Annotated in this window: 56 protein-coding genes and 1 pseudogene (1 of these 57 only partly in view); 27 read left to right on the top strand and 30 right to left on the bottom strand. The window is 61.7% G+C overall.

The genetic code is table 11. The features are described 5' to 3' along the window. Nucleotides 1-824, bottom strand: partial view of a LysR family transcriptional regulator gene (locus HX898_RS29440; protein ID WP_180196483.1) — the 5' portion only. 70 nt of this gene lie to the left of the window's left edge; 824 of the gene's 894 nt are visible here — the first part of the coding sequence; it begins with the start codon at nt 822-824; its stop codon lies beyond the left edge, outside the window. A 257-nt stretch (nt 825-1,081) separates the two neighbouring features. Here HX898_RS29440 and HX898_RS29435 point away from each other — a divergent pair, with 257 nt between their 5' ends. Beyond that, a complete protein-coding gene (locus HX898_RS29435) occupies nt 1,082-2,275 on the top strand; it encodes a carboxymuconolactone decarboxylase family protein (RefSeq protein ID WP_180196482.1) in 1,194 nt (397 codons plus the stop codon). Between the two features lie 28 nt (nt 2,276-2,303). Further along, nucleotides 2,304-2,870: a flavodoxin gene (locus HX898_RS29430; RefSeq protein ID WP_138387960.1), complete on the top strand. Its 567-nt coding sequence runs from the start codon at nt 2,304-2,306 to the stop codon at nt 2,868-2,870. A gap of 103 nt (nt 2,871-2,973) precedes the next feature. Here the strand turns inward: HX898_RS29430 and HX898_RS29425 are convergent, their stop codons facing one another. The 3 genes from HX898_RS29425 to HX898_RS29415 all read right to left on the bottom strand — a co-directional run bounded on the left by HX898_RS29425 (nt 2,974) and on the right by HX898_RS29415 (nt 5,067). Next, nucleotides 2,974-4,059 (bottom strand): putative zinc-binding metallopeptidase, encoded by a 1,086-nt coding sequence (locus HX898_RS29425; protein ID WP_138387959.1) that lies wholly within the window; start codon nt 4,057-4,059, stop codon nt 2,974-2,976. 95 nt (nt 4,060-4,154) lie between these two features. Then, nucleotides 4,155-4,346 (bottom strand): CsbD family protein, encoded by a 192-nt coding sequence (locus HX898_RS29420; protein WP_138328803.1) that lies wholly within the window; start codon nt 4,344-4,346, stop codon nt 4,155-4,157. 115 nt (nt 4,347-4,461) lie between these two features. Beyond that, a complete protein-coding gene (locus HX898_RS29415) occupies nt 4,462-5,067 on the bottom strand; it encodes a YqgE/AlgH family protein (RefSeq protein WP_130667473.1) in 606 nt (201 codons plus the stop codon). 141 nt (nt 5,068-5,208) lie between these two features. Between HX898_RS29415 and HX898_RS29410 the strand changes: the two genes are divergently transcribed. Both HX898_RS29410 and HX898_RS29405 read left to right on the top strand, forming a co-directional pair. Further along, nucleotides 5,209-6,060, top strand: coding sequence for a protein-disulfide reductase DsbD domain-containing protein (locus tag HX898_RS29410; RefSeq protein WP_180196481.1), 852 nt, complete (start codon nt 5,209-5,211; stop codon nt 6,058-6,060). Nucleotides 6,061-6,180: 120 nt separating this feature from the next. Further along, nucleotides 6,181-6,666: a peroxiredoxin gene (locus HX898_RS29405; protein WP_011650769.1), complete on the top strand. Its 486-nt coding sequence runs from the start codon at nt 6,181-6,183 to the stop codon at nt 6,664-6,666. A 229-nt stretch (nt 6,667-6,895) separates the two neighbouring features. Here HX898_RS29405 and HX898_RS29400 read toward each other — a convergent pair whose 3' ends face one another. From HX898_RS29400 to HX898_RS29390, 3 genes are all read right to left on the bottom strand, one after another. Further along, complete coding sequence (locus HX898_RS29400) at nt 6,896-7,360, bottom strand: nuclear transport factor 2 family protein (RefSeq protein WP_180196480.1); 465 nt, start codon at nt 7,358-7,360, stop codon at nt 6,896-6,898. 40 nt (nt 7,361-7,400) lie between these two features. Then, nucleotides 7,401-8,876 carry an MFS transporter gene (locus HX898_RS29395; protein WP_180196479.1) on the bottom strand — a complete coding sequence of 492 codons (1,476 nt, stop codon included), beginning with the start codon at nt 8,874-8,876 and terminating at the stop codon, nt 7,401-7,403. A gap of 113 nt (nt 8,877-8,989) precedes the next feature. Further along, complete coding sequence (locus tag HX898_RS29390; RefSeq protein ID WP_180196478.1) at nt 8,990-9,898, bottom strand: LysR family transcriptional regulator; 909 nt, start codon at nt 9,896-9,898, stop codon at nt 8,990-8,992. 118 nt (nt 9,899-10,016) lie between these two features. Between HX898_RS29390 and HX898_RS29385 the strand changes: the two genes are divergently transcribed. Both HX898_RS29385 and HX898_RS29380 read left to right on the top strand, forming a co-directional pair. Continuing rightward, nucleotides 10,017-10,397, top strand: coding sequence for a nuclear transport factor 2 family protein (locus tag HX898_RS29385; protein WP_173863000.1), 381 nt, complete (start codon nt 10,017-10,019; stop codon nt 10,395-10,397). 11 nt (nt 10,398-10,408) lie between these two features. After that, entirely contained in the window at nt 10,409-10,993 is a 585-nt protein-coding gene (locus HX898_RS29380; protein WP_180196477.1) for an NAD(P)H-binding protein, read from the top strand. A 44-nt stretch (nt 10,994-11,037) separates the two neighbouring features. Here the strand turns inward: HX898_RS29380 and HX898_RS29375 are convergent, their stop codons facing one another. The 4 genes from HX898_RS29375 to HX898_RS29360 form a co-directional block, all read right to left on the bottom strand. Continuing rightward, the gene (locus HX898_RS29375) at nt 11,038-11,409 is read right to left on the bottom strand and encodes a DoxX family protein (RefSeq protein WP_180196476.1); all 372 of its coding nucleotides are present in this window, start codon (nt 11,407-11,409) and stop codon (nt 11,038-11,040) included. A gap of 11 nt (nt 11,410-11,420) precedes the next feature. After that, complete coding sequence (locus HX898_RS29370; RefSeq protein WP_180196475.1) at nt 11,421-11,810, bottom strand: nuclear transport factor 2 family protein; 390 nt, start codon at nt 11,808-11,810, stop codon at nt 11,421-11,423. A 95-nt stretch (nt 11,811-11,905) separates the two neighbouring features. Then, nucleotides 11,906-12,640 carry an SDR family oxidoreductase gene (locus tag HX898_RS29365; RefSeq protein ID WP_138328794.1) on the bottom strand — a complete coding sequence of 245 codons (735 nt, stop codon included), beginning with the start codon at nt 12,638-12,640 and terminating at the stop codon, nt 11,906-11,908. A gap of 110 nt (nt 12,641-12,750) precedes the next feature. Next, nucleotides 12,751-13,338, bottom strand: coding sequence for a TetR/AcrR family transcriptional regulator (locus tag HX898_RS29360; RefSeq protein ID WP_180196474.1), 588 nt, complete (start codon nt 13,336-13,338; stop codon nt 12,751-12,753). 405 nt (nt 13,339-13,743) lie between these two features. Between HX898_RS29360 and HX898_RS33480 the strand changes: the two genes are divergently transcribed. Genes HX898_RS33480 through HX898_RS29345 form a run of 4 tightly spaced genes read left to right on the top strand, consistent with a single transcriptional unit; the run spans nt 13,744 to nt 16,403 of the window. Continuing rightward, nucleotides 13,744-13,872: a hypothetical protein gene (locus tag HX898_RS33480; protein ID WP_003557119.1), complete on the top strand. Its 129-nt coding sequence runs from the start codon at nt 13,744-13,746 to the stop codon at nt 13,870-13,872. Beyond that, nucleotides 13,869-14,618, top strand: a complete 750-nt coding sequence (locus tag HX898_RS29355; RefSeq protein ID WP_180196473.1) for a metal ABC transporter ATP-binding protein — start codon at nt 13,869-13,871, stop codon at nt 14,616-14,618. The genes HX898_RS33480 and HX898_RS29355 overlap by 4 nt, the downstream gene beginning before the upstream one ends. Continuing rightward, complete coding sequence (locus HX898_RS29350) at nt 14,615-15,487, top strand: metal ABC transporter permease (RefSeq protein WP_180196472.1); 873 nt, start codon at nt 14,615-14,617, stop codon at nt 15,485-15,487. The genes HX898_RS29355 and HX898_RS29350 overlap by 4 nt, the downstream gene beginning before the upstream one ends. A 16-nt stretch (nt 15,488-15,503) precedes the next feature. Next, complete coding sequence (locus tag HX898_RS29345) at nt 15,504-16,403, top strand: zinc ABC transporter substrate-binding protein (RefSeq protein ID WP_180196471.1); 900 nt, start codon at nt 15,504-15,506, stop codon at nt 16,401-16,403. A gap of 35 nt (nt 16,404-16,438) precedes the next feature. Here HX898_RS29345 and HX898_RS29340 read toward each other — a convergent pair whose 3' ends face one another. The 3 genes from HX898_RS29340 to HX898_RS29330 all read right to left on the bottom strand — a co-directional run bounded on the left by HX898_RS29340 (nt 16,439) and on the right by HX898_RS29330 (nt 17,900). Next, a complete protein-coding gene (locus HX898_RS29340; protein WP_180196470.1) occupies nt 16,439-16,747 on the bottom strand; it encodes a Dabb family protein in 309 nt (102 codons plus the stop codon). Nucleotides 16,748-16,848: 101 nt separating this feature from the next. Further along, nucleotides 16,849-17,274: a hypothetical protein gene (locus HX898_RS29335; protein WP_246698000.1), complete on the bottom strand. Its 426-nt coding sequence runs from the start codon at nt 17,272-17,274 to the stop codon at nt 16,849-16,851. A gap of 143 nt (nt 17,275-17,417) precedes the next feature. Then, nucleotides 17,418-17,900 (bottom strand): RidA family protein, encoded by a 483-nt coding sequence (locus tag HX898_RS29330; RefSeq protein ID WP_180196468.1) that lies wholly within the window; start codon nt 17,898-17,900, stop codon nt 17,418-17,420. A gap of 194 nt (nt 17,901-18,094) precedes the next feature. Here HX898_RS29330 and HX898_RS29325 point away from each other — a divergent pair, with 194 nt between their 5' ends. Continuing rightward, the gene (locus tag HX898_RS29325) at nt 18,095-18,793 is read left to right on the top strand and encodes a TetR/AcrR family transcriptional regulator C-terminal domain-containing protein (RefSeq protein WP_180196467.1); all 699 of its coding nucleotides are present in this window, start codon (nt 18,095-18,097) and stop codon (nt 18,791-18,793) included. Between the two features lie 86 nt (nt 18,794-18,879). Here the strand turns inward: HX898_RS29325 and HX898_RS29320 are convergent, their stop codons facing one another. Then, on the bottom strand, nt 18,880-19,209 hold the full coding sequence (locus HX898_RS29320) for a DUF2200 domain-containing protein (RefSeq protein WP_180196509.1): 330 nt from the start codon (nt 19,207-19,209) through the stop codon (nt 18,880-18,882). Between the two features lie 608 nt (nt 19,210-19,817). Further along, entirely contained in the window at nt 19,818-22,454 is a 2,637-nt protein-coding gene (locus HX898_RS29315) for a UvrD-helicase domain-containing protein (protein ID WP_180196466.1), read from the bottom strand. Between the two features lie 474 nt (nt 22,455-22,928). Between HX898_RS29315 and HX898_RS29310 the strand changes: the two genes are divergently transcribed. The 3 genes from HX898_RS29310 to HX898_RS29300 all read left to right on the top strand — a co-directional run bounded on the left by HX898_RS29310 (nt 22,929) and on the right by HX898_RS29300 (nt 25,222). Further along, nucleotides 22,929-23,672: a hypothetical protein gene (locus HX898_RS29310; protein WP_180196465.1), complete on the top strand. Its 744-nt coding sequence runs from the start codon at nt 22,929-22,931 to the stop codon at nt 23,670-23,672. Further along, complete coding sequence (locus tag HX898_RS29305) at nt 23,672-24,247, top strand: PIN domain-containing protein (RefSeq protein ID WP_180196464.1); 576 nt, start codon at nt 23,672-23,674, stop codon at nt 24,245-24,247. Before HX898_RS29310 ends, HX898_RS29305 begins: the two co-directional genes overlap by 1 nt. 348 nt (nt 24,248-24,595) lie before the next feature. Beyond that, nucleotides 24,596-25,222: a class I SAM-dependent methyltransferase gene (locus tag HX898_RS29300; protein WP_180196463.1), complete on the top strand. Its 627-nt coding sequence runs from the start codon at nt 24,596-24,598 to the stop codon at nt 25,220-25,222. 33 nt (nt 25,223-25,255) lie between these two features. Here HX898_RS29300 and HX898_RS29295 read toward each other — a convergent pair whose 3' ends face one another. Genes HX898_RS29295 through thrC form a run of 4 tightly spaced genes read right to left on the bottom strand, consistent with a single transcriptional unit; the run spans nt 25,256 to nt 31,535 of the window. Beyond that, entirely contained in the window at nt 25,256-28,168 is a 2,913-nt protein-coding gene (locus tag HX898_RS29295) for a sensor domain-containing phosphodiesterase (RefSeq protein WP_171601385.1), read from the bottom strand. Continuing rightward, nucleotides 28,165-28,779, bottom strand: coding sequence for a GNAT family protein (locus HX898_RS29290; protein WP_129418199.1), 615 nt, complete (start codon nt 28,777-28,779; stop codon nt 28,165-28,167). The genes HX898_RS29295 and HX898_RS29290 overlap by 4 nt, the downstream gene beginning before the upstream one ends. Nucleotides 28,780-28,808: 29 nt before the next feature. Next, nucleotides 28,809-30,107, bottom strand: a complete 1,299-nt coding sequence (locus tag HX898_RS29285; protein ID WP_180196462.1) for a pitrilysin family protein — start codon at nt 30,105-30,107, stop codon at nt 28,809-28,811. A gap of 3 nt (nt 30,108-30,110) precedes the next feature. After that, a complete protein-coding gene (thrC, locus tag HX898_RS29280; RefSeq protein WP_180196461.1) occupies nt 30,111-31,535 on the bottom strand; it encodes a threonine synthase in 1,425 nt (474 codons plus the stop codon). Between the two features lie 265 nt (nt 31,536-31,800). Between thrC and HX898_RS29275 the strand changes: the two genes are divergently transcribed. Further along, nucleotides 31,801-32,448 (top strand): hypothetical protein, encoded by a 648-nt coding sequence (locus tag HX898_RS29275; protein ID WP_180196460.1) that lies wholly within the window; start codon nt 31,801-31,803, stop codon nt 32,446-32,448. A 296-nt stretch (nt 32,449-32,744) separates the two neighbouring features. Here the strand turns inward: HX898_RS29275 and HX898_RS29270 are convergent, their stop codons facing one another. After that, nucleotides 32,745-33,434, bottom strand: a complete 690-nt coding sequence (locus HX898_RS29270; RefSeq protein ID WP_017990554.1) for an HAD family hydrolase — start codon at nt 33,432-33,434, stop codon at nt 32,745-32,747. 186 nt (nt 33,435-33,620) lie between these two features. Continuing rightward, complete coding sequence (locus HX898_RS29265; RefSeq protein WP_180196459.1) at nt 33,621-35,450, bottom strand: methyl-accepting chemotaxis protein; 1,830 nt, start codon at nt 35,448-35,450, stop codon at nt 33,621-33,623. 201 nt (nt 35,451-35,651) lie between these two features. Here HX898_RS29265 and HX898_RS29260 point away from each other — a divergent pair, with 201 nt between their 5' ends. Both HX898_RS29260 and HX898_RS29255 read left to right on the top strand, forming a co-directional pair. Beyond that, the gene (locus HX898_RS29260) at nt 35,652-35,861 is read left to right on the top strand and encodes a hypothetical protein (protein WP_180196458.1); all 210 of its coding nucleotides are present in this window, start codon (nt 35,652-35,654) and stop codon (nt 35,859-35,861) included. Nucleotides 35,862-36,118: 257 nt separating this feature from the next. Continuing rightward, nucleotides 36,119-36,592 (top strand): hypothetical protein, encoded by a 474-nt coding sequence (locus HX898_RS29255; RefSeq protein ID WP_138328775.1) that lies wholly within the window; start codon nt 36,119-36,121, stop codon nt 36,590-36,592. A gap of 1 nt (nt 36,593) precedes the next feature. Here HX898_RS29255 and HX898_RS29250 read toward each other — a convergent pair whose 3' ends face one another. Then, the gene (locus HX898_RS29250; protein WP_180196457.1) at nt 36,594-37,280 is read right to left on the bottom strand and encodes a metalloregulator ArsR/SmtB family transcription factor; all 687 of its coding nucleotides are present in this window, start codon (nt 37,278-37,280) and stop codon (nt 36,594-36,596) included. Between the two features lie 71 nt (nt 37,281-37,351). Between HX898_RS29250 and HX898_RS29245 the strand changes: the two genes are divergently transcribed. The 3 genes from HX898_RS29245 (at nt 37,352) to HX898_RS29235 (ending at nt 39,370) form a co-directional block, all read left to right on the top strand. Then, on the top strand, nt 37,352-37,681 hold the full coding sequence (locus tag HX898_RS29245) for an NIPSNAP family protein (protein ID WP_017993201.1): 330 nt from the start codon (nt 37,352-37,354) through the stop codon (nt 37,679-37,681). Beyond that, the gene (locus HX898_RS29240) at nt 37,678-38,028 is read left to right on the top strand and encodes an antibiotic biosynthesis monooxygenase (RefSeq protein ID WP_180196456.1); all 351 of its coding nucleotides are present in this window, start codon (nt 37,678-37,680) and stop codon (nt 38,026-38,028) included. The genes HX898_RS29245 and HX898_RS29240 overlap by 4 nt, the downstream gene beginning before the upstream one ends. Nucleotides 38,029-38,206: 178 nt before the next feature. After that, nucleotides 38,207-39,370, top strand: coding sequence for a site-specific DNA-methyltransferase (locus HX898_RS29235; RefSeq protein ID WP_180196455.1), 1,164 nt, complete (start codon nt 38,207-38,209; stop codon nt 39,368-39,370). A 167-nt stretch (nt 39,371-39,537) separates the two neighbouring features. Here HX898_RS29235 and HX898_RS29230 read toward each other — a convergent pair whose 3' ends face one another. The 3 genes from HX898_RS29230 to mutY are packed head-to-tail and all read right to left on the bottom strand — an operon-like array spanning nt 39,538 to nt 41,629. After that, nucleotides 39,538-39,903, bottom strand: a complete 366-nt coding sequence (locus HX898_RS29230; protein ID WP_138387932.1) for a nuclear transport factor 2 family protein — start codon at nt 39,901-39,903, stop codon at nt 39,538-39,540. 5 nt (nt 39,904-39,908) lie between these two features. Continuing rightward, on the bottom strand, nt 39,909-40,523 hold the full coding sequence (locus HX898_RS29225; protein ID WP_138328770.1) for an HAD family phosphatase: 615 nt from the start codon (nt 40,521-40,523) through the stop codon (nt 39,909-39,911). Nucleotides 40,524-40,525: 2 nt separating this feature from the next. Continuing rightward, nucleotides 40,526-41,629, bottom strand: a complete 1,104-nt coding sequence (gene mutY / locus HX898_RS29220) for an A/G-specific adenine glycosylase (RefSeq protein ID WP_180196454.1) — start codon at nt 41,627-41,629, stop codon at nt 40,526-40,528. A 108-nt stretch (nt 41,630-41,737) separates the two neighbouring features. Here mutY and HX898_RS29215 point away from each other — a divergent pair, with 108 nt between their 5' ends. The 5 genes and pseudogenes from HX898_RS29215 (at nt 41,738) to ppdK (ending at nt 51,016) form a co-directional block, all read left to right on the top strand. Further along, a complete protein-coding gene (locus HX898_RS29215) occupies nt 41,738-42,235 on the top strand; it encodes a DUF721 domain-containing protein (protein ID WP_018069144.1) in 498 nt (165 codons plus the stop codon). Then, nucleotides 42,235-42,420: pseudogene (locus tag HX898_RS33580) on the top strand (hypothetical protein); the annotation flags it as partial. The gene HX898_RS29215 and the pseudogene HX898_RS33580, both read left to right, overlap by 1 nt. A gap of 536 nt (nt 42,421-42,956) precedes the next feature. Continuing rightward, nucleotides 42,957-43,733, top strand: a complete 777-nt coding sequence (locus tag HX898_RS29200) for a DsbA family protein (protein ID WP_020665237.1) — start codon at nt 42,957-42,959, stop codon at nt 43,731-43,733. Nucleotides 43,734-44,006: 273 nt separating this feature from the next. Beyond that, nucleotides 44,007-47,468, top strand: coding sequence for a chromosome segregation SMC family protein (locus tag HX898_RS29195; RefSeq protein ID WP_180196453.1), 3,462 nt, complete (start codon nt 44,007-44,009; stop codon nt 47,466-47,468). Nucleotides 47,469-48,307: 839 nt separating this feature from the next. Further along, complete coding sequence (ppdK, locus tag HX898_RS29190) at nt 48,308-51,016, top strand: pyruvate, phosphate dikinase (RefSeq protein ID WP_180196452.1); 2,709 nt, start codon at nt 48,308-48,310, stop codon at nt 51,014-51,016. 37 nt (nt 51,017-51,053) lie between these two features. Here the strand turns inward: ppdK and HX898_RS29185 are convergent, their stop codons facing one another. After that, entirely contained in the window at nt 51,054-51,332 is a 279-nt protein-coding gene (locus tag HX898_RS29185; protein ID WP_138387927.1) for a hypothetical protein, read from the bottom strand. A gap of 295 nt (nt 51,333-51,627) precedes the next feature. Next, a complete protein-coding gene (locus tag HX898_RS29180) occupies nt 51,628-51,825 on the bottom strand; it encodes a hypothetical protein (protein ID WP_003546062.1) in 198 nt (65 codons plus the stop codon). 123 nt (nt 51,826-51,948) lie between these two features. Between HX898_RS29180 and HX898_RS29175 the strand changes: the two genes are divergently transcribed. Next, entirely contained in the window at nt 51,949-52,194 is a 246-nt protein-coding gene (locus tag HX898_RS29175) for a hypothetical protein (protein WP_003546063.1), read from the top strand. Between the two features lie 16 nt (nt 52,195-52,210). Here the strand turns inward: HX898_RS29175 and HX898_RS29170 are convergent, their stop codons facing one another. Then, a complete protein-coding gene (locus tag HX898_RS29170) occupies nt 52,211-52,603 on the bottom strand; it encodes a hypothetical protein (RefSeq protein WP_180196451.1) in 393 nt (130 codons plus the stop codon). A 609-nt stretch (nt 52,604-53,212) separates the two neighbouring features. On the opposite strand from HX898_RS29170, the gene HX898_RS29165 reads away from it, so the two are divergent. After that, a complete protein-coding gene (locus tag HX898_RS29165) occupies nt 53,213-54,124 on the top strand; it encodes a DUF1499 domain-containing protein (RefSeq protein WP_180196450.1) in 912 nt (303 codons plus the stop codon). Nucleotides 54,125-54,731: 607 nt separating this feature from the next. Here the strand turns inward: HX898_RS29165 and HX898_RS29160 are convergent. After that, the coding region (locus HX898_RS29160; RefSeq protein WP_180196449.1) for a DUF4166 domain-containing protein at nt 54,732-55,221 on the bottom strand (490 nt) is incomplete at its 5' end.

Below are 55,221 nucleotides of genomic sequence, written 5' to 3'. Positions count from 1 at the left end.
TAAAGGTGATATCCAGAAAATGGCGGTGACCAGTCCTCCAGCACGGGCACCAGTTTTCCTTCACGGATCAGCGGCAGCAGGTAATCGTCTGGCAGGCATGCCAGACCAAAACCGCCCAGCGCCGCATCGACGATCATCTGGACGTCATTGCAGATGAACTGACCTTCCACACGAACATTCAGCGGCTTGCCGTCTTTTTCGAACTCCCAGGCGTACAAGCCGCCAACAGTTGCAAGCCTGAGATTGATGCAGTGGTGCTGCGTCAGGTCATGCGGAGTGGCCGGTTTCGGATGCCGTGCGAAATAATCCGGAGAGGCAACGACCAGCATGCGCATTTCCGGTCCGATCTTGAGCGCGATCATATCTTTTTCGATATGCTCCCCAAGCCGGACCCCGGCGTCGAAGCGCTCGTTCACAAGATCGATCAGCCGATTGTCGACAGAGATCTCGATGTTGATATCCGGGTAGGACTGCATCAATCCCTTTACGGCAGGCATGAGGATCGTTTCTGCGGCATGCCGGATCGAAGTGATGCGTATCGTGCCTCCCGGCGCATGACGCATGGCGCCAAGTGCATCCAGCCGGCTGCGGATATCATTGAACGCAGGTCGCAGCGTTTCGGCCAGCTGCTCTCCGGCCTCGGTTGGAACAACGTTGCGGGTCGTCCGCGTCAGGAGCCGGAGGCCCATGCGATCTTCCAGTCGGCGCACTGTATGGCTGAGGGACGACTGCGAGGTCCCCAGCAGCGCGGCCGCACGTGTGAAACTTCGTTCTTCAGCGACCGTCAGGAAGGCTGCCAGGTCACCCAGTTCATCGCGCCTCATTCATGAATCCTCAATATAAGTCTATTTTGATCCTAGCATCTAGTCGGAGTAATCGGCCAGGAGTAAATTCTCCTCGATAGCCGGCGGTCTATAGATCCGCCAGGGACAAAGGCCCGCTGACCAACTGCCCAGCGGAGCGGCGTCCTAGAGGCCGCCCCTTTCATGAATGGCGGATATAGCCCCTTTCGGAATCCGATGCCTAATCGGGCCCGTCCTCCGATCCTATGTCGGAGCGGACAGTCAATAAGGAGATCACCGTGAAAACCATCGCCGCAAGCCTTGCCATCTCGGCATTCGCAGCCGCAGGCGCCGAAGCGCAGCAGAACCCCCGCGTGGCTCCGCCGGCCGTCTATGACGTCGCCCCGGGCCTTGGCCACTTCACGGATGACGTTCTGTTCGGCGAGTTTTGGAAGCGCGGGGATCTGACCCCGCGCGATCGCAGCCTGGTCACCATTTCGGTACTGATCTCAACCGGCAAAGGGCACGTCCTTGCCAACCATGTAAAGCGCGCCCTAGAAAATGGTGTCGAGCCCAGGGAAGTGGGCGAGGTCGTCACTCATCTTGCATTTTATTCCGGCTGGCCCAATGCGATATCGGCCGTGACGGAGACCAAGAAGGCCTTTGACGAGCTGAAGATCGCGCCCGTGGCGGACAGCGGTGACCCACGCATTCAGTTCGATGCCGCAACGGAAGCCGCCCGCAGCGCGTCCGTGGACGCCGAGGTGGCACCTACCGCGCCGGCCCTTGCCGACCTGACAAACCGGGCATTGTTCGGTGATCTGTGGCAGCGCCCGGATCTGTCGGCCCGCGATCGCAGCCTCGTTACGGTGGCCGCTCTCGTGGCGATGGGGCAGTCTGACCAACTGACGTTCCATCTCACCCGCGCCATGGATAATGGTCTCAGCCGCGAAGAGGCAGCTGAAGCTGTTACCCATGTCGGGTTCTATGCCGGCTGGCCTCGCGCCATATCAGCAGTGCCGGTTCTCAAAACGGTCTTCGCAAGCCGTGAAGCGTCCGCCTCGAGCAACCCGGCGGAAGCAGATATCAAGGTGGTCAAACGCGGCAGCCAACCGGTAAGCGGTCCGGCCGAGCGTTTCACCGGCGAGGTCCAGGTATCGGCCGCTTACAAGGGTGATGGCGCTGCCCGCATTGGCGGTGCCACGGTTGCCTTCGAACCTGGCGCCCATACGGCCTGGCATTCGCACCCGCTCGGTCAGACGCTGTTTGTCGTTTCCGGCCGAGGCTGGGTCCAGAAGGAAGGCGGCACGGTCCAGGTCATGGAACCGGGTGATGTCGTCTGGATTCCCCCGATGGTAAAACACTGGCACGGTGCGTCGGCTGATGAAGCGATGGTGCATTTTGCGGTATCGGAAGCACTCGACGGCAACAGCGTGACCTGGATGGAGAAAGTCGCGACTGAGGACTATCGCCAGGGTCGCGAAGCTGAATAATTGACCGACAAGCTGCGAGGAAAAGCGCATGCAGAAATCGAGCGCACGCCGGCATTTTCTCACGTCGCTGCCCCTTGCGGCCATCGGGCTGGCTATGACCTCCGCCGGCACTGAGGCTCAGCAAACTCCGTCCGCGAACACGCTGGTCGCGTACTTTACCCGGACAGGCAATACACGGGTCATTGCCCTGCAGGTCCGCCGGGCACGCCAGGCCGCGCTGATTGAAATCCAGCCGGCCGAGCCCTATCCGGAAGACTATGAGGAAACTGTTGCCCAGGCTCGCCGGGAAACCGAACAAGGCTTCCTCCCGCCCCTGGCTCAATTGGTTGCCAATCTCGAGCAGTATCGGGAGATATTCCTGGGCTTCCCGATTTGGGGAACAACGGCACCGCCTGTTATCCGCTCATTTCTGCGGTCTCATGATCTTTCGGGCAAGATCATCCGGCCCTTCATCACTCATGGCGGTTACGGCCTTGGAAGCAGCCTTGAAGTGATCAGGTCCCTGGCGCCGCGTGCTACGATCGAGCCGCCGTTCTCCTTGGAAGCGGACCAGGAACGCCGGACGATGGAACAGGTGAGGAGCTGGCTGGGTTGAATAAAGACACAAGCTCTTCGCTGATCAGATCACGATGCGGTCATTCCAGCCAAACTCGCCGGCGCAGTGGGATAGCGGCAACGACGTGGCGGGCCTCAGTACCTTAAGCCGCCCGCTGCTGCGGTGCCGTCGCCGCGCCCTGGATCAGCCGGTGCAGATATTCGAGTTTTGCCACAACAGGCGAGGAGAGCACGAAGGGATAGGAGTCAGGCTGACCCATGCTGCGCTGGATGGCGTTGATCGCGATGCTGAGCGGCACCCAGGCGCTGACCAGCTGTTCGGCGCTTCTTGCCCTGTAGGGGATGAAATCCACCTCGCCGGCGATTTCTTCATGGCCGCGCGGATCGATGGCGATGCCGAAGGCGCGAGCGGTTTCGAGCGTGTCGACGATATGGAGGTAATGCGCGAAGCATTCGGCGAAATCCTCCCAGGGGTGTGATGCCGCATAGGCGCTGATGAAATTGTCCTGCCATCCCAAGGGGGCGCCGCCGGCATAATGGGTCTGGAGGGCTGTCGTATAATCCTGCCGTTCGTCGCCGAAGACCGTGCGGAAATCTTCTACGGCGTTGCGGTCGCGCACCAGCTTGTTCCAGATGAAATGGCCGGCCTCGTGGCGGAAATGGCCGAGCAGCGTGCGATAGGGTTCGTTCATCGAGCTGCGCGCCTGTTCGCGCGTCGCATCGTCGGCCTCCGCGGCGCGGATGGTGATCAGGCCTTCCTCGTGGCCGGTCATGGCCGGCACGATAAAGCCGTTGCTCTCTATCGAATCCTCGAGGAAATCGAAGACCAGGCCGCCTTGCGGGTCTTGCGCCCGATCGGGATGCGGCAGCTTCCAGCGCAGCAGCGAATAAAACAGATGACGCTGCGCCTGGCTGATGCGCCGCCAGCGATCGATGCCGTCCTGGGTATCGGTGTTCGGAACCAGCCGGTTATGGCGGCAGGCAACGCAGAATTCGCTCTCGCCATCATCGTCCACCAGCCAGTTGCAGATGTCGAGGCTGGCATTGGCGCAGAAGCGGACATCGCGATCGGGATTGGAAACGAGCTGCCAGAGCGTCTCGTCGCGCGGCTCCAGCGCATGCATGGCGAGGTCGCCTGGCAGGAAGCCGAGGCGATGGTTGCAACGCACGCATCGACGGTTGTCGAAGTGGACGACCTGATCGCAATTGTCGCAGGCAAAAAGCTTCATCTTGTCTATCTCTGCAAAGCATGAGGGTGGGGGATTAAAAATGCCTGCCGCGCGAGGGGCGCAGCAGGCATGGTTCTTGAAGGATGCACTATTGCTCAGAGCCGGTCGACGGCGCCCTTGAGCTTGTCCTTGACCTTGCCGGTTGCGACCTGTCCCTTGCCCTTGGCTTCCTGGACGGCGCCCTTGGCCTGCATTTCGCGATCGTCCGTCGCCTTACCGACGGACTGCTTGGTCTTGCCGGCAATTTCGTTTGCCTTACCGGAAATCTTGTCGCTGGTGCTACCCATTATGTGATGTCTCCTTGGTCAGCATGGGCCTTTTGTCCATGCTTGCCGAAATGAAACGTCACTCGCAGCTATTCGTTCCCGCTGCCGTCAGGTCAGCTGCTGTCAGGCCAGCCCCTCAGGCATGGCCGGCTTCGGCCGAAAGCATGGCAGCGGTCACGCCCATGCCGGCGAGCGCCCGCTCGTATTTGTCGTCGAGGCTGCGGTCGAAGATCAATTCCTCATTGGCCGGGCAGGTGAGCCAGCCATTGTTGACGACCTCGCTTTCGAGCTGGCCGGCCGACCAGGAGGAATAGCCGAGCAGCATCGTCGCCCGCGTCGGCCCATCGCCCTTGGAGATGGCGCGCACGATATCGAGCGTCGCCGTCAGGCAGATATCGTCGCTGACGGGAATGCTGGAGTCGCTGGAATAATCGTCCGAATGCAGCACGAAGCCGCGGCCGCTTTCCACCGGCCCGCCGGTCTGGATCGGGAATTCGCGCGCCCGCTTCGGCAGCACGATCGAATCTTCCTGCTTGATCATGTCGAGATGCAGCAGCACATCGGTGAAGGTGAGGCTCTGCGGACGGTTGATGACGAAGCCCATGGCGCCGGCATCCGAATGCGCGCAAATGTAGATCACTGTGCGCGCAAAATTGCGGTCTTCCATGCCCGGCATGGCGATGAGGAATTGGCCATCGAAGAAGCCACGTTCCCGTCTGTTCTTCAGCGTCAATAAGGACATCGTTCCTCCTGCTGCTAGACCGCACCAAGGCCTCGACAAAAGAAACATGGGCCAATGTCACACATCAATCAACTGAAAATGAAGATTTAAATCGCCGCGACTTCTGGCGGCCAAACAGCACATTCGGTAAACCTTTGTTCCATGATGATTATTTCCTCAGGCCCGCGCAGGCTTTTAATCGCGGTTGTGTCGGTGGTCGCAGCCCTTGTGCCGTTTTATTCCGCCCATGCGGAAATGAGCGCCTGGGCGGACAACGAAGGCGGCCGCATGCGCCTCGTGGCGCTCGCGCCCGATGCCCGCGGCAAAATCCGCGCTGCCCTTCAGATCGAGCCGAAGCCCGGCTGGATCACCTATTGGAAAGAGCCCGGCAACAGCGGCATTCCGCCGCAAATCACCATCGCGGCGGCAAGCGGCGTCACGCTCGATGCCATCGCCTATCCCGTTCCGAAGCATTTTTTCAACGGCGCGATCGAGGATATTGCCTATGACGCGCCGGTGACGCTGCCGCTGTCGCTGACGGCGGCCGGCAAAGGCCCGGTTACGATCGATGCTGCCGCCTTCATCGGCATCTGCAAGGATATCTGCATTCCCTTCCAGGCGAATTTGCAGCTGAAGCTTGGCCCCGCCATCCAGTCGCACCCGCAGGAGGAGGCGATCCTTCAGGCCGCCGATGCGAGCCTGCCGAAGCCGCCATCGGTGGATTTCGGCGTGACGGCGCATGCGATGTCGCCCGACAGGAAGACGCTGTCGCTGACGCTCGCTCTGCCGGCCGGGGGGCCGGGTGAGGGGAAGGGCGCGCCGGATATCATCGTCACCGGCCCGAGCGGTTATGCCTTCACCAAGCAGATCGGCGGCAAACGCGACGGCGCCACCTTCAAGGTCGATATATCAATCGGCAAGCTGCCGAAGGATTACGACATAGTAGGCAAGCAATGGAGCGTGCTCGTCATCGACGGTGAACGGGCGATGGAGACGACGCTTGCCTTCGAATGACCGGCCTTGCCTTTCAATGATGGGCTCCTATAGTCGCCGCAGATCCCCTACGGCGCCCGCCACCGCCAAGCCGGAATCCCCAAAGCCAGAACCCCCAATCCAGAACTCAAGGAGAAGACCATGACCATCGCGATCGGCGACAAGCTTCCTGCCGCCACTTTCAAGGAAAAGACAGCTGACGGCCCGGTCGAAATCACCACCGATCAGCTCTTCGCCGGCAAGCGCGTCGTGCTCTTTGCCGTGCCGGGCGCGTTTACGCCCACCTGCTCGCTGAACCACCTGCCGGGTTATCTCGAAAACCGCGACACCATCCTTGGCAAGGGCGTCGACGACATCGCCGTCGTCGCCGTCAACGACTGGCACGTGATGGGCGCCTGGGCGCAATCGTCAGGCGGCATGGGCAAGATCCACTTCCTCGCCGATTGGGATGCCGGCTTCACCAAGGCCGTCGGCCTCGACGCCGACCTCTCCGCCGGCGGCCTCGGCCTCCGCTCCAAGCGTTATTCGATGCTGGTGGAAGACGGGGTGGTGAAAGCTCTCAACGTCGAGGAAAGCCCCGGCCAGGCCACCGTATCAGGTGCCGCCGCGATGCTGGAACAGCTCTGAGCTTCGAACAAGATCTGCCCCTCACCCTAACCCTCTCCCCGTAAAAAACGGGGCGAGGGGACGTGCCCTGCGAGAGCTTGGTGGGAGACGGAGAGGTCGCGGCATATCCCCTTCGCCCCGCAGGCGGGGAGAAGGTGGCGGCAGCCGGATGAGGGGCACGCGCCGACGGTCATTACGCTTGCTAGAGCTCAAGCGGTCGCAGGTCGCGCGTCGGCACCCGCGGTCTCGGTCAGCCGGCCGCCATCTCCATCGTGTCACGCCATGTGAAATGCGACGTGCGCTTCGAGATCAGCCACCGACCGCCCTGGCGCACATATTCGTCATTGTAATAAACACCGTTGGTATTCCTCATCTTTTTGCCATCGACCGTATTGACGAGGACAACCAGGCAATAGTGCACTGCTGTTGCGCGGTCTCCGTCAATTTCCGCGGTATGCTGACCATTGATATGGTAGGCCGTCTCGAAATTGGCCATGAAGCCGGTAAAGGTCTCCTGAATCTCCTTGCGGCCTCTAAGCGACGCAAAAAGCTGTCCTTCGAAGTAGGTGTCGACAACCGCGTCTTCGGCAAACAGCAGCGATTGAGTGGCCAAATCCTTCTGGTCGGCGAGATTGGCGAAAGTGTCGACGAGTGCTTTGAGGGCGACCTTGTCTTCGAGGGTCTGGATGCGTTGTTCCAGAGCGTTGTTCTGCATGGAAATCTCCTTGAGTTGGGACGGATTGGCGGATTGCGTTTCAGGCGACGTCGACCGACTCTTCGGCGACCGGGACGATGGCTGAGGCGGGGTGGCGCTGCCGGACGATCAGGGCGAGGACGAGAACAAGCGCGAGCGCCATCATCGCGGCTGAGCCCGTCAACGCCATCGTCACGCGATGGGCAAGAAGTGGGATGCCTTCCAGGCCGCTGGTGCCGAAAGCCGTGACGGCGACCAGGATCGCAAGGCCAAGGGAATTGCCGAGCTGGTGGGCGACGTTGACCACACCTGAGGCGGCGCCGGCATCGGCCCCGGAGACGCCTGATATGCCCGAGGCTGTCAGGGGGCTCAGGACGAAACCCTGGCCCCAGCCGATCAGGACCATCGGCAAGGCGATGTCACTCAGATAGTCCGCATCGGCGGAGACGCGGCTGAGCCAGGTCATGCCGATAAGGGTGAGGACAAAACCCGTGGCTAGCAGGCGGGCGTTGCCGAACCGCTTCGTCAGCTGCGGCACGGCCATTGCCGATGCAAAGTTCACGAGTGTCGCGGGCAGGAAAGCCAATCCGGTGGCGGCAGCGCTGTATCCAAGAACGCTCTGCAAGAACTGCGTCGTGAAGAAAAAGAAGCCGATCATTCCGCCGAGGAAGAGCATTCGCGCAGAATAGGCCCCGACGCGTTCGCGACTGGCGAAGAGACGCAACGGCATGATCGGTTGCCGAGCATTCCGTTCGATGGCAACAAAGGCCACCAGCAGCAATAGGGAGGCCGCGATAAGCCCGATGGTCAGGCTATCATGCCAGCCATGCGTCGCCGAACGGATCAGGCCATAGACAAGCGCCACCATGCCGATCGTCGAGGTCAGGCCTCCGGCAATATCGAGCCGCCCCGACTGCCGTCCCGTCTCGGGAACGAAGCGGATGGCGGCAAGGATCATGCTGAGGCCAATCGGCAGATTGATGAAGAAGCCCACACGCCATGACAGCCACTCGGCCAATATGCCGCCGAGCACGAGGCCGACGCTGGCCGCAATGCCGGCGACGGCGCTGTAATAGGAAACCGCGCGTGTGCGCTCGGTCCCTTCGGCGAAGGTCGTCTGCAGCAAGGCCAGTGTGGCCGGCGCAAGAATAGCGCCGCCAATCCCCTGAACGGCACGCGCGCCGATCATCCAGGCCGGCGTTTCGGCAAGACCGATAGCGAGCGAAGACGCGGTGAAGAGAGTGAGGCCAATGGTGAGCATGCGCTTGCGGCCGAGAATGTCGCCCGCTCTTGCACCTAGAAGCAGGAACCCTCCGAAGGTGAGGGTATAGGCGCTTTGCACCCAGGCGAGCTCAGGGTCGGAAAAGCCAAGTTCACGATGGATGCTCGGAAGCCCCGTCAGCACGATCGACGTGTCGAGCACGAGCATCACGTAGCTGGTGAGGATGATGGTCAGGATCGCTGTCTTGTTGACCGCGTGCGATAAAGGTTTTTCCGCTCGGCTGGAGGGCCGGCTGGCCTGTGGGGGTGATCTCATGGCGCTCTCCGGAACCGTCATTGCGGCGATTGCCGCCGATGTCCCGAGAGATAGCACCCGCCTATTCTGCCGATTAGATTGCTATTCCTGCATGCGCTTTTGAGGAATTCTCATCAATGATCGGAACGTGATGGTCGGTATCGCAGCGCGTCGACCAGCACGCTGAAGGCCGGAGACATCTGACGGCGGCTCGGATAGTAGAGGAAATAACCATCGAACAGCGGGTTCCACTCGTCGAGAACGGTGACAAGCCGCCCGCTCTCGATTTCATCTCGTGCATGATCCTCGAACAAGTAAGCAAGTCCGACGCCCCCGAGCGCCGCTCTCATCACCATCTGCGTGGTGTTGAAAGCCAACGGGCCATCGACACGGACACGAACCTCCCGCCCGTCCTTTTCGAACTCCCAAACCAGATAGCCTCCATAGGTCGGCAGTCTGATGTTGATGCAGGCATGGGCAGTCAGGTCCTGCGGCGTCGACGGTTTTGGGTGGCGCGCGAAATAGTCTGGCGAACCAACGACCACCATTCTCATCTCAGGTCCGATCCGCACGGCGATCATATCGCCGTTCAGCTGCTCGCCGAGCCGAATTCCCGCATCGTAGCGCTCCGCGACGATATCCGTGAGCGCCCCGTCCACCGTGATTTCAAACTTGATATCTGGATATTCCGGAAGAAGTCGCTCTATCGCCGGCCAGAGGATCGATGTCGTGGGATGCTCGCCGGCGGTGATCCGAACCGTCCCCGCTGGTTTGTCGCGGAGTTCTGTCAGAGCCGCCAGCGCGGTATCGATGCCGTCGAAGTGCGGCTCGATCGAGTGCAGCAACCGCTCCCCGGCATCGGTCACGGAGACGCGCCGGGTCGTTCTTGTCAGCAACCGAACGCCGAGCCGCTCCTCGAGCAGCCGCATCGAATGGCTGAGCGCCGAAGGCGAGACGCCAAGCTTTGCCGCCGCTCTCGTGAAGCTCTGTTCTCTGGCGACTGCCAAAAAGACAGTGAGGTCGTTGATGCTGTCTCGGGACATTTTTGAATTCTGCTCAATACCGAATGCGGATTTTGCAGCCTAATCGTCTTTTCGCCCATGGGCTAGATGATGGGGCAGGCAGTGCCCAGGCACATCTCGACCAGAAAGGCTGTTCTCGATGAACCACGCAGCACGAAGCGCCGAGGAAGAGATCATCGCCCTCTCGCTGGACAAATTCCGTTGGAAGACATCCGGCCGTATCGATCTGGTCGAGGCGCTTTTCGACGACGATCTGCACTTCGTCCACATCACCGGGCATGTGTCTTCGAAGCGAGACTGGATCGAAGAGCTGCGATCGGGCCGATTTGTCTACAACCGCATCGAGCCGCGGGGCGCTTCGGTTGCGGTCGAGGGCGATCGAGCCACGCTCCGAGGCAAGGCCGTTTTCACGGTGACCATGGGGGGACACCGAGGACAATATCGTCTGGCTTTCACCGAAGTCTATGTCCGCAAACCCGCCGGGTGGAGGCTCGTGGAGCTTCTCACCTCGACCTACTGAGGGAAATCAGCATGACCAACATCCTTATACTCGGCGCCAACGGGCAGTTGGCGCGCAACACGACGCGGATGCTCCTCGACAGGACGGACGCCAATCTCACCCTCTATCTGCGGCGGGCGAGCCGTCTCACCAACCCGGCGCCCGAAAGAGTGAGGATCGTCGACGGCGACGTTCTCGACACCGCGGCGCTCCGGTTGGCGATGGCAAAGCAGGACGTCGTCTATGCCAACCTTTCCGGCGATATGGCTCGCCAGGCCCGGTCGATCGTCGACACCATGCACGCGGCGGGGCTGAAGCGGCTGATCTTCATCAGTTCGATGGGCATCTACGGCGAAGTCCCCGGCGAGAAATATCGCAGCATCCTCGATCCCTATCGGGATTCTGCGGCACTGATCGAACAGTCGGACCTCGACTATACCATCCTGCGGCCGGGTTGGTTCACGCACGACGCTGAGATCAACTATCAGCTCACCAGAAAGGGCGAGCCCTTCAAGGGACACGACGTCTCGCTAAACAGCCTGTCGGACCTGATCGTGAAGCTCGCCTCCGATCCCGCATTGCATGCTCGCCAGAGCCTCGGCGTGAGCAGCTCGTGAAATGCGCCACAAGCGGACTCGGATGGTCGAGACTCCATTCGAAGCTAGGATGGAAGCGACTGCGATCCTCTCCGCCGAACCGTCAGAAGAGCGACGAGCCCACAAAGGCCGAGGACCACCAAGGGCGGAATTGCGTGCGTATATTCGCCATGGAACAGAACCGTACCCACAGCCGCCAGCATTACCGCACTTCCAAGCACTGAACCGTAGAGGCGGAGTGGTTTGAAGATGAGCATGACCGCTGCGGTGAATTCGCAGAGGGCGGTCAGATAGTGGAAGCTTTCCGGATAGCCCCACCGGGCGTAGTCCGCGGCAATTTCCGGGCTGACGAAGGTGTTGCCATAGGCGCCGACGAAGAAGAAAGCTGCAAGCAGCCAGGCAATGACGTTTGCTAGGGACAGGTTGACGAGAGACATAGGGCGTGACCTCAATGTGATGGCGCTTGCAGCGCGAGAATGCGGCTCGCCAGACGCCAGCCCTCCGGCGTCCGCCGCAGCCGGTCGGTATAGGTCACGCTCGCCACTGCCCCGTTCGACAACAGGCCGAGCCCCTTCGAGACGGCGACGAGTTCGTTGCCCGCGCCTTCCTGAACGTAGACATTCGTCGTGTGATGGGCCTTCGCATGGCCGTCCTGGCTGGCCATATGGCAGATCGCTGCGATGCCCGTGACCGGAGCAAACCCGAAAACGCTCGAGTCGAAATGCGCATCCTCGGTAAAGACGTCACCGAACCTGTCCCACGCATGATTGTCGACGAGGTGTGCCCAGAGCGAGAGGATCTGGTTGATCTCGACGATGTCATCCGCCGTTGGTTTCATTTTTCATGGTCCTTGAAAGGGAGTGGGGTGCAAGATTCGGTATCGCTGAACGGTCCTGCGCACGCCGGACTGTCCAGGCGTCAGGCCGAGGGCCATCACCAGTTGATCGGGCCGTCTGTGTTGAAAAACTGGCCGGTCGGTCCGGCATCGTCAAGCAAAGCATATTTGACCGGGGCGCGAACGCCGTCTTCGATGGTGATGTAGCCGCCGCCTCTGTTCAATTCGGTCATGACATAGCCGGGGCAGACAGCGTTGACCTTGATCGGCGTATCTTTCAACTCAAGGGCAAGCTGCACGGTCAGCATGTTGACCGCTGCCTTGGAGGCGGCATAGCCAAGCCATTTGACATCGGGGGAGGGATTGTTCGCATCACCCGTCCACCAAAGCGAACCCACGCTGCTGGAAAGGTTGACGATGCGCCCGCTGACCGCCTTGCGGATCAGCGGCAACAGTTTCTGGGTCACGATCACCATTCCGATGAAATTGACCTCATAGGATTCGCGCAGGGTTTCGACGGAGGCCACGCTGGGGAAATCGTCGGTGTCGAGCAGCAGGATTCCCGCATTGTTGATCAGGATGTCGAGCCTGCCGAACCGCTCGCCGATCGACGATGCGGCAGCGTCGATCGTATCAGGGCGATTGAGATCGATCTCGATCGCCTCGACCGCCAACCCCTCCGCACGCAATGCTTCGGCCTTTGCCTGCCCGGTTGCAAGATCGCGTGCGCCGAGAAGGACGAAGACGCCCTCCCGGCCGAGCTGGCGAGCCGTTTCAAAGCCAAGGCCGCGGGTGGCGCCGGTGACGAGCGCGATCTTTTGATGTGTGGACATTCTATCTCCCAAGCAGGCGCGCTCGCAGGGCGAGGCTGTTTGCAATGACGTTACTCAGCAACGCATTGTGAAATTGCATGGGAAATTATGTCTGTCAACGACAAATGACACTAAGTGACATTTTGTTCGAAGTGAACGATACCGGCGGCGCGATCGAAGAGATCGGTAAGTGACATGGCCGCTCCGCCGTCCACCCAACTGTTTATCGATGCCCGGATGAGCGCGAAAACCGTCCCCGCGACCGTATAGGCGACAACGTCAGGGAGCGGAGACCGCCTGTCCGGCGAGGCGAGAATATGGGCGATTTCGTCGATCAGTTCGGCGATCATCTGTTCTTTTCGCGCAGAAATGTTCCTGTTGGAGCGGATTGCCGTCTCGATGGCGAGAAAGAAACGCGACCTTTCATCGAAAGCCGTAAGCATCGCCCGCGCGGCAGCAAGAAGTGCGACAACCGGCGGCTCCGAGGCGAGCCGCTCCGTCAGTTCAGCACGGATGATCGTCATGCCATCCTGCACCCAGCTGACGATCACATCCTCCTTTGTCGGGAAATAGCGAAGCAGGGTGCGGGGCGAAACGCTGACGGCGGCAGCGATATCGGCGACGGTCGTTTCTTCGAATCCGCGCTTGTGGATCAGGTCCAACGCCGCCTCGAGCAGCTGCGCTCGCGTGCGATCCTTCTTATCTTCCCGAAGTCCCAAGATTGTCTCCACGCTGACATGCGGCGGGCTTCTTTTGACACATCATGCCATTTGTCGTCCAGCGACGACTTCCGCTTGGGCGCGACGTGAGCATCCGCTGCGCCGGCGGGGGAGTTTGGCGGAAACGTGCCCCCAGCCTCCGTCATCCCAGGCCTTGAGCCTGGGATCCATGCCCGGTCCCGATGGAAACGAGAGTGGATCCTCGGGTCAAGCCCGAGGAAGACGGAGGGTGGGGTGGCTTCTGGAGCAAGGACAGCGGAGCGCTGCATCTGCGAGCATCCTGACAGATAAAGAGCGGCCGTTTGTCGCGCTTTTCAATTGTGTGAGCAACTGCCGGGCCTCGCCTCAATCTCGCCGCAATCGTTATAACATAACCGTAATGTTATTACATTGTAGGAATGCACCATGCCCCCGAGCCCCGACCGCCCCTCCGTCAGCCTGCTGGGACAGTCGGCTTTTTCAAGGGTGATCGGCATGGCGCTGGTCATTGCCGTGCTCTGGCTGGCGATCCACTGGGCGGTTCTCTTGCCATGACGCGGCTGATCCGTCTCGAGAATCTGACCGTCGCCTATAACAGGCACCCCGCCATCCATCATGTCTCCGGCGCCTTCGCCTCAGGCAGCCTGACGGCAATCGCCGGGCCGAATGGGGCGGGCAAGTCGACGCTGCTGAAGGCGATCATGGGGGAGCTTCGCCCGGCCGAAGGCAGGGTCGAGCATCGGCTGGGGCGGGCGGAATTCGGCTACCTGCCGCAGGCGGCCGAGATCGACCGGCGCTTTCCGATCTCGGTCATCGACACCGTCATGCTCGGCGCCTGGAAGAAGACGGGCGCCTTCGGCCGCATCGCGCCGGACGAGGTGAAGAGGGCAGGCGAGGCGCTCTCGGCCGTCGGGCTTGAAGGCTTCGGCCGGCGCCATGTCGGGTCGCTGTCGGCCGGACAGTTCCAGCGCGTGCTCTTTGCCCGGCTGCTGCTGCAGGATGCCGGCATCATCCTGCTCGACGAGCCGTTTACGGCAATCGATGCCCGCACCACCAGGGACCTCGTCGATATCGTCACCCGCTGGCATGGCGAGGGCCGCACGGTGATCGCCGTGCTGCACGATTTCGAGCTCGTTCGCGCCCACTTCCCGCAAACCCTGCTGCTTGCCCGCGAACTGGTCGGCTGGGGTGCGACCGCAGAGGTCATGTCCTCCGTCAATCTCCTGAAGGCGCGCGCCATGGCCGAGCGCTGGGATGAGGATGCCGCTGCCTGCGACCCTGAACAGGCGCCGGCAGCATGACGGCTTACGATCTCTTCCTCGCGCCCTTTGCCGATTACGGTTTCATGCGCCGCGCGCTCGTCGCCTGCCTTTGCCTCGGGCTCGGTTCCGGCCCGATCGGCGTTTTCCTGATGCTGCGGCGCATGAGCCTGATGGGTGATGCCATGAGCCATGCCGTGCTGCCGGGGGCTGCGATCGGTTATCTCGTCGCCGGCTCGCTGTCGCTGACGGCGATGGGGCTCGGCGGTCTGATCGCCGGCCTGTCGGTGGCGCTACTATCAGGCGCCGTCAGCCGCATGACCGTGCTGCAGGAGGATGCGAGCTTTGCCAGCTTCTATCTCGCCTCGCTGGCGCTCGGCGTGCTGATCGTCTCCCTGCGCGGCTCGAATATCGATCTCCTGCATGTGCTCTTCGGCACCATCCTGGCGATCGATGCGCCCGCCCTTTATCTGATCGGCGCGATCACTTCGCTGACGCTGGTCATCCTCGCCTTCATCTATCGGCCTTTGGTGGCCGAATGTTTCGATCCGGGTTTTATGCGTGCCGTCGGCGGGCGCGGGCCGATCTATCATGTGCTCTTCCTGCTGCTCGTGGTGCTGAACCTCGTCGCCAGCTTCCAGGCGCTCGGCACGCTGATGGCAGTCGGCCTGATGATGCTGCCGGCAGCCGTCGCCCAGCTCTGGTCGCGCAGTCTGCCTGTGATGATGGCGATAGCAGCCGCCAGTGCCGCCGCCTCCGGCTATCTCGGTCTGATCGCCTCCTACCATCTCGAACTCGCCTCCGGCCCGACGATCATCATGACGGCGGCGATCTTCTACGCCTTCTCCATCTTTTTCGCACCTTCCGGCCTGGCCCGGCGCTTCTTTCCCCGCCCGCATCTAAAGGGCTGATCCCAAGGAGACTTCGATGAACCCGAAAAGACTGCTTCTCTCCGCAGCAATCCCCGCTTTGATGGCGCTGTCGGCCGTGCCCGCGTCGGCCGAAACGCTAAAGGTTGTGGCGTCCTTCACCGTGCTTGCCGATGTTGTGAAACAGGTCGGCGGCGAGCACGTCAAGGTGACGAGCCTCGTCGGGCCGAACGGCGACCCCCATGAATTCGAGCCATCGCCGGCCGATGCGAAGAATTTGAACGCGGCGGAAGTGACCTTCGTCAGCGGCGAGGGGCTGGAAGGCTGGATGGACCGGCTGATCACCGCCTCGGGTTATAAGGGCAAGCCGGTCACCGTTTCCGAAGGCATCAACACCCGCACCATGGAAGAGGACGGCGAGAAAATCACCGATCCGCATGTCTGGAACAGCCCCGTCAACGTCAAGGTCTGGGTCGCCAATATCGAAAAGGCGCTGTCATCGGCCGATCCCGCTGATGCTGCCGCCTTCAAGGCCAATGCCGAGAAATACACCAGGACGCTGGACGAACTAAACGCCTATGCCCATGCGAAATTCGACAAGGTGGCCGACGATCGCCGCAAAGTGCTGACCAGCCATGATGCCTTCGGTTATTTCGGCCGCGAATATAATGTCAGCTTCCTGGCGCCACTTGGTCTGTCCACAGAAAGCGAGGCCTCGGCCGCCGACGTCGCCAAGCTGATCGAGCAGATCAAGGGCGAGCATGTGAAGGCCTATTTCTTCGAGAATTCCAACGATCCGCGCCTGGTCAAGCAGGTCGCCAAGGCAACCGGTGCCGAGCCCGGCGGCGAGCTCTACGTCGAATCCCTCTCGGACACCAAGGGACCGGCGCCGACCTACGAGAAGATGTTCAAGTACAATGTCGACCAGCTCGCCGCCGCCATGGCGAAATCGAGCTGATTAATTGAGGGCTGCCGCGGGTTCGCCCGCGGCGCTCACAAATTAAGGTCGAAGACCAGGATGCCGGCAAGGCCTCCATCCGTCGACGAGACGATGCGCTCGCCCACAGTCACGTGCTCGGGATGGATGAGATAGGCATCCCGGGCCTCGGGGCTTTCAAAGGTCACGGCAAACCCGTCGACGAAGCCGCCATGCAAACCCTCGGGCGAAACATTCGGCCCGTATTTGATATCCAGTATGCCGGGGATGAGCTGTTTCAGGGCAACGATCGCCGCAAACAGCGACTGCTTGTCTTCGGCCGTCATCGCGGTCTTCAGCCGCAGGAATACGCAGTGCAGGATCATCAGTGGTCCTCCCGATTTTCTTTGGCTGGAGAATAGCGGCGAAAGCCGGGAGAGCAATGAGATTTATTTTCACGCAGGCGTTGCGCCGTAAGCCGGCCAGATTACATCTGGTCGGTCTTGACCATGGGCCGCTTGTAGATCTTCTGGACGAGATCGCTCGCCAGCGCGCGGGCTTCGTCTTTCTCAGCCGCCGTCATCGGCCGGCAGGTGTTCCTGGTGTTCGAACTATCGAGCACTGTCGTAGAACCGGAATTGGCGATGACGAGATGCCAGCTGCAGGAGGCGACCTTGTCGATGGCGACAGCACCATGGCAACCGGTGGAGAGGCAGAAGGCAATGGTTCTCTGCGCCCCGTGGTCGCCTTTATAGGCCAGCTCGACGGCTTTCTTGATATCCGTGACCCATCGCTCGCATTGCGCCTTTTTTGCCCCCGGCTGGCAGCTCTGGGTAACGGGAGTGACGTCGCCGGCCTGAAGCGGCGAGACGCAAAAAACACCCATCGAGAGGGCGAGCAGAAACTTGAGCATGGGATTTTCCTTGTGCAAGCAATGAGAGACGCACATCGCAGGCCGTTGGTCAATGGCCACTCACAAAAGGGAAGGGTGGCGCGCCAAGCAGATGTCGGCGCGCCACCGGGAAAATCCGAAATTGTGTCGATCCGGCGCCGCTCCTATTCCAGAATGACGACGGCTTCGACCTCGAAGAGCATGGGGTCGATGGCAAGCTTGGGAACGGGAATCAGCGTCTGCGCCGGCAATGCTTCGCCGAACATGTCCTTGACGTTGCTGGTCAGCACCTCGAGCTTCGACATGTCGTGATCGACCACGAAGACCGTCAGCTTGGCGACCTGATCCGGCCTTGCACCGAGCGCATCGAGGGCGGTGCGCAAATTTGCGTAGGCCTGCTTCACCTGGACGGCGAAGTTGGGCGACAAGGCCCCCGTGCCGTCCTGGCCGCCCTGTCCCGAGATGTAGGCCAGCCGGCCTTGGCGCGGCACGATCACCGCCGTGCTGTAGCCATTCGGCGAGGGGTCGTAGAGGTTTTTCGGATTGACGATGGTCAGCTTGAGATCGTCGTCATTGGCTGTCGCCGCAGTGGGAAGGCTGATGGTCATGATGATGAGTCCTCCGATAATGAGATGTTTGATTGACATGATTTTCTCTCGGCTTGTCAGGACGGCGAGCGACGGCTTCTCGCGGCCTGCAGGATGGAACCTTATCGCCATATGATACGACTCGTACGGCGTACGATTAAATTGCATCGTACACCGTACGAGTCAATCGGTCAGCATCGACATTCCCAGCATTGTCGGCTTAGATCGACGTTCTGATGACTAAAGGAAGACGAATGGCAGCCAAACGCAGCGGTGCTGAGAGCAAAGGGTCTGGGCGGAGAGGTGCGTCACCTCAGTCCGGGCAGGAGCCGCGCAGTGAGCCGCCTCTCTCGCTGGAGCGAATCGTAGCGACCGCAGTGGACCTGCTGGACGCCGAGGGCGTCGACGGATTGAAGATGCGCCGGCTGGCCGATCGTCTCGGCGCGGGCGCGATGAGCCTCTATTGGCACGTCGGCAACAAGGAGGAGGTCTTCGATCTGGCGCTGGATTCGGTGCTCGAATATCGCGGACCGTCTGACATCGTCGAGTCTCGAGACTGGCGCGGGGACGCCGTTCATATGCTCGAAGACTGGCGCGCCAGCATGCTGCGCCATCCCTGGTCGGCATCGCTGCTGCCGCGCCGGGCACTCGGCCCGAACATCCTCATTCGCCTGGAGCTGCTGAGCAAGACTTTGTCCGGAGCCGGTGTCACTGATGCGGATTTGAACGTCGCGATCTGGTCGCTCTGGAACTATGTGATCGGCGCGACCATCACCCGGGCGAACTTCGATCTCTCGGAAGACGACAGGGCGGCCGCGCAGCAGCGCCTGACAGGGCTCAGCGAGCACTATCCGACGATCGAACGCTCGCGTCTGCTGCTGGATAATGATTGGGACGGCGCTTTCAGGAAGGGCCTCGACTTCCTGCTTGATGGTCTTGCTCCGCGCCAGTGAATATTCGTCATTCCTGGACGAGACGGCGCCGGATTCTGCGCGCGTGCCGTGGGTGATCGCGGGTACGCAGCGACACGGTTTCCCGGCTATTTCCGCAGGATTTTTTCCATCGCTTTCCCCTTCGCGAGTTCATCGATCAATTTGTCCAGATAACGGATTTCCCGCATCGTCTTTTCTTGGATGTCTTCCACACGCACGCCGCAGATCACGCCTGTAATCGACGATCGGGAGGGATTCATCTGAGGCGCTTGCGCAAAGAAATCCTCGAAGTTGGTCTTCTCAGCCAACTGATCGTCCAGGCTCTGCTGGCTATGCCCCGTCAGCCAACAGATGATGTCATCGACCTCTGCCTTCGTGCGCCCCTTCTTCTCTGCCTTGGCGACATAGTGGGGATAGACGCTCGCGACAGATACGATGCTTCGTCATGCCTGCTCCTCAACGTTCCCGATATTTTCCGGCATGAGATCGCTGACTTCAAGACCTCAACAAGTGGCCGACAACGGGCAACCCTTCCGCGGGCGGGAAGTAGATCAGTGCAAAGGCGGCATCTCTACAGCGCCGCGCGTCTTCGACCGGATTGCACCAACAACGGACATCGGCTCGGCTTGGATAGACGACCGCTACGGGGCCGGGAGGGGAGTGGTCACTTCTGGCGAGGAGCGCAGCAAAGCAGACACTCCGTAGACACTACTCCCAGTGCGATTCGGAATCTCATCCGGCGCGCCACCACGCCTGTACTCTTCGGTGCTCTATAGCCGCAGTTCCTCGTCCTCGATTCGGCAGGAGCGGCGAGTTTAAAGCTTCCTTGGTCGTCATGGCGCCGGGGCCAGCTTCGCGTCAAGTGTAGTTGGCTCTGACGCCAGAAGCGCGCTCTCATCGCCTAACGGAGCAGAAGTCGAACTCATAGATCTTTGACGTCTCGGGTACGACCGATTGGCTAATCAGCGCAGACGCCATCCAGTTACAAGGCAATCTGCGATGATGCCAAGCGACGTTCCTCGTTGTTCTGCGAGGAACGCGTGGCTCAAGATGGCAATGACAAAATTGGGCGACCGGCTTCGTAAGATATGACAAGTCGTGCCGCCAAGGCTCGTATCTCCGTCGCCACCACTGGACCAAATTGGTTGTCACTGCGCCTGCTTTCGCGCAAATCCGCTAAGGCTGTCTGTATGTTCTGCCAGCGCAAGCGTCTGCCGCCCATACCTGTCCCGGCGGAACGCAGCCCCTTTCCATCCACCAATTCTATCAGCTTGTCTTGTGCTTCGAGCGAGAGCTTCAGGGCTGCGTTGGAGTAGACAAACTGGAGGCCGGTCGATTTCCCTAAATCATCGTACTCCTTATCGGGTTCTATCTCCGGCAGGCATTCCGGAACTAGTTGGTCGATCCCCTCCGGCAGAACCTCAACCTCCTTCCAGAAGTCAGCACCAATTGTATCGCTGACCTCTTCGATCCATGGGCTGGCCTTATCGTGGAACGAAAGCACAAGCTCTCGTTTGGCGCGGGTCATTGCGACATAGAGCTTACAAGACGCTCGATAGGCCTCCTCCTCGGGAGCATCGTGAGGAGGAAGCACGCCGTCGCGGCAGTTGAGAATTATGAGAACATCAAACTCATATCCCTTTGTCTGCTCCAAGTCGCAGAATACTAGCGGATCGCTGCTGGGATCGTAGGCACCGTCTAATGCTGTGACACCACATCTGGCGGCGAACGCCTTGACATCCCTCGCAGAAAAGCCAGCGAAAGCGATGCAGACAGTTCGCGCTCCCCCCAGAAGGGAGGTTTGCGCGTAGGCGCGCGCATATGCAATCTCCTCCTCTAGTGTCTCAGCCGCAAGGGCCATTGGTACATGCCCGCTGAAATTCGCGAACTTGGGATCTAGGATTTCGAGATCCTCGCTGTCGAGCATGTCCTCGCTGAGGTTCCTACTTAAGACCTCGTACGCCGCCTTCAATATCTCGCGACTGTTCCGATAATTTTTCTGGATCCGCTCGCGACTAACGGCAGTGATCCCGGCCTCCACCAGGTTGCGATGTTTCGGGAGAATGGTTTGCGCGATGTCGCCACACAGGAAGATATCATTCGGTGCGACAGGAACCAACTGCCGGACGATGCTCAGCTCGGTGGTTCCGAAGTCCTGGGCCTCGTCTACGAGAATATGGGTATAGCGTGCCTTAATAGATGGCAGATGCTTCGAAAGGGCAGCCGTGAGCCCAAGGTAGTCGACGACGCCGATATCGCGCATCTTCCCTTCCCAACCAGCCAACCCTTGAAGTATATCGGCCCTTCGTTCTGATAGAATCCCGAACTTTCGGCCCTTTCGCTCCATGTCGAGGTAGGTCTTGCGAGCGTCCGGAGCGACGGCGCTGCGGATCCAATCGAACTCTTCACGGACGTAAGTCTCGCTGTTGACTCCTCGCGCGGTCAGCGACTTATGGAGCGGCAGCAGGACCTTCGCGGTCGAATTGTTTAGCCACTGTCGATAGTATTCACGGAAAATCAGATCGACGTGTTCATCATGCTTCCAAGTGACATCAGAATACAGAAGATCATTATCCGGCTCGAACTCATGCAGTAGACGCTGCGCCAACTCAAAGAACGACGTCACCTCGATACGGCCACGGACGTCTTCGTTGATACACGAGGATTCTACCAACTGCGTCAAAAGACCGGCCAAGCTGCGGTTCAAGGTCAGCAATAGAACGCGAGAGCCTTCGCCTTCGGCCAGTCGTAGGGCTCGGCGGACGGCCACGCAGGTCTTTCCCGCTCCGGAAACGCCGGACAACTGGGAAACACCCGGATAGTTGGCCTGAACAACCTTCTCCTGTTCCGGGTGAAGATACAGAAACCATTCTTGCCAGGACGAGCGCTTCTCGAAGGACGTTAGCCAGTCTTCGTATTCCTTCGACCCGAGACGAAGGCGTCGGATATCCTCCCCGTCTTTGACTTCAAGAAGTTCGCTTTCATCAACTTTTTCCAGCGAACTGATCCGACCAAGGCTCAGATCGACCTGATCTTGAGCGCCGTCGTAATTTCCCGCGAGCAACAGGTTGAATACGCTATAGACGAATTGCCGAGTGGGCTCGGGGACATCGGATAGGATCGCTTCAAGCTCTTTAGTAGAAGAACGGGCGTCCAACGCTTCAAGCCGACGAGCCACGCTACGAGTAACGTCTCGAAGGACATGATCCATGGCTTCTTGATCCAGCCGATCCGCGAGAGGCTTGTCGTGGTGATCTGCCCGATGCCACCCCCGGTGCGATATCTCCTCGCCTGCTCCGGGAACCACTACAGCCCGCGCGTCACGAACCGCAAACTGAAGCCCCTTTTGGCCATCAAGCCATTTGTCGACATCCTCGTGATCTCCGACGAACAAGAAGATGCATGCCTTCTCGTGCTGCTGAGTTACCAATCGCCATCCGTCACCAAGATCATATTTGACGGCGTTCGAAATCCGAGTTTCACCGTGGTTGGTGGGTGAAATACCAGCGAATGGATCAAGATCCCGCAGACTTCCGAGGACGATTCGTACCTTGTCCGCCTTCTTGCGAATTTGTCCGCCGTCGCGGATCGCCTTGTACAGGGAACGGTCGAATGTTTTCGTTGTGTAATAACTGATGGCCTGCGTCGCGGTCGCAACTAACTTCTGCGGTTTGTAATCCAAGTGACTGCCCCTGCATGCTCTGCTTGCTTCGCCCACATCACTATATTTAGGCGCGAAGCAAAAGTGCAAGTTTGGGTTTCGAATATCTCAACAACCTGTGGATAGTGCGCTCCTTCCAGAATCTTCCGCTGCAACGCCTTGATCACACCTACTGTTTCCCCTCGATCCTGCTGAAACGTTTTTATCCATGAAGCCATGTACAATGGTCGATCATCGAAGCGCAACAGGCGCTATTTGATTCCGCTCTACAAGCGACAGTACGCCTGGAAAACGAAGCCACCGCATGAAGTGCTCTGGAGGATATCGAGCGCCCAACACTATCGTTGACAAGTTTTATGAGAAGCATTGGTAGCGATGGTCCGAGCCAGTCGACGAAATCCTCAGGCTCTTCAAGCTCATTGTCGATGGTAGGCGGTTACCAGTTCCGCAAGCACCATCTGCATGATATCGTGACGCAAATGAACGGGGAATTCTGTGAGCGACCTTGAGCTGCGCTTTAAAATTGATGCGTACAGCCCCCAAACGATCCCTATGGATCGTTTGGGGGAGTACCTCGTCGCGCTCGCGGCCATGCTCGGCGAGCGAACCGAGGTCCACTTCGAAAAGCTGGAACCCGGCAGCACATGCATCGTGCACCGTATAGAGGAAAAAGTCGCCCCGCAGGTTGAAGAGCGGATTGCTCGCGTCGCCCGGGGTGACGCTGAAATCGTTCACTTGAATGCCTTTAAGGTAGTTAACGAACTATTGAAGGCGGATGATGCAACGGGTGAGCTAAGCTTTCAGCGCGGCGGGGCGCAGCTATTGAAGTTCCCAGGCAAGTACATGCCTGCCCCGCCGAAGCCGGAGGTTGTAACCCAAGCCGGCACGATTGACGGGGTGGTCATCAAACTCGGTGGCAAGGACAAGACGGTACCCGTGACCGTCCAGGATGGCGAGAAGAGCTATCGGTGCACCACGACACGTGAAGTGGCGCGCTCTCTCGGGCAGCACATTTTCGGTGGTGAGCTCCGCTTCATCGGCACCGGTGAATGGCAACGCCCCGAAAGCGGCGGCTGGACACTCGCACACTTCATAATCTCCGACTTCATCGAGTTGGACGACACTCCCCTGGCGGAGTTGGTCGAGGCCCTCAGGCGGTCTCCCGGCACATGGGGTGAAGGTGGCGATGCTTGGGATGAAATCCGTGAGTTGCGCGGTGAGGGAGATGATGCGAACTGATGGTAGTTTTCGACACCAACATGCTGCTCATGCTCGTGCGCCCGGATGTCATGGTCGCTAAGGATGCGCAGGGTAATCAGATCAGTCACGCCAAGGATCGGGTGGACGGGCTGGTGCAGCAGCTCGGCAAGGACAAGATCAAGATCGTTATCCCCACGCCGGTCTTGAGCGAGGTGCTGGTCAGGTCGACCCCGGGCGATCGCAGCGCTATGGTCGAGCATTTCCGGCGATCCGCCGCGTTCAGGATCGAGCCCTTCGACGAACGCGCCGCCGTTGAGTTGGCGGATATGGAAAAACGAGCGATTGACGGCGGTGACAAGCGCGGCGGTGTCCAGGGACCTTGGGCAAAGGTCAAGTTCGATCGGCAGATAGTGGCGATCGCACAGGTGGCCGGTGTCAAAGTGATTTACACCGACGACGGCAACCTCGCGAAACTCGCCTATGCCAGAAGTCTACGGACGGTAGGTATCGGCAACTTACAGATCCCGATGGCGGCCGCGCAGATACCGCTGCCGTACGATGTACCACGCAGGAAGATCAATTTAAGCGACGACGACGATCAGCTAGAATCCTGAGATCGTGTCTCAATAATCGTCGTTGTAGTCTTCCTCCATGCAATCTGAGATTATAGGGTGCGTTGTGGTGCCCGCAACTTACGTCCACCAAACGCCAGCCGTTATAAAAGGCATGACGCCGCCAAGTGTCCGCTTCTAGGACGTTGCTCATATCTCTGCAACGGCGATTTCGAGGGCGCATTGCCGCCCGGCAGCATTGGCTCGGTCGGTGGTGTCTCTGACCGCATTTCTGCTAAAGCTCGGAAGCAAATCGCCCGCGATGTCACCAACTGCCGAAGTGTGAAGGGCGCAACGGGCTGATGGGCCTCTCGCTCATCAGGCCTCTTGTCTTGAAGGAGGAGTGCTAGGATGAGCACCGACCTGGATACCGTGCGGTCCTATGATACGGTCGCGGCGGAGTACGCTGCCGAGGCCGCGGCGATGCCCGAATGGGTCGCGACAGAGATCGATGCGTTCGTGACCGAGCTGGGCGGCTCGGGCAGGGTGCTGGAGATCGGAAGCGGTGGCGGGCGAGATGCACTTGAGCTTGAGAAGCGGGGAATGAGCGTCCGGCGCACCGACATTGCAAAGGGTTTCGTCGAACTGCTTCGCGAAAGTGGCTTCGAAGCCGACCTGTTGGACCCGCTGACCGAAGACTTGGCCGACCCGCAGCGTCCCGGCACGCCGTACGACGGGATCTGGGCCTGTGCCTGCCTGATTCATGTCGCGCGCGAGGATTTCGGCACGGTGCTTGGACGGCTTGCCGAGACAACCCGGACCGGTGGCCGATTGCACGCCTCGGTAAGAGAGGGCGAAGGCGAGGATGTGTCCACACACGGCAGTGCTGCAGCGCCCCGGCGCTACGTCGAGACGTACTGGCGCGAGCCTGCCCTGCGGTCCGCACTCACAGACGCCGGCTGGATCGTCAGCGAGGTACGTCGGTGCGTCGGAAAACCCCATGATCAGTGGCTGAGCGTTCGGGCGAGTCGGGCGTAACGCACATAGAACTTGCGGGAATGGCCGCTCCGCTCAGGCCCGTTTCGTCAGCGGAAAGCGGTCCCGCAGCAGCCGCAGCACCGATTCCGAAGGGATCGGCGGACCGAAAAGGTAGCTCTGGCCGTAATTGCAGCCCATCTTGGCGAGCTCGATCGCATCCTCGTTGGATTCGATCCCCTCTGCCACCACCTTCATGTCGAGCTCGCGCGCCATCGCGATCACCGACCGGAGCACGGTCGCCTTCTTGTCGCTGCTGTCACGCACCAGGGCCTTGTCGAGCTTGATCGTGTCGAAGGGGAAGCGGGTGAGATAGGCGAGCGACGAATAACCGGTGCCGAAATCGTCGAGCGCCAGGCCGATGCCGGCTTCCTTCAGCTTCTGCAGCACGAGGCGGGCCTGTTCCGGATTTTCCATCACCATGGATTCCGTCAGCTCGAGCTTGAGGCGCGAGGGCTGGCAATGCGTCTTGGCGAGAACCGAACGCACGTCGTCATAGAGCTCGTTGTTGAGCAGCTGCACGCTCGACAGGTTGATCGAGACGAAGATCGGCAATTCGCCGGTCTGATGCTGCCAGCTCATCAGATCGTTGGTCGCCTGTTCCAGTGCGAACATGCCGAGCGCGCCGATGATATCGGAGGCCTCGGCGATCGGGATGAATTCGGAGGGCGGGATATTGCCGCGTTTGGGATGTTCCCAGCGCATCAGCGCCTCGAAACCGGCGACCTCGACATCCTCCAGCCTTGCGATCGGCTGGTAGACCATCGACAATTCCTTGCGCTCGATGGCGCGGCGCAGATCCGTTTCCAGCTGCAGCCGGTCGGTGCCGAAGTCGCGGAAGGCCGGCTGGAACGGTTCGACGCGGTTGCCGCCGGCCCGTTTTGCCCGGTACATCGCAAGCTCCGCATCGCTGAGCAGGCCGGTGGCGCTCTCCTGCCGGTCGACCCAGGAGGCAAGGCCGACCGAGGCCGTCAGGATGATCTCGCGATTGGCGAAGTTGATCGGCACCATGATCGCCTTGCTGATCGCATCGGCAAAATCGGCGACCTTGGCCGGATTGTGCTCGGAAACCAGGATGAGACCGAACTGGTCGCCGGCAAGCCGCGCCAGCGTGTCCTGCGGTTTCAACAGCCGGCGCAGGCGCCGGGTCAGCGCGATGAGGATGTTGTCGCCGGCGGCAACGCCGAGCGAATCATTGACCAGCTTGTAGCGGTCGATATCGATCACCATCACCGTCGGCCTGAGCGTATCGCCGCCCGGCGCCAGCGCCAGCACCGACTGCAGCCGGTCGAGGAAGACCTGCCGGTTCGGCAGGCCGGTCAGATTGTCGTGCAGCGCATCGTGCAGCAGCCGCTCGACGGAATTCTTCTGCTCGGTCACGTCGACGATCGTGCCGACGCAGCGGATGATTTCGCCGTTCGAGCCGAGCACCGGCCGGGCGCGGATCAGCAGCCAGTGGAAATGCCCGTCCTCGGCGCGGATGCGGAATTCGTGGTTCAGCCGTCCGCGCCGGTGTTCGAGAAGCACGTCGAGCGTGGCGCGGAAGCGGTCGCGGTCGTCGGGATGCAGCCGCGGCAGCCAGTTGCGCGCCGCCCCATGCATGGCGCCCGGCGACAGGCCGAGCTTGATCGAGACGTCGGGAATGGTGACGACGCGGTCGCGCGCCACGTCCCAATCCCACACCATGTCGCCGGAGCCGGTCAGCGCCAGCGATTGCCGCTCGAGATCGGAAAACAGCCCCTGCTGGTAGGCGCCGCCGGCAAAAGCATGCTGCATGACGGTGAAGCCGATCAACAGCACGATCAGCACCAGGCCGCCGCCGAGCGCGGGCTGGATGATGTCGTTGTCGAGCCGTCCGGTGACCGTCAGCCACGCCCCGAACAGCCAGACCAGGATCAGCGCCCAGGCCGGCACCAAAAGGATGGCGCGGTCGTAGCGGTTGAAGCCGAGATAGATGATCAAAAGCAGCCCCATCGTCGCCGTCAGCGCGAAGGAAAGCCTGGCGATGCCGGCGGCGATCGACGGATCGTAGATCGCCACACCGAAGAGCAGGGCAAGGCCGAGCACCCAGGCAAGCGTGGCGTAGCCGAGATGCGCATGCCAGCGGTTGAGGTTCAGATAGGTGAAGAGGAAGATGACGAAACTCGACGCCAGCGCCACCTCGGCGCAGGCGCGCCATATTCGCTGGTCGGCCGAGGCGACGCTGATCAGCTTGCCGAGAAAACCGAAATCGACGCAGATATAACCGAGCACCGCCCAGGCGAGTGCTGCCGTCGCCGGCAGCATCGAGGTGCCCTTGACGACGAAGAGGATGGTCAGGAACACGGCGAGCAGGCCGGCAATGCCGAGCACGATGCCGCGATAGAGCGTGAAGGCGTTGATCGTATCCTTGTAGGCGTTCGGTTCCCAGAGATAGATCTGCGGCAGCTCCGGCGTCGACAGCTCGGCAACGAAAGTGATGACGGCGCCGGGGTTCAGCGTGATGCGGAAGACGTCGGCCTCGTCGCTCGGCTGCCGATCGAGCGCGAAGCCTTCGCTCGGCGTGATCGCGCTGATGCGCTGCGAGCCGAGATCCGGCCAGAACAGCTTGGAATTGACCAGACGGAAATGCGGGGCGACGATGACGCGCTCGAGCTGTTCTTCCGAGACGTTGGCGAGCGCAAACACCGCCCAGTCGCCCTGATGGTTCTCCGAGCTTGCCCTGACCTCGATGCGGCGGCGGATGCCGTCGGCGCCGGCCGCCGTCGAAACCTGGAAGGCTTCGCCCTGGTTGGCGTAGATCTCGGTCGTTGCCGTCAGATCGAGCGCGGTATCGTCACGGGAAATTTTTACCGGTTCGGCCGCCCGGGCAGCACCCGCCGCGAAGGCGAAGGCCGCTAGGAAAAGGGCTGCGATCACCGCGATCACTCGTCCGGACGGTGACTTGGGCAGCATGCGGTCTCTTGTCATCGGCTGTCGGTTTTCCTGCCTTTATCCGTATCGGTGGCGAGACGTGAAAACATCACATGGTCATGCCACTGACCGTTGATCTTTAAATATCCGCGCAGATAGCCTTCCTGTTGAAACCCGGCTTTTTCAAGCAGACGGATGCTGCGCGCGTTATCTGGAATACAGGCTGCTTCGATACGGTGCAACTCAAGCCCGGCGAAGATGTAAGGAATAACCAATTGCAGGGCGGCGAACATATGCCCCTGTCCGGCATGGCGTTCGCCCATCCAGTAGCCGATCATGCAGCTTTGTGCCGCGCCCCTTCGGATGTAGCCGATGGTGACGCCGCCGACGAGCGTCATGTCGCCTTTCAGGAAAATGAACAGCGGCACCGCCTGGCCCGAGGCATATTCCTGCTTGCCGCGGACGACGCGGGCGCGGTAGGCGCCCTCCGTCAGCTCGTCGCGCCGCCAGGTCGGCTCCCAGGGTTCCAGGAACTTGCGGCTTTCGGCGCGCAGCCGGTGCCACTGGTTGAAATCCTGGTAGCGCGGCAGGCGCAGGAAATATCTGTCGCTCTCCAGCTCCACCGCTTCCGGCTGCCGGTGCAGAAACCGAAAAACCGATTTTGGCATCGATCACTCCCGGCAGGACGGACGTCGGCTCAGCGGCTTGCCTGCAGCGTCTTCGACGCCGGGACCGAAAGCGAGGCGGTGATGTCTTCCATCGGCGCGAGCTGTTCCAACGGACCGATCGCCGAAAGCGTCGGCACAGTGTCATAGAACAGCCGGCCGGCGAGGTCGGTCAGCCGCTCGATGGTGATGCCTTCCAGCCGCTCCATCATCTCCGGATTGGAGATCGGCCGGCCGTAAAGCATCATCTGCCTGGCGATCTGACCGGCGCGGGCAGCCGGGCTTTCCGCACCCATCAACAGCTGGGCGCGGATCTGGGCGCGGGCGCGCTCGATTTCCTTCTGGTGGATCTGATCGGCCGACTTGTGCAGCTCGTCGATGATGACGGGCACCAGCTCCGGCAGGTTTTCACCGCCGGTTGCGGCATGAATGCCGAAGATGCCGGTGTCGGAAAATCCCCAGTGGAAGGCATAGACCGAATAACAGAGGCCGCGGAACTCGCGCACCTCCTGGAAGAGCCTGGACGACATGCCGCCGCCAAGGATATTGGCGAGGATCTGCGAGCAGTAGAAATCGCGGGCGTGGTAGGGCTTGCCTTCGAAGCCGAGCAGGATCTGCGCGTCCATCAGGTCGCGCGGTTCGCGCACGCTGCCGCCGATATAACGCGCCGGTTCCATGACGGGCGGCGCGGAAGGAGCCGTCGGCAGGCTGGCGAAACGATCCTCGACCATGCGCAGGAATTCTTCATGCTCGACGGCGCCGGTGGCGACCACGAACATGCGGTCGGTCGTGTAGTTGCGGCCGAGATAGCTACGGATCTGCTGCGGCGTGAAGGAGACGACGGTCTCCGGCGTGCCGAGTATCGCCCGGCCGAGCGTCTGGTCGCGATAGGCGACCTCGGAGAACCGGTCGAACACCACGTCGTCGGGCGTGTCGTTGGCGGCGTTGATCTCCTGCAGGATCACCTGCTTCTCGCGCTCCAGCTCCTCCTCTTCGAAGGCCGATTCAGTCAGGATGTCGGCGAGGATGTCGACGGCGAGCGGCACGTAGTCCTTGAGCACGCGGGCATAATAGGAGGTCGTCTCGGTCGAGGTGGCGGCATTGACTTCGCCGCCGACATCCTCGATTTCCTCGGCAATCTGGCGGGCCGTGCGGCGCGCCGTGCCCTTGAAGGCCATGTGTTCGAGCAGGTGAGCGATGCCGTGCTCGTTGTCCGTCTCGTTACGCGATCCCGATTTGATCCAGACTCCGAGCGCAACGCTTTCAAGATGCGGCATGGTCTCTGTGACTACTGTCAGCCCGGATTTCAGCCGGGTGCACTCAACTGTCATTGGCTATCTTTCTGCGCCTGCTGTCGTCTCGCCGCGGGCGTGCTTGCCGATAAAGGTTTCAACGGCTTTCAGCTCCGGTTTGATGATCTGGAAACGCTCCTCCCTTTGCATCAGATCAGCAAGCCACGTCGGAAGCGCCGGGTCAATACCGCAGGCGGATTTTACGGCGACGGGGAATTTCGCCGGATGCGCGGTCGAAAGCGTCACCATCGGCGTATTCGGTTTTTCTTTCTTGGCAGCGACGAAGACGCCGATCGCCGAATGCGGATCCAGCAGATAGCCGGTCTCGGCATGGGTCTTGCGGATCGTCTCGGCGACCTGCTTCTCGCTGGCGCGCCCGGAGCGGAAGTCGCGGCGGATCGCCTTCAGCGCTTGGCTGCCGATCTCGAAGCCGTTGGATTGCTTGAGGCTTTCCATCGCCGCGCGCACCTTCGAGGCGTCGCGATCATAGGCTTCGAAGAGCAGCCGTTCGAAGTTCGACGAGATCTGGATGTCCATCGACGGCGAACTCGTCGCCTTGACCGCCTTCATGTCGTAGCGGCCGGTCTTCAGCGTCCGCGCCAGGATGTCGTTCTCGTTGGTGGCGATCACCAGGCGGTCGATCGGTAGGCCCATGCGCTTGGCGCAGTAGCCGGCGAAGATATCGCCGAAATTGCCGGTGGGCACCGTGAACGAGATCTTCCGGTCCGGTCCGCCGAGCGCCACCGCCGCCGTGAAATAATAGACGATCTGGGCCATGATACGGGCCCAGTTGATCGAGTTGACGCCGGAAAGTCGGACCTTGTCGCGGAACGCCACGTCGTTGAACATCGCTTTCACGAGGTTCTGGCAATCGTCGAAATTGCCCTCGACGGCAAGCGCATGCACGTTTGGTGACGACGAGGTCGTCATCTGCCGCTGTTGCACCGGCGAGACCTTGCCATGCGGGAAGAGGATGAAGATGTCGGTACGCTCCCGGCCGGCAAAGGCGTCGATCGCTGCCCCGCCGGTGTCGCCCGAGGTGGCGCCGACGATCGTCGCCCGCTCGCCGCGTTTTTCCAGCGCATAGTCCATCAGCCGGGCGAGCAGTTGCATCGCCACATCCTTGAAGGCGAGCGTCGTGCCGTGGAAGAGCTCCATGACGAAGCTGTTCGGCCCGGTCTGGACGAGCGGCGCGATCGCCGGATGGCGGAAGGTGCCGTAGGCCTCGTCGATCATCGCCCGGAACGTGTCGTCGGGGATCTCGCCATTGGTAAAGGGCGACAGGATGGTGAAGGCGACCTCCTGATAGGTCTTGCCCCTGAGCGCCCGGATCTCCTTCTTGGAAAAGCTCGGCCATTTGCGCGGAACATAGAGCCCGCCGTCGCGCGCCAGCCCGGTCAAAAGGGCCTCGCAAAAGCCGAGGGCAGGGGCCTCGCCGCGGGTCGAGATATAATCCACGTTCGTCATCCTTTGATCTTATTGCTGGAGGAAGTCTGGCTGGGTGCGGTGGTGGCGAGATTCGCCGGAAAGCGTGAAGGGGCCGTCCTGCCGGCGTGCCATTTCAGGTATCTTGTTGAAGTTGCCCGCATCCGGCGTCGAAAAGTGCATCAAAACGGCGCTTACCCAATCGATTTTTGTTTGCGCCGCTGATATAGACCATCGCAAACCGTCGTGAAAGGCCCCGCGGAAAAGACATGGGGCCTCCAAGAAGCGCTTATACAAGGGATGGAATATGGTGCTCGGCAAGGTCTCGCGTCTCATCGTCTCCGCATCTTTTCTTGCCCTGCTTACCGGTTGCAACTCGCTCGGCATAGGTGGCGACAGCAAGCCGGCGGCGCCGGCGACCCAGCCGAACGGAACCGCCCAGATCATGCCGCTGGCGCCGGCCAACCCGTCCTCGAACAATCCTTCGATCGGGACCGCCACGACGGCGCAGGGCACGGTCGCTCCCGTCGTCCAAGGCGCCTGCCCGCAGATCTTCATGCGTGACCAGGATGCGATCTTCCGCACTTATGCCAAGGGCAAGAAGGACGATCCGCAGCAGATCGTCTTCCAGGCCTCCTTCGGCGATTACACCCGCCAGTGCACGCTGAACGACACGAACCTGACGATGACGGTGGTTGCCCAACTGCGCCTGATCACCGGCCCGGCCGGCACGCCAGGCCCTGTGACGCTGCCGATCCGCATCTCCGTCGTCGACGGCGAGACCGTGCTCTATTCCGAGGTCACCAAATTCCCGACCGAAATCCCGCCGGGCGCGCCGGGCACACAGGTCATCTTCCGCAAGGACGGCATAACGATGCCGGTCGGCTCCGGCGCTCTGGTGCGCGTCAATATCGGCTTCGACACCCAGCCGGCGAAGACCAAGAAGAGCAGCTAGGGCAATTCGGCGACTGCTACCGAAATCCGGATGCACGACCTTCCCTCATTCCTGTGCTCGTCACAGGAATCCAGCCACGGCGCGTCCGCGCCGTGATTGACTCTCATCGACGAAGCCTTTCTCTTGCGCCCAAGGACTTGGGCGCACTGGATCCCTGTGACGAGCACAGGGATGAGGAAGGAGAGGGCGTGCTCGCCTGACACGGCATTCCGGCTTGATCGCTACCATTCTGCGTGGGCCCGGCAGAGTCAAAGCGTGGTGTCAGTCCATAGCCCGCGGATTTGGCCTGAAGCGCTTCAGAGAACGTTGTCCCAGGCCGCCAATGCGGCGACGACGCCCGGCAGGTCGTTCATGCGGGAGATTGCCGTTTCGGCGCCGGCATCCGTCAATTTGTCGGCATGGGCGGGATAGCTGTGCGAAGCGCCGGTAAAGCCGATGACGCGCATGCCGGCGGCGCGTGCCGCGTGTACGCCATGGACGGAATCCTCGACCACGACAACCTTGTCAGGCGAAACGCCCATCTGGCTTGCGCCATGCAGGAAGATGTCGGGCTTCGGCTTGACGCGGTCGGGGCCAAGATCCTTGGCGGAAAAGATGTTCGGCGCAAACAGCGGCTTCAGCCCCACCTTGGTCAGCATCATGTCGAGCCGCTTGGTGCTCGAATTCGAGCAGATGCAGCGCTTGATCGGCAGCCTGGAGACGGCGAATTCAACGCCTGGGATGGCCTGGACGTCCTGCGCCAGCCTGAGGTCGAGCATATGCTCCGACTTGTCGAGCAGGGAGGCCGAAAACGGGATGCTTGCCTCGCGCTCGATCTGCAGCAGGATGTTGCGCCACGTCATGCCGGCGAAGCGCTCGCCCATTTCCTCGGCGTCGATCGGATATCCGGCCTCTGTCAGAAGCGCGGATTCGACTTCCGCCGCGATGATTTCCGAATCGACGAGAACGCCGTCGCAGTCGAAGATGATGAGGTCGAAGCCGTCCATATGTTCACGCCTTGCTGAAAGTCTGGGTCTTGTCCGGGAATGCTGCGGCTTTACACGATGCCCGGCCAAAGCTCAACCAGATCTCAAGCATGGCTGCGATGCGGCAAGCGACCGGCTCCGGCGTCGCTGCCGGATCGGTCGTGTCGGGTTGACTTGGGAATAACAATGGCGAGCAGATAGAAGCCGTCAGGCCGCCAGCTGCCCACCCCGGCGTCCAGTTGCAGATTGCGAAGCTGTCGCCCTAAGCCTGAACCGGGAAACGAGTTCGCGCAGCTTGGCAGCTTCCTCGGCAAGCTGGCCGGATGCCGCGGTGGATTGCTCCACCATCGCCGCGTTCTGCTGGGTCACCTGGTCCATGGAATTGACGGCGGTGTTGACTTCGGCAAGGCCGGTCGACTGCTCTCTGGCCGATACGGCGATAGCATCCATGTGCTGATTGATCCGGGCAATCTGTTCGCTGATCGCCTTCAGAACCTGGCTGGTGTCGAGAACCAGCTTGACGCCGCTTTCCACCTCCACCGACGATTTCTGGATGTGGCCTTTGATTTCCTTTGCCGCCTGAGCCGATCTCTGGGCGAGTTCGCGGACTTCCTGGGCGACCACCGCAAAGCCCTTGCCCGCGTCGCCGGCGCGCGCCGCTTCGACACCGGCGTTCAGCGCCAGCAGATTGGTCTGGAAGGCGATCTCGTCGATCACGCCGATAATGCTGGAGATCTGCTGCGACGAGGCCTCGATACGGCGCATGGCTTCTTCGGCATGCGAAACGACCTCGGAAGACTTGGCAGCATTGCGGTTTGCATCGGTCGCTTCAGTGCGCGCCTCGTCGGTCCGCTTGCTCGAGTTCGAGACATTGGCGGTGATCTGATCGAGCGCTGCGGCGGTTTCTTCGAGCGAGGCCGCCTGCTGTTCGGTTCGTTTCGACAGATCGTCGGCCCCGGATGCGATTTCCCGCGTGCCTTCGTCGATGGCGGCAATGGCGGCCGCGATCGCACTGAGCGTCTGGTCGAGCTGCCGGATCGACATGTTGAAATCATGCCGGAGGTTTTCAAAGTCCGGGGCGAAGGGTTCGTCGATCTGGAAGGCGAGATCGCCGGATGCAAGCCTCTTCAGGCCTGCGGCGAGGCCGGATGTCGCCGCCCGCAGCCGTTCGGCGGCATCTTCGTCAGCCTGCTTTCGGGCCGTGACCCGCTCTGTTTCACCCTGCAATCGAGCCGCCTCGGCATCTTTTTCGAGTTGCTTGTTGGCAATCGCCGCCTGGCGGAAGACTTCGACGGCCGATGCCATCGTTCCGATTTCATCGGTGCGGCCGATCCCGGTGCAGGCAATCGCCGTGTCACCGCCGGCGAGCCTTTGCATATCGCCGGAAAGCGAAAGGATCGGCTTGGTGATGGTCTTGCGGGTGAGGAAATAGAGACCAAAGGCGAAGAGCACGGCCGAAGCCAAAAGGGCTTCCAGAACAATATCGACCGACGCCTTTATATCAGAGCTGCGATTGGAAATTTCCTCGGATGCAGCACTGATCTGATCGCCGGCCTGTTCCATCGCCGCTTCCAGCGTCGAGAACTGCGTCATGAACTCCGGCAATGCCTTCAAAGCTGCCGTGGGGTCCTTACCGGCAAGTTCGACGATCTGAGTAGCACTTGCGATATAGGCAAGCAGGGGACGTTCGACGCCGGCAAGGATCGTTTTCGTCTTGTCGTCTGCGGCAAGAGCCTTGTTGGCGTCAAGCATCTCGCGGAACGACGCCTCATGCTCCGCCAGATCGGCCTTCACCGCGGCAGCGTCTATGGCTGCTGCCGGATTGGACGCCAGCAATGATGCGAGCGCATCCGAGCGCAGCGCGTCATGCATCATGTCGGCCTGCATGTGGTTGCGCAGAATTTGGGACGACCGGGCAACCTCGGCGTTGTTTTCGGAGAGGATCGACGCGGACCAGATGCCGACACCCGTGGCGCCACCCGCCAGGGCGAAAATCGCGATGCTCGCAATGATGATCTTATGCTGGATCGATGCCATGACAGGACTCTCTCGTTAATTCAGAACGTGAGAGTAGTCGAACATGCTTAACTATTTTCTTAACACCAGTCGCTTAGTGGCGTGAAAACAACAGGTTGCAGTGGATGTTTCATTTTCGATGAAAAGTTGAGCTGTGGGGTCGAGGCTCATTGCTGCTTCACGGTCCGGGGCGTACCATGCATGTGCAAGAGGAGAGGGACCATGAGGCTTTCAGCTTTCGTCCGACCGGCGGCAGCCGTAGTGCTGCTGTTTGCCTTCACATCCACCGACGTCATCGCCAAGGGCAAGCACCGAAGCTGTGCGCAGCTGAAGGCGATGAAGGATAATGCCCTGACCGGCGGAAAGCATGCCGGGGATGGCACCGACAAGAGAGCCAAGATCGAAAGGAAGATGAGGAAGAAAGGCTGCTAGAGGTAAGCCGCCGATAGCTTGCGAGCACCTGGAGAACATGGTCTGGCAGCAGGTGAGCCTGTTGCCGAGACGGCAGAGATGCGCCTTCGTTGAGGATGGCGCGACATCCATCAAATCCGCCTCATGCCAGACTAACCGCGGCCCGGGGACTACCTTTGGCATTCTCATGCACTAGATGGCGATCGAGGAGGACGTCACCGCCGCTATCGGGAGGAGAACAAGCGGCATGCCCAAGAACGGATGAAGAGGAAGACTGCATGACGATCGAGGACATCATCGAAACCCTGGAAAAGACTGACATGCCCGACAGCCGGATCGACGCCTTCATCACCTGTGCCTTTCTGTTGAAGCAACTCCGGCCGGCCGAGCCCAACGATTTCGACGGTCCTCACGACTACATGCCGAGCAGCATCAAGTCAGAGCACGGCTTCCTGATGGCGCGGCCCTTCACACACGACGTCAATCACGCCATCGATCTGTGCCGGGAAGTCCGGCCGGATGCGGTTTGGCACCTTGCCCGCGGCCGCCAGGCAGCGGACGAGTCGCTTTACGGTGCGCAGCTGCGCAAGATCCGGGAGGACGAAAGCGTGCTCGGTGAAGCCGAGAGCAATCACGCGGCGCTGGCGCTGACGCTGGCGGCGCTGCGGGCGCATGTGCGGCAGGAAGATGAAAAGAGGGCAGGTGGTGAGAGGCTGAATACTGCCTCGGAACCTCTTGCAGATCCGCAATAACCTACGGATCGACCGGAAAAAGCTTCAGGAACTGCCGATCGCCTTCCGGAGAGAACAGGATCGAGCGGCTTTCGGCCGTTCGCCGCACCCAGCCCTTGTCGAGGAAGCTTGAAAGCAGGGCCTTGCCGAGGCTGCCGGCGAGGTGGGCGCGTCTTTCGCTCCAGTCGAGGCAGGAGCGGCAGAGCGGGCGGCGCGACGATCTGAGGTCGCCGACATCGATGCCGATGCATTCGAGATCGCTTTCGCCCTTTTCCGTCAGCGCCAGGCCGTCTCCGACCGCGTCGATCGAGCCGGAGGCAATCAGGCTGTCGAGCATGCGCACGCCGTAATCGCCGGCCAGATGATCGTAGCAGATGCGCGCCTTGCGCAGCGCCGGCTCCTTCGGTCCCGGCTGATGGCGCAGATGCCCGCGTCCGGCGGCAAAGCCCATCATGCTTTCGATCAACCGGGCGACGGCCTCGTCGGCCAACGTGAAATAGCGATGGCGCCCCTGCTTGCGCTGGGCAAGCAGCCCACCGGCTTCGAGCTTGGCGAGATGCGTGCTTGCCGTCTGCACGGTGATGCCGCCGACGCCGGCAAGCTCGGTCGCGGTCAGCGCCCGGCCGCCGGTCAGCGCCGCCAGCATGTTGGCACGCGCCGGATCGCCGATCAGCGCGCCGATCTGCGCAATGTCAGGACCTTCCTTCATACTTCGATCGTAACCGAAGCATCGCCGTCAGGCAATGTGCGAAAAAGGATCGACAGCAAAGGAGAAACGATATGATCACCTGCTTCATCCGCTATCAGATCGACCCCTTCAAGAAGGAGGCGTTTGCCGAGTATGCCCGCAATTGGGGCCAGGCGATTCCGAAAAATGGCGCCGACTTGATCGGCTATTACGGTCCCCACGAGGGATCGGCAACGACGGCTTACGGCGTCTACAATATCGAGAGCCTCGCCGCCTACGAAGCCTATCGCGCCAGGCTGGCTGCCGACCCGCTCGGCCGCGAGAATTATGAATTTGCCAGACGCGAAGGCTTCATCCTGAAGGAGGATCGCATCTTTCTCAAAAATGTCTCCGCCCCTCACGCAAAGCTGGTGCTGCCATGATCGCCGTCATCTTCGAAGTCGTGCCCTATATGGGCGAACGCCACAAATATCTGGATCTCGCCGGCGAGTTGCGCACCGAGCTCGAAAAGATCGACGGCTTCATTTCGATCGAGCGTTTCGAGAGCCTGACAACCCGCGGCAAGCTGCTGTCGCTCTCCTTCTTCCGCGACGAGGAGGCGGTGAAGGAATGGCGCAATCTCGAGGCTCACAGGGCAGCCCAGCAGGCCGGACGCGGCGGCATCTTCGCCGATTATCGCCTGCGGATCGCCAGTGTCGTCCGCGATTACGGCATGTTCGAACGCTACGAAGCACCTGATGACAGCCGCAGGGTTCACGACGCCGCCTGATCGCCGGCGGCGGCATTCTTGCCGCCGCTCGGCAGCGGGCCGGCGTCGGCAAAGTCTGCCGCTCACGCATCGGCCGCCCGAATAAATTCCCGAAATCGGCCACCGCTTCAGGCTTTGGTAACTAAGTTGCGTAACCATAACGGACAGTTAAGCGTAGAGCGTATGAGTGAGTATCAGAATGGCATCAGTTTTTCCGCTTGCCGACCTCAAGGCTTCCGTCAAGTCTGATCCCCGGCCGGGATCCCGGTCGGATTCCTGGCCGGCTTCTTGGGTTGACACGATCATCAAGGGCGATTGCGTCAGCGCCCTTGAAGCTTTGCCCAGCCACTCCGTCGATATCATTTTTGCCGATCCGCCGTATAATCTCCAGCTCGGCGGAACGCTGCATCGTCCCGATCAGTCGCTGGTCGATGCCGTCGACGACGAATGGGATCAGTTTGCCTCCTTCGAGGCCTATGACGCCTTCACCCGTGCCTGGCTGCTGGCCTGCCGGCGGGTGCTGAAGCCGACAGGCTCGATCTGGGTGATCGGCTCCTACCACAATATCTTCCGCGTCGGCGCCACGCTGCAGGATCTGAATTTCTGGATCCTCAACGACATCATCTGGCGCAAGACCAACCCGATGCCGAATTTCAAGGGCCGCCGTTTCCAGAACGCCCATGAGACGATGATCTGGGCAAGCCCCAGCGCCAAGGCCAAGGGCTATACCTTCAATTACGATGCGCTGAAGGCCGCCAATGACGACGTGCAGATGCGCTCCGACTGGCTGTTCCCGATCTGCAACGGCAGCGAACGGCTGAAGGGCGAGGACGGCAAGAAGGCGCATCCGACGCAGAAGCCGGAAGCGCTGCTCGCCCGCGTCATCATGGCCTCGACCAAGCCCGGCGATATCGTGCTCGATCCCTTCTTCGGCTCGGGAACGACGGGCGCCGTCGCCAAGCGTCTCGGCCGCCACTTCGTCGGTATCGAGCGCGAACAGGATTATATCGATGCGGCCTCGGCTCGCATCGCCGCCGTCGAGCCGCTCGGCAAGGCGGAACTGACCGTCATGACCGGCAAGAAGGCCGAAGTCCGCGTCGCCTTCAACGTGCTGGTTGAAAGCGGCCTGATCAAGCCCGGCCAGGTGCTGACCGACGCCAAGCGCCGCTATAGCGCGATTGTCCGCGCCGACGGCACGGTCGCTTCCGGCGGCGAGGCCGGCTCTATTCATCGTCTCGGCGCCAAGGTGCAGGGTCTCGATGCATGCAACGGATGGACCTTCTGGCATTTCGAAGAAGGGCAGTCCCTGCGCCCGATCGACGATCTCAGGTCCGTCATCCGCAGTGATCTGGCAAAGGCGTAGTGAGCAGCGCCTCTGACGGATCGAAACCACCTTCTTCCGATTTCCCTCCAGTTGCGGAAGAAGACCAAGGCGCCCGGGGTCAAACCCGGGCGTCCTCTATTCAGAGCAATTCCAGCAAAAGTGTGCCGCGGTTTTGCGTCCGGAATGCGTAAAACAAGAAATCCTGATCAGAATTCCTGGTAATCGGTGACCTCGACCCTTGTGACGCGGCCTTCTGCGTTGAAGGTGATGGTCTCCTCACCCTCGCGGATCAGCGGCTTGCCCGTCTTGCTGTGGGTGGCGCGCACCGACCAGACCGATCGGCCGGAGAGCGGCGTCAACGTTTCCACCAGCGAATTTTCTGCCGTCTGATCGGGATAGTCGTCGAAATAACGCCGGAAGGCAGCCATGATCTCAGCCCGTCCGGTGAGATCGCCGACGCCGTTCGAGACATAGGTCGCATCCTCGGCGAAATAGGCCTCGATCGCCGGAAAATCGAGGGCGTTGATCGCGGCGTGGAAGAGTTCGATTTGCTTTGCCGGGTCGAAAGCCATGGGTCTCAGACCTTCACCCCATAGCCGGCGAGATCGCTGCGCAGCTTTTCCGCACCCGAAAACAGCACCGCATTCCAGCCGTAGGCCTTGGCGCCTTCGACATTGACCGGTGCGTCGTCGATGAAGATCGTGGCATTGGGATCGAGGCCGAAGCTTTTCGTATGCGTCTCGTAGATCGCGATATCGGGCTTGATCAGGCCAACATCGCCGGAAACGGTGACGCCGCGCGGTAGGTTGAGGAAGGGGAAGCGCGCCTGCGCCTCGCGGAAGGTGTCGGAGGCGAAGTTGGTCAGCATCGTCACGTCGCGCCCTTCGGCAATCAGCCCTTCCATGATCGCGACGCTGTCATCATAAGCGTGCGGCACCATCTCGTGCCAATATTTGCGGAAGGCGCGGATATGCTCTTCGCGGGCGGGGTGCTGTTTTATCAGCAGCGCTTCGGCCTCCGCCCAGCTGCGGCCGCGGTCCTGCTCGATGTTCCAGTCATGGGTGCAGATATTGGCGAAGAACCAGTTGCGCTCGGTCTCGTCAGGAATGAGGCGGCTGAAGGGAAGATGCGGATCGTAATGAATAAGGACTTTGCCGATATCGAAAACGATATGTCTTATGTCGGTGGTCATGGTCATCCCTTGGATGTTTTAAACGCGAGAGGAATAGCCGCTGCGATCGCTTTTTTCATGATGGTTGGTAAGGCCTGGGCTTCAAGATTTGTAACCGGCTCCCACCATCCGTCATTCGGGCCGTCATCCATGGCGACCTTGGCAGCGATGGCCGCACGCCAGATCGAAAGCCTGAGCTCGAAATGGGTGAAGACATGGATGACGGTGCCAGAGGCCTGCCATGCTGCGTCGAAGGGCGCGGCGGCAGCCGAGGTCTCGCCGTCGATGCGCGCCGTCCAGGCGGTCGTCGGCACCTCGGTCATGCCGCCGAGCAGGCCGCTGTCGATGCGCCGCCGCAATAGGATCTCGCCATCACCTGTTACCGCGATGAAGGCCGCGCCGTATCTGACCGGCTTCTCCTTCTTCGCCGCCTTGACCGGAAAGAGCTCGGGATCGGAAAGTTTGAGTGCCTCGCAGGCACCCCGGAACGGACAGAGTGAACAGGCCGGCCGCTTCGGCGTGCAGATCGTGGCGCCGAGATCCATCATCGCCTGGGCGAAATCGCCGGGCCGATCGGCAGGCGTTAACAGCGCCACCTTCTGCTTCATCGCGGGCTTGGCGGCTGGAAGCGGCGTAGCGATCGCATAGAGCCTGGAGATCACCCGCTCGACATTGCCGTCCATGACAGTCGCCTGGCGGTCAAAGGCGATGGCTGCGACGGCGGCTGCCGTATAGTCGCCGATGCCCGGCAGGGATCTGAGACCTTCTTCGGTATCGGGAAAGACGCCGCCATGCTCGTTCGCCACCGCTTCGGCGCATTTCTTCAGGTTGCGGGCCCGTGCGTAATAGCCAAGCCCCGCCCAGGCGGCCATCACCGCGTCGGTCTCGGCTGCGGCAAGATCGGTCACCTCGGGCCAGCGCTGCAGAAACCGCTCGAAATAGGGTTTGACCGCCTGCACCGTCGTCTGCTGCAGCATCACCTCGGACAGCCAGACGCGATAGGGATCGGCCTTGACGCCGCGGGCCGCCATGCCGGGCGCCACACGCCAGGGCAGGTCGCGGTGGTGGCGATCGTACCAGTCGAGCAGGGGCTTGGCGGAGGGCGTGTCGAGTGTGGTGATCGTCATGATTTGCCGCGATGGGGGGAAGTGCCTATACTTGGCGAAGCAATGCCGCGCGATCAAGTCGCCTGTGCGAATTGGCATGCGAATTGGCGGCGTCGCTGAAGGGTTTCGATGAGTTATCCACGCAAAGGTGCAAAGCAGATTTCCGAGCTGGCGAACGGGCTGATCGATCCCGTGCTTGCGAGGCGCGCCGGCATCAACACGGCTCTGCTCGGCTCGTGGAGTGAAATTGCCGGCGAGGATTTCGCCGATTGCACCCGGCCGGAAAAGATCGCCTGGGCCCGCGGCGGCAATGAGACCGGCGGCTTCCGCCCCGGTGTGCTGACAATTGCCTGCGAAGGCGCACGCGCGCTCTTCCTCACCCATGCCCAGGGCGAACTCATCCAACGCATCAACAGCTTCTTCGGCTTTGCCGCCGTCCACCAGATCCGCATCGTCCAGAAGCCGGTCTCACAAGCCATCCGCCGCTCCCGCACCCCGCCGCCACTGAAAGGCGAAGCCGCGCGCAAGCTCGAAGGCATGATGGAGGGCATCGAGAACGACAAGCTGCGGCAGGCAATCCAGCGCTTAGGGACCGCGGTGATGGGGAAGCGGGGAAATCAACGCTGATGAGCAAAACGCCCAACTTGACCGGCAACGCCAAGACCGGCGGCCTGACTCAAGCCAGCGCCGAAAAGATCAGTGCGGTTGACGGCCTGGTACTTAGCTCGCGCATGCGCAAGCTCCTCGCCGAGACCACGGATCAGCCGGCCGAAGAACGTCGCCAGGCGATCCGCGCGCAGTTCGCCCGGAAAGAAGGTGCGACCGACGAAATCATGCGTCGAAAGACCCGCGAGGCGATCGATGATCCGGGTTCGGATATCGATCGCCGATATGGCCTTCGAGCGGCTCGAACGTCTGCATGCCGAGCGAATGAAGGCTGAGGGCGGTGGCGCTTAGCCCTGTCGGCCTCGGTCCAGGGAGATTGCCGAGGCTTGCCCCTCATCCGCCTGCCGGCACCTTCTCCCCGTAAACGGGGCGAAGGGACATGCTGCGACCTCTCCGTTCCTCACCAACCTCTCGCAGGGCACGTCCCCTCGCCCCGTTTACGGGGAGAGGGCTAGGGTGAGGGGCAGCCATCGGCACGAACCGGACGGCAGTGGTTTCGAACTGCGAACCGCCGTTGTTCGGATGAAGGGACGGAGCGGTAGGAATTCTCGCAATTTTTGGTCTAGTCGTCTTCCCGCGGTCACAATTCTTTGAAGGAAGTTGGTGAACCGTGCCTTGTGAGTGGCCGCCAGCCGTTATATCGCACAGTCATGCCGTCAATCTCATTAGTTATGGGGAATCCATGCAGATGTCCGAAATGCAACTGACGAAACGCCGCCTGCTCAGCGGTATCGCCATCGCCGCCGCTGCCGTAGCGCTTGTCGCCTGCAACGACAGCAAGGACGCTGCCGATGCTTCGTCCTCCGGCAAGACCATGGCTGATGGCACCAATGTCGACACCATGCAGACGGCCGCCACCTCGGCGACCGAAATGCCGGAGTCCGACGGCGATGTCGACATGGCTGAGGTGCTGAAGCCCGGCGTGCTGCCGGAGATGGCGCTCGGCAAGGCCGATGCCCCGGTCAAGATCGTCGAATACATGTCGATGACCTGCCCGCATTGCGCCCATTTCCACAACACCGTCTTCGACACGATCAAGCAGAAATATGTCGACAGCGGCAAGGTGCAGTTCATCATCCGCGAATTCCCCTTCGACCCGCGCGCCGCCGCAGCCTTCATGCTCGCCCGCTGCAATTCTTCCAATCCGGAGCAGTTGAGCACGCCGGAACAGTATTTCCCGATGGTTTCGATGCTCTTCAAGCAGCAGCAGGTCTGGGCCGCCGCCGATGATGGCCGCGCCGCACTGCTGCAGATGTCGAAGCTTGCCGGATTTACTGAGGATAGCTTCACGAAATGCTTGACGAACCAGAAGCTTCTGGATGAAGTGAATGCCACGCGGGAAAGAGGTTCCAAGGATTTCGGCGTCAACGCCACCCCGACTTTCCTGATCAATGGCAAGCGCTACTCTGGAGACATGCCGGTTGACACTTTGTCGAAGCTCATCGACAGCCTGCTCTGAACCGGATCGTTTCGATAGAACGGGCGACGGCGAAAGCTGTGCGCCCGTTTTTTTGTGGCTGCGTGGGGAATACCCCCCTCTGTCCTGCCGGACATCTCCCCCACAAGGGGGGAGATCAGCTGGAAGGAATGTCTCGACCTTCATGACTGCCCTGCGGAAGCGCTCCCTTGTTTGGGGAAGCCCTAACCACTTGCCGATCTCCCCCCTTGTGGGGGAGATGCCCGGCAGGGCAGAGGTGGGTGCCACACCCTCCCTGCGCTGCGGAGCTTCTGCATGAAGTTCAACAAGCTGCGCCTGGTCGGCTTCAAATCCTTCGTCGAGCCGACGGAATTCATCATCGAACGCGGGCTGACCGGCGTCGTCGGCCCGAACGGCTGCGGCAAGTCGAACCTCGTCGAGGCGCTGCGCTGGGTGATGGGCGAGAATTCCTACAAGAACATGCGCGCCTCCGGCATGGACGACGTGATCTTTTCGGGTTCCGGCAACCGCCCGGCGCGCAACACTGCCGAAGTGGCGCTCTATCTCGACAATGGCGAGCGCACCGCGCCTGCCGCCTTCAACGACAGCGACGAGATCCAGGTCACCCGCCGCATCGAGCGTGAGCAGGGCTCGCTCTATCGCATCAATGGCAAGGAAAGCCGCGCCAAGGACGTACAGCTGCTGTTTGCCGACGCCTCCACCGGCGCGCGTTCGCCCTCGATGGTCGGGCAGGGCCGTATCGGCGAGCTGATCCAGGCCAAGCCGCAGGCCCGCCGCCAGCTGCTCGAAGAGGCGGCCGGCATTTCAGGCCTGCATTCCCGCCGCCACGAGGCCGAGCTGCGGCTGCGCGCCGCCGAAGGCAATCTCGAGCGCCTCGACGACGTGACCTCGCAGCTCGAAAGCCAGATCGAGAGCCTGAAGCGCCAGGCCCGCCAGGCAAACCGCTTCAAGACCCTGTCTGCCGATATCCGCGCCCGCGAAGCGATGCTGCTGCATATCCGCTGGGTGCAGGCCAAGGAAGCCGAAGCCGAGGCCGACAGTGCGCTGAACCAGGCGACCTCCGTCGTCGCCGAAAAGGCGCAGATGCAGATGGAGGCGGCGAAGAACCAGGGCATCGCCAGCCTGAAGCTGCCGGAGCTGCGCGAGGGCGAGGCGCGTGCCGCCGCCGCCCTGCAGCGCCTGCAGATCGCCAGAAGCCAGCTGGAGGAAGATGCCGGCCGCATCCTGCGCCGCCGCGACGAGCTGACCCGTCGTCTCGCCCAGCTTGCCGAGGATATAAGCCGCGAGCAGCGGCTGGTGGCCGACAATGCCGTCATCCTGGCAAGGCTCGATGCCGAAGAGGCGGAGATTTCAGAAATTCTCGCCGATTCCGGCCGTTATGCCGAGGAGACCCGCGAGGCCTTCGAGGGCGCGGCGGCAAAACTGGCCGACAGCGAGCGCATCTTCACCCAGCTGACGGCCGAGCGCGCCGAAGCCGCTGCCGGCCGCAACCAGCTGGAACGCGCCATCCGCGATCTCACCGACCGGCGGATGCGCCTCGAACGCCAGATGGACGAGGCAAACCAGGAACTGTCAGCCGTCGGCGAAAAGATCGCCGGCCTGCCGGATCCCGACGAAAAACGCGCCATCGTCGAGGCCGGCGAGATCGCCGTCGCCGACGCGGAAGCGGCGGTTCAGGTGGTCGACCAGGCGCTGGCTAGCGCCCGCCAGACCGAGGCGCTGTCGCGCGCGCCGGTCGATCAGGCCCGTTCGAGCCTGAATGCGCTGGAGACCGAGGCCCGCACCATTTCCCGCATGCTCGCCGCCGGTGCTGCCGCCGGCAAATTTGCGCCGGTTGCCGATGAGCTGAAGGTCGACCGCGGCTTCGAAACCGCCCTCGGTGCCGCCCTCGGCGACGATCTGGAATCGCCGCTCGATGCCGAGGCGCCGGCCCATTGGTCGGACAATGGCGATGGCGCTGCCGATCCAGCCCTTCCATCCGGTGCTGCGCCGCTGCTTGCCCATGTCGGCGCACCGGCAGCACTCACCCGCCGCCTGCGCCAGATCGGCCTGGTGGCGGAAGGCGATGCCGAGCGGCTGATGGCGGCGCTGAAACCCGGCCAGCGGCTGGTGACGAAAGAGGGTGCGGTCTATCGCTGGGACGGCCATGTCACCGGTGCCGATGCCCCGAGTGCAGCGGCCTTGCGCCTTGCCCAGAAGAACCGGCTGGCCGAACTCGAAAGCGAAGCAGCCCTTGCCCGCGACGTGCTTGCCGAAGCCGAAGAGCGGCAGGCAGCGGCCGCCGAAGCGATCCGCGCCGAGGAGCGCCGGCTTGCCGAGGCGCGCGACATGAGCCGTCTGTCGGCGCGTCATCTCACTGAGGCGCGCGATGCGCTTGCCGCCGCCGAGCGTGCCTCCGGCGATCTCATTCGCCGCCGCGATGTCGTCAGCGAGGCCGCCAGCCAGTTGCGGTCGCAGCTGGAAGAGATCGCCGTCCAGGAAGAAAACGCCCGCATCGAGCTGGAAGACGCGCCCGACCTGACTGCGATCGACGAGCGGCTGCGGTTCCAGCAGGCGGAAGTTGCGACCGATCGCGGCGCGCTGGCCGAAAGCCGCGCCCGCCATGAAAGCCTGGCGAGGGAAAACGAAGCCCGCCAGCGCCGCATCATGGCGATCGGCCAGGAGCGCGAGACCTGGCGCCAGCGGGCGGCAAGCGCCGAAGATCATGTTGCGACGCTGCGCGAGCGTGAGGAAGAGGCGCGGGACGAGGCCGCCGAGCTCGAACTGGCGCCGGATGAATTCGACGACAAGCGTCGCGCTCTGCTCAGCGAATTGCAGAAGGCCGAGGAGGCGCGCCGCCAGGCGAGCGATCTCCTGGCCGAGGCCGAACGCATCCAGCGCGAAGCCGACCAGAAGGCGACGACGGCACTGTCGGAACTTGCCGAATGCCGTGAACGCCGCGGCCGCGCCGAGGAGCGTCTCGTCTCCGCCCGCGAGAAACGGCAGGAAAGCGAAGCCCGCATCCGCGAGGTCCTGAACGTTGCGCCGCACGAGGCGCTGCAGCTGACCGGACGCCCGACCATGCAGGCGCTTCCCGATCCGCGCGAAGTCGAGCGCGAGCTGGAACGCCTGAGGATCGAGCGCGAACGGCTCGGCGCCGTCAACCTGCGCGCCGACGAGGAACAGAAGGAACTGAGCGAGAAGCTCGAAGCGCTGATCAAGGAACGCGACGACGTCATCGATGCGATCCGCAAGCTGCGCGGCGCCATCCAGAGCCTCAACCGCGAGGGCCGCGAGCGGCTGATCGCCGCCTTCGACATCGTCAACGCCCAGTTCCAGCGGCTGTTCACCCATCTTTTCGGCGGCGGCACCGCCGAACTGCAGCTGATCGAATCCGACGATCCGCTCGAAGCCGGCCTCGAAATCCTCGCCCGTCCGCCCGGCAAGAAGCCGCAGACCATGACGCTGCTATCGGGCGGCGAGCAGGCGCTGACGGCGATGGCGCTGATCTTCGCCGTCTTCCTCACCAATCCGGCGCCGATCTGCGTGCTCGACGAAGTGGACGCGCCGCTCGACGACCACAATGTCGAGCGCTACTGCAACCTGATGGATGAAATGGCGGCCTCCACCGAAACCCGCTTCGTTATCATCACCCACAATCCGATCACCATGGCCCGCATGAACCGCCTCTTCGGCGTCACCATGGCCGAGCAGGGCGTCTCCCAGCTCGTCTCCGTCGACCTGCAAATGGCCGAGCGCCTGCGCGAGATTGCCTGAGGTTTTCGACGAACGCGTTTTCTGCGTCGGGGAGATTGGCGAGAGCAGCCCCTCATCCGGCTGCCGCCACCTTCTCCCCGTAAACGGGGCGAAGGGGATATGCCGCAGCCTCTCCTTTCCCCGCCGATGTCTCGCATGGCACGTTCCCTCTCCCCGTCAGAACGGGGAGAGGGTTAGGGTGAGGGGCAGTCGTTAACGCCAACTGGACAACAGTGGGCTTGACCCGAGCATTCATTTAGACGCCAAGCGCAGACGCAATTTCAGCAAAGGTGCGGCGCGGTTTTGCGTCCATAAATTGCGTAAAATCAAGGGCCGAGCAATAAACACCAAAAAAGGTCGGCTCTCTTGTCGCTTGTACCCCATTTGGGTGATGCTCTTTTCGCTGACTTGCATTAGAAGTTGTTTCAACGCAACCTAATTACTCTGCTGAAAAAGCGGGTGAGCAAACGCTGCGTATTGTCGAATTTGCGTGCGGTTTTCCGGGCGAGGGCAAGAACCGGAAACCGTTGGAGCAAATCCAGGGAAGTAGCGATCTATTTTCCAGGAATTGCGTAGAACGAAGGTCAGAACGGTTCTGTTTTGAGAAAAAGCTGAATCGTTCCTGGGTTGAGGGACCCCCCGTCCGGTTTTCCTGGCTGGACGGAAACAAGGCTTTGCGGGACATTGTTGCAGTCCCGCAAAGCTTTTTTTGTGCCTTTTTTCATCTCAGCCCTGTTTCAATCGTTTCGACCTCGGCTGCGCCGAAGATTTATTGTGCAGCGCAACATTCTGCCGCATTTGTCGATTTTCATTTCAACACCAACGGATTAAGCTAATCCTGATTTGGTGTTGGGGGGAAGATGACCAAGTGGGTCTATAGGTTCGGCGACGGGCAGGCTGAGGGCCGGGCGCGCGATCACGAGATTCTGGGCGGCAAGGGCGCCAATCTCGCGGAGATGTGCGCGCTGGGACTGCCGGTGCCGCCGGGGCTGACGATCGTCAGCGACGCCTGCAATACCTATTACAAGAACGGCCGCCACATCGAGAATGCGGTGAAGGCGGAAGTGCGCGCCGGCATATCGGCGATCGAGGCAATCACCGGCCGCCGCTTCGGTTCGGTCAGCCAGCCGCTGCTGCTCTCGGTGCGCTCCGGCGCCCGCGTCTCCATGCCGGGCATGATGGACACCGTGCTCAATCTCGGGCTCAACGACGAGACGGTGCAGGCGCTCGGCCATGATGCCGGCGATGCGCGTTTTGCCTGGGACAGCTACCGCCGCTTCATCCAGATGTATGCCGATGTCGTCATGGGCCTTGGCAACGACGCCTTCGAGGAGATCCTGGAAGACGAGAAGGCCAAGCTCGGCCATGAATTCGATACCGAACTCAACGCCTCGGAATGGCAGCATATCGTCTCCCTCTATAAGAAGCTGATCGAGGAGGAGCTGGAGCAGGAATTCCCGCAGGATCCCGAAGTCCAGCTCTGGGGCGCGGTGGGCGCCGTCTTTTCCAGCTGGATGAGCGCCCGCGCCGTCACCTACCGCCAGCTCCACAATATTCCGGAAGGCTGGGGCACGGCGATCAACATCCAGGCGATGGTCTTCGGCAATCTCGGCAATGCGTCGGCCACCGGCGTTGCCTTCACCCGCAACCCTTCGACCGGCGAAAGCGCGCTTTACGGCGAATTCCTGGTCAATGCCCAGGGCGAGGATGTCGTGGCCGGCATCCGCACGCCGCAAAGCATCACCGAGGAGGGGCGGATTTCCTCCGGCTCCGAAAAACCCTCGATGGAAAAGCTGATGCCGGAGGCGTTTCGCGAGCTTTGCCGCATCTGCACCGAGCTCGAGATCCATTACCGCGACATGCAGGATATCGAATTCACCATCGAGCGCGGCAGGCTGTGGATGCTGCAGACCCGTTCGGGAAAGCGCTCGACCCGGGCGGCCATGAAGATCGCCGTCGACATGGTCGACGAGGGGGTGATTACCGAGGACGAGGCGGTGCTGCGCATCGAGCCCTCCAGCCTCGACCAGCTGCTGCATCCGACGATCGATCCGCGCGTCACCCGCCAGGTGATCGGCACCGGATTGCCGGCCTCGCCTGGGGCTGCCACCGGCGCCATCGTCTTCACGGCGGAAGAGGCGGTCGAGGCCGAAGCCGAAGGCCGCAAGGTCATCCTGCTGAGGGTCGAGACCAGCCCCGAGGATATTCACGGCATGCATGCCGCCGAAGGCATCCTCACGACCCGCGGCGGCATGACCAGCCATGCGGCGGTCGTTGCCCGCGGCATGGGCATCCCCTGCGTTGTCGGCGCCGGCACCATGCGCATCGACGTGCGCAACGAGCGGCTGCTCGGCGTCGGCGTGACGCTCAAGAAGGGCGACATCATCACCATCGACGGCTCGGCCGGCCAGGTGCTGAAGGGCGAGGTGCCGATGATCCAGCCGGCGCTGTCGGGCGATTTCGGCCGCATCATGGGCTGGGCCGACCGCGCCCGGCGCATGACGGTGCGCACCAATGCCGATACGCCGGCCGATGCGCTGGCCGCCCGCTCCTTCGGTGCCGAAGGCATCGGCCTTTGCCGCACCGAGCATATGTTCTTCGAGGGTGAGCGCATCCATGTCATGCGCGAGATGATCCTTGCCGTCGATGAGAAGGGCAGGCGGCTGGCGCTCGACAAGCTGCTGCCGATGCAGCGGCTGGATTTCACCGGCCTCTTCACCGTCATGCACGGCCTGCCGGTAACGATCCGCCTGCTCGATCCGCCGCTGCACGAATTCCTGCCGAAGACCGATGACGAGGTGGCCGAAGTCGCCTTCGCCATGGGCATGGAGGCATCCGTGCTTCGCCAGCGCGTCGATGCGCTGCACGAGTTCAACCCGATGCTCGGCCATCGCGGCTGCCGGCTGGCGATCTCCTATCCCGAAATCGTCGAAATGCAGGCCCGCGCCATCTTCGAGGCGGCGGTCGCCGCAGCTAAGGAGACCGGGGCCGCCGTCGTACCGGAGATCATGGTGCCGCTCGTTGGCCTCCGCACCGAGCTCGATTACGTCAAGGCGCACATCGATGCCGTCGCCGGCGACGTGATGAACGAAGCCGGCATGAAGATCGATTATCTCGTCGGTACGATGATCGAGCTGCCGCGTGCTGCCCTGCGCGCCCATGTGATTGCCGAAGCCGCCGAATTCTTCTCCTTCGGCACCAACGACCTGACGCAGACCACCTTCGGCATCTCGCGCGACGACGCCTCGGCCTTCATCCCCACCTATCAGCGCAAGGGCATCATCGAGCACGATCCGTTCATCTCGCTCGATTTCGACGGTGTCGGCGAATTGATCAGCATCGCCGCCGAACGCGGCAGGCGCACCCGCAAGGACATGAAGCTCGGCATCTGCGGCGAACATGGCGGCGACCCGGCCTCGATCCGCTTCTGCGAGACGATCGGCCTCGATTATGTCTCCTGCTCGCCGTTCCGCGTGCCGATCGCCAGGCTGGCGGCAGCGCAGGCGGTGATTGCAGGCAGTCTGGAAGAGATCCGCCGCGGTCCGAAAGACCTGCGGGCGAGCGTGTAAAATATCGGCGGAGTGTGGGGCAGGGCGCCCGGGGCCCTCAGTAACGATACCGCCAACGATCGCGGTAGATATAAGGCCCGTTCAGATCCCAGGCCATGCGGTTCATCATCTCGGCACTTTGCGCCCGTGATTCGGCGCGCCGGTCGAGATCGATGCGCTGCAGGCAGGTGGCAAACCCATCCGTGCCGCGCCGGAAGCCATAGCTCATGCACCGCTGCTCATCCGCCGCCCGCCGCTCCTCCGGCGTCATCGTCTGGCAGGCCGAGAGCCCGGCGACGATGGTGGCCATGACGGTGATGAGAAGACGAATGCGCATTGGTTTGGTCCTTGGAATGCATTTCCCCGAGGAAAGGCCATTCGGGCGAGGGCGTCAAGCCATCCTTTGCCAGGGAGATCGTTGAGATCAGCCCCTCATCCGGCTGCCGCCACTGACCGGGGTCGAGCCACGGGTCTCGACCCGTCCTTCGGACCCCCGCTCGCGGGGCGAAGGGACCATGCCGCGACCTCTCCGTTCCCCACCAACCTCTCGCAGGGCACGTCCCCTCTCCCCGTCAGAACGGGGAGAGGGTTAGGGTGAGGGGCAACCACCAGTCCGAAACCGAGAAACAGAATCACGCCGCCCCAGCCGGATCCCCAATCGGCAGCAGTGCCGGATTGAGCGGCGGATCCTGTGGATTCTTCGTGTCGGCTGGATCCTGCGCCGGTGTCAGCGGCGGTTTTTGCTGGATCGGGTCGGGAATGCCGGGGGTAGGGGTCGGGCCGCGCGGGGTATCGGCATTGGGTGTCGGGATCGGGTCTCTGTTGGGCATGATCGCCTCCTTTTCGAAAAAGGAACGGCAGGCTTGGCACTTGGTTCCACTTTCGCTTGCCAACCTTTCTATGCATGAGGGCCATTCCTATGTATGAGGAAAGCTTGCAAAACTGGAACGAGCATGGCCCTTCGCGATCGATTTTCGAAAAAACTGAACTGTCCGCAATGCGGCAATGAGGGCTTTGCCGAAGCCTCGGAAGTCGATGATCCCAAGCGCAAGCACCCGGATTTCAAGGTCGATCAGCTGCCGCGCGGCTTTGGCGTGCAGCGACCTTCGAACCACCAGGAGAACTTCGTCATCAAGTGCGAATGCGGACGCAAGTTCCCGTTCCGCAGCGTTGCGGAAGCTGCGGCCGAGCGCCGCTAAAAACTTGATCTAGAATTCAGATCCGCTCCAGCAATTCGATGAAGGCATCGGCGAAACGCACCAGCGGGGCGGTCTCTTCATCCGGCGCCTGCATGCGGATCTCCGTGCCGTTATGGTCGAGCAGCGCCAGCACGACGCGCATCTCCTGGCCGTCACCAGGAATGCGCAGCACGGCGATGCGCCGGCAATCGTCGATGAGACCGCCGGCCGGCAGGTCGAACAGCAGCTCGCCGCCGGAGCGTGCCGCCGCCTGGCGCACCGCCTCGCAGAAGCCGGCATCGCCGCCGGCATAACCTTCGAGCGAAAGCTCGAGCTCGAGCAGCTCCATCGGCAGCATCGGCTCGGACTGGTGGTCGATCCCGCCAAGCGCAGACGCCTGCGGCCTTGCTGCAATCTCGGGTGAAATCATCCCGTCTCTCCTCTACATCTGGAGATGAAACCGCGGCAGAATGGCCTTTTTTTGACATATCAGCAAGGGCTTATGAAACAGCCGCCGTTTCGTCATGGCCTTCGCCGTGGATTCCAACGCATTGCCTCAGACAATAGTTTCAATTTAGCCGAATCTTGCCCCAGATCCGGATGATTTTAGGCCGGGCCGGCCTAGAGCCTTTCCGGGTTAGATTGCAGCATTCTGCCGGAGCAGGTTTTCGTCAGGGCAAAGGCGATTGGCGACGGGCATACCCCTAGGTACGTCCGAGCCGATCGCCTTTGATCCTGGCGCAAAGATGCCCGGCCCTTCGGGTTGGCTGAAACGGGCCGGCTGATCGACCGGCCGGCTTGGCCGTAGAACCGGGCTACGACGCGCGCCGGCCGGTCGACCATCCGACTCCGTTTGAGCCAACAGAATGCTGCAATCTAACCCGGAAAGGCTCTAAATCTGAATCCGGATCTAAATCAAAGAATAGAGCATGATGTCGTCCGAAAACCGCTTCACACTTTTCGGCATCATGCTCTAAACAGGGTTGAGGCGATTTGCGTGGTCGAACGCGCGGGCGCTGACGAGCAACCGGTAAGTTTAATGGCCATCCGCTTCGACCGCCCCGTTTCCAACGCCGCCCGCTTTTCGCGGCTGCTCGGGGCGTTTTCCCTGGTGCTGGCGCTGGCGGTGATGATCGCCCACCGCTTCGGCGGCCTCGCCACACCCTATCTCGTGCTGTTGTTGATTGCCGCCGCCGGCGGCGCGCTTCTGGCGGCGATGCTCGCCGCAGTTGGGCTGCGCAGCCTCTGGATGACGGGGGCCGAGGGCGGGCTGGCGGCGCTGGCGGCGCTGATCTATGCCGCCTTTCCGCTCGGCCTCGGCGCCTATGCCACCGAGCGTTACATGACGCGGCCCGATATCTACGACGTTTCCACCGATCCGGTCTCCGCACCCGACTGGCTTTCTCCGCCCTATTCCGACCAGATCTGGCTGAAGCGCAACGTGCAAGTGACGCCGGAGGATCGCGAAAAGCAGCTCGCCGCCTATCCCGAACTGACCGGCCGGCGTTATGAGGGCGCGCTCGACCGCGTGCTGGAGGCGGTGCGCAAGGTCGCCAAGATGAGCGGCATTACCATCACCAGGAGCAGCGGCGACACCGAGCCGGGCCGCAATCCCGAGGACACGCCAGTCAAACCGCCGCAGGCAAGCGACGAAGCCGTGGCCGATGCGCCCGATATCGTCCCCGTGCCGACGCCGCGCCCCTATGACGATGATGTCGCCAAGCTGATCCGCGGCGCCAATGGCGTGACATTGCAGGGCACCACCCGCACGCTGATCTTCGGCCTGCGCTTCGATATCATCATTAGGCTCCGCGAAGAGGCCGAAACCACCTTCGTCGACATCCGCGTCGCCTCCCGCTACGGCCAACACGACCTCGGCTTCAGCGCCGCAATCGCCGGGGATTATCTGAAGGCGCTGGATGCCGAACTGCTGGGGATTGCGGGTGGGTGAGCCGCGGTGGCGCAAAGCGCCAGCAATCGATCCAGTGAATCGATTGCAGCGGCGAACGCCCTGAGCCCAAGCGAAGGGCCGGGATACGGTGCGGCAAACTCGACGCCCCTATGCTGCCGCCGCAGGCGGCGGCCCCTTATTCAAGCCCGCCGAGGCAGGAATGACGGCGAAGGGCATGCCGTGTGGCACCCCCCTCTGCCCTGCCGGGACCGGGGTCGAGCCACGGGTCTCGACCCGTCCTTCGGACCCCCCACAGGTGGGGAGATTGGCTGGGCGCACCGGCTTCCCCAAACAATGAGCGTCCAGCACGGAGAAACGGTAGAGGGGCGCGAAGTTCAAGCCACTTGTGATCTCCCCACCTGTGGGGGAGATGCCCGGCAGGGCAGAGGGGGGTACCACGGCACACCGACCTGCCCCTCATCCGCCTGCCGGCACCTTCTCCCCGCTTGCGGGGCGAAGGGGAATCGCCGCAACCTCTCTGTCCCTCGCTACCTCTCGCAGGGCACGTCCCCTCGCCCCGCGGGCGGGGAGAGGGTTAGGGTGAGGGGCAGCCACTCGCGCAAACCGAACAGCGCATTTGCCGTCAGAAAGCGGATGAATCTCGCCCTCACTTCACCACCAACCACCCCGTATACCGCACCACCAGCCCGGTCAGCCGCCCGCCGATCTCCACGTGAAAGTGGAACCGCCCATCCCGCTCCTCCTCATAAGTATTCCCGCCAGGCGCCAGAAACATCGGCAGCGGAATGCCGCAGAACCGCCAGCCGCGCACCACGAGCCGCAGCTTCTCTCCATCCGGCACCAGCGCCATCAGCACCCGGAACGGCCCGAAGATCTCGGTGAGCAGATGCCGGTCGCAGCCCTTGCCTTCGGCCTGCCAGCTGCGGAAGACCGTGCCGCCGAAATCGCGCGTCCAGATCTCTCTGTCTCCATCGCTCACGAATCGCACCGTCACCGGCACATCCTCACCCGCCTTGGGAAAGCCGATCACCCCAGCGACGATCCTCGCCAGCAGCCCGCCGCCGCGCTCGATCCGCGCCCGGCCGGAGGCGACGCGCGCGCCGCCGGCATGCAGGGCGGCGAGGGCCGGGGGGGGC

It is taken from the genome of Rhizobium sp. WYCCWR 11128, assembly GCF_013416305.1.
Taxonomy (GTDB): domain Bacteria; phylum Pseudomonadota; class Alphaproteobacteria; order Rhizobiales; family Rhizobiaceae; genus Rhizobium; species Rhizobium indicum.
This window is presented reverse-complemented; position numbering and strand designations above follow the sequence as displayed.

Excerpts from the sequence above, each read along its gene's own strand:
- HX898_RS29430 (WP_138387960.1), top strand. The coding sequence starts at position 2,304 with ATGCAGAAATCGAGCGCACGCCGGCATTTTCTCACGTCGCTGCCCCTT.
- HX898_RS29425 (WP_138387959.1), bottom strand. The coding sequence starts at position 4,059 with ATGAAGCTTTTTGCCTGCGACAATTGCGATCAGGTCGTCCACTTCGAC.
- HX898_RS29420 (WP_138328803.1), bottom strand. The coding sequence starts at position 4,346 with ATGGGTAGCACCAGCGACAAGATTTCCGGTAAGGCAAACGAAATTGCC.
- HX898_RS29415 (WP_130667473.1), bottom strand. The coding sequence starts at position 5,067 with ATGTCCTTATTGACGCTGAAGAACAGACGGGAACGTGGCTTCTTCGAT.
- HX898_RS29410 (WP_180196481.1), top strand. The coding sequence starts at position 5,209 with ATGATGATTATTTCCTCAGGCCCGCGCAGGCTTTTAATCGCGGTTGTG.
- HX898_RS29405 (WP_011650769.1), top strand. The coding sequence starts at position 6,181 with ATGACCATCGCGATCGGCGACAAGCTTCCTGCCGCCACTTTCAAGGAA.
- HX898_RS29400 (WP_180196480.1), bottom strand. The coding sequence starts at position 7,360 with ATGCAGAACAACGCTCTGGAACAACGCATCCAGACCCTCGAAGACAAG.
- HX898_RS29395 (WP_180196479.1), bottom strand. The coding sequence starts at position 8,876 with ATGAGATCACCCCCACAGGCCAGCCGGCCCTCCAGCCGAGCGGAAAAA.
- HX898_RS29390 (WP_180196478.1), bottom strand. The coding sequence starts at position 9,898 with ATGTCCCGAGACAGCATCAACGACCTCACTGTCTTTTTGGCAGTCGCC.
- HX898_RS29385 (WP_173863000.1), top strand. The coding sequence starts at position 10,017 with ATGAACCACGCAGCACGAAGCGCCGAGGAAGAGATCATCGCCCTCTCG.
- HX898_RS29380 (WP_180196477.1), top strand. The coding sequence starts at position 10,409 with ATGACCAACATCCTTATACTCGGCGCCAACGGGCAGTTGGCGCGCAAC.
- HX898_RS29375 (WP_180196476.1), bottom strand. The coding sequence starts at position 11,409 with ATGTCTCTCGTCAACCTGTCCCTAGCAAACGTCATTGCCTGGCTGCTT.
- HX898_RS29370 (WP_180196475.1), bottom strand. The coding sequence starts at position 11,810 with ATGAAACCAACGGCGGATGACATCGTCGAGATCAACCAGATCCTCTCG.
- HX898_RS29365 (WP_138328794.1), bottom strand. The coding sequence starts at position 12,640 with ATGTCCACACATCAAAAGATCGCGCTCGTCACCGGCGCCACCCGCGGC.
- HX898_RS33480 (WP_003557119.1), top strand. The coding sequence starts at position 13,744 with ATGCCCCCGAGCCCCGACCGCCCCTCCGTCAGCCTGCTGGGACAGTCG.
- HX898_RS29355 (WP_180196473.1), top strand. The coding sequence starts at position 13,869 with ATGACGCGGCTGATCCGTCTCGAGAATCTGACCGTCGCCTATAACAGG.
- HX898_RS29350 (WP_180196472.1), top strand. The coding sequence starts at position 14,615 with ATGACGGCTTACGATCTCTTCCTCGCGCCCTTTGCCGATTACGGTTTC.
- HX898_RS29345 (WP_180196471.1), top strand. The coding sequence starts at position 15,504 with ATGAACCCGAAAAGACTGCTTCTCTCCGCAGCAATCCCCGCTTTGATG.
- HX898_RS29340 (WP_180196470.1), bottom strand. The coding sequence starts at position 16,747 with ATGATCCTGCACTGCGTATTCCTGCGGCTGAAGACCGCGATGACGGCC.
- HX898_RS29335 (WP_246698000.1), bottom strand. The coding sequence starts at position 17,274 with ATGCTCAAGTTTCTGCTCGCCCTCTCGATGGGTGTTTTTTGCGTCTCG.
- HX898_RS29330 (WP_180196468.1), bottom strand. The coding sequence starts at position 17,900 with ATGTCAATCAAACATCTCATTATCGGAGGACTCATCATCATGACCATC.
- HX898_RS29325 (WP_180196467.1), top strand. The coding sequence starts at position 18,095 with ATGGCAGCCAAACGCAGCGGTGCTGAGAGCAAAGGGTCTGGGCGGAGA.
- HX898_RS29305 (WP_180196464.1), top strand. The coding sequence starts at position 23,672 with ATGGTAGTTTTCGACACCAACATGCTGCTCATGCTCGTGCGCCCGGAT.
- HX898_RS29300 (WP_180196463.1), top strand. The coding sequence starts at position 24,596 with ATGAGCACCGACCTGGATACCGTGCGGTCCTATGATACGGTCGCGGCG.
- HX898_RS29295 (WP_171601385.1), bottom strand. The coding sequence starts at position 28,168 with ATGACAAGAGACCGCATGCTGCCCAAGTCACCGTCCGGACGAGTGATC.
- HX898_RS29290 (WP_129418199.1), bottom strand. The coding sequence starts at position 28,779 with ATGCCAAAATCGGTTTTTCGGTTTCTGCACCGGCAGCCGGAAGCGGTG.
- HX898_RS29285 (WP_180196462.1), bottom strand. The coding sequence starts at position 30,107 with ATGACAGTTGAGTGCACCCGGCTGAAATCCGGGCTGACAGTAGTCACA.
- thrC (WP_180196461.1), bottom strand. The coding sequence starts at position 31,535 with ATGACGAACGTGGATTATATCTCGACCCGCGGCGAGGCCCCTGCCCTC.
- HX898_RS29275 (WP_180196460.1), top strand. The coding sequence starts at position 31,801 with ATGGTGCTCGGCAAGGTCTCGCGTCTCATCGTCTCCGCATCTTTTCTT.
- HX898_RS29270 (WP_017990554.1), bottom strand. The coding sequence starts at position 33,434 with ATGGACGGCTTCGACCTCATCATCTTCGACTGCGACGGCGTTCTCGTC.
- HX898_RS29265 (WP_180196459.1), bottom strand. The coding sequence starts at position 35,450 with ATGGCATCGATCCAGCATAAGATCATCATTGCGAGCATCGCGATTTTC.
- HX898_RS29260 (WP_180196458.1), top strand. The coding sequence starts at position 35,652 with ATGAGGCTTTCAGCTTTCGTCCGACCGGCGGCAGCCGTAGTGCTGCTG.
- HX898_RS29255 (WP_138328775.1), top strand. The coding sequence starts at position 36,119 with ATGACGATCGAGGACATCATCGAAACCCTGGAAAAGACTGACATGCCC.
- HX898_RS29250 (WP_180196457.1), bottom strand. The coding sequence starts at position 37,280 with ATGAAGGAAGGTCCTGACATTGCGCAGATCGGCGCGCTGATCGGCGAT.
- HX898_RS29245 (WP_017993201.1), top strand. The coding sequence starts at position 37,352 with ATGATCACCTGCTTCATCCGCTATCAGATCGACCCCTTCAAGAAGGAG.
- HX898_RS29240 (WP_180196456.1), top strand. The coding sequence starts at position 37,678 with ATGATCGCCGTCATCTTCGAAGTCGTGCCCTATATGGGCGAACGCCAC.
- HX898_RS29235 (WP_180196455.1), top strand. The coding sequence starts at position 38,207 with ATGGCATCAGTTTTTCCGCTTGCCGACCTCAAGGCTTCCGTCAAGTCT.
- HX898_RS29230 (WP_138387932.1), bottom strand. The coding sequence starts at position 39,903 with ATGGCTTTCGACCCGGCAAAGCAAATCGAACTCTTCCACGCCGCGATC.
- HX898_RS29225 (WP_138328770.1), bottom strand. The coding sequence starts at position 40,523 with ATGACCACCGACATAAGACATATCGTTTTCGATATCGGCAAAGTCCTT.
- mutY (WP_180196454.1), bottom strand. The coding sequence starts at position 41,629 with ATGACGATCACCACACTCGACACGCCCTCCGCCAAGCCCCTGCTCGAC.
- HX898_RS29215 (WP_018069144.1), top strand. The coding sequence starts at position 41,738 with ATGAGTTATCCACGCAAAGGTGCAAAGCAGATTTCCGAGCTGGCGAAC.
- HX898_RS29200 (WP_020665237.1), top strand. The coding sequence starts at position 42,957 with ATGCAGATGTCCGAAATGCAACTGACGAAACGCCGCCTGCTCAGCGGT.
- HX898_RS29195 (WP_180196453.1), top strand. The coding sequence starts at position 44,007 with ATGAAGTTCAACAAGCTGCGCCTGGTCGGCTTCAAATCCTTCGTCGAG.
- ppdK (WP_180196452.1), top strand. The coding sequence starts at position 48,308 with ATGACCAAGTGGGTCTATAGGTTCGGCGACGGGCAGGCTGAGGGCCGG.
- HX898_RS29185 (WP_138387927.1), bottom strand. The coding sequence starts at position 51,332 with ATGCGCATTCGTCTTCTCATCACCGTCATGGCCACCATCGTCGCCGGG.
- HX898_RS29180 (WP_003546062.1), bottom strand. The coding sequence starts at position 51,825 with ATGCCCAACAGAGACCCGATCCCGACACCCAATGCCGATACCCCGCGC.
- HX898_RS29175 (WP_003546063.1), top strand. The coding sequence starts at position 51,949 with ATGGCCCTTCGCGATCGATTTTCGAAAAAACTGAACTGTCCGCAATGC.
- HX898_RS29170 (WP_180196451.1), bottom strand. The coding sequence starts at position 52,603 with ATGATTTCACCCGAGATTGCAGCAAGGCCGCAGGCGTCTGCGCTTGGC.
- HX898_RS29165 (WP_180196450.1), top strand. The coding sequence starts at position 53,213 with ATGGCCATCCGCTTCGACCGCCCCGTTTCCAACGCCGCCCGCTTTTCG.